This window comes from Sinomonas flava, from assembly GCF_039531875.1.
In the GTDB taxonomy this organism is placed as follows: domain Bacteria; phylum Actinomycetota; class Actinomycetes; order Actinomycetales; family Micrococcaceae; genus Sinomonas; species Sinomonas flava.
On sequence record NZ_BAAAQW010000009.1, the window covers coordinates 24,948 to 81,346 of the forward strand.

At 72.0% G+C, this 56,399-nt stretch carries 53 protein-coding genes; 30 read left to right on the top strand and 23 right to left on the bottom strand.

Going from position 1 to position 56,399, the window contains the following annotated elements:
• From ABD298_RS14565 to ABD298_RS14590, 6 genes are all read left to right on the top strand, one after another.
• On the top strand, positions 1-923 hold a 923-nt coding region (locus tag ABD298_RS14565), incomplete at its 5' end, for an HAD-IC family P-type ATPase (RefSeq protein WP_344300473.1).
• Positions 924-927: 4 nt separating this feature from the next.
• Positions 928-1,425, top strand: coding sequence for a DUF6153 family protein (locus ABD298_RS14570; RefSeq protein WP_344300474.1), 498 nt, complete (start codon positions 928-930; stop codon positions 1,423-1,425).
• 48 nt (positions 1,426-1,473) lie between these two features.
• A complete protein-coding gene (locus ABD298_RS14575) occupies positions 1,474-2,103 on the top strand; it encodes a DUF305 domain-containing protein (protein WP_344300475.1) in 630 nt (209 codons plus the stop codon).
• On the top strand, positions 2,100-3,017 hold the full coding sequence (locus ABD298_RS14580) for a F510_1955 family glycosylhydrolase (RefSeq protein WP_344300477.1): 918 nt from the start codon (positions 2,100-2,102) through the stop codon (positions 3,015-3,017). Before ABD298_RS14575 ends, ABD298_RS14580 begins: the two co-directional genes overlap by 4 nt.
• A complete protein-coding gene (locus ABD298_RS14585) occupies positions 3,017-4,606 on the top strand; it encodes a multicopper oxidase family protein (RefSeq protein ID WP_344300478.1) in 1,590 nt (529 codons plus the stop codon). The genes ABD298_RS14580 and ABD298_RS14585 overlap by 1 nt, the downstream gene beginning before the upstream one ends.
• Positions 4,607-4,673: 67 nt before the next feature.
• A complete protein-coding gene (locus tag ABD298_RS14590; protein ID WP_344300479.1) occupies positions 4,674-5,084 on the top strand; it encodes a DUF302 domain-containing protein in 411 nt (136 codons plus the stop codon).
• Between the two features lie 23 nt (positions 5,085-5,107).
• Here the strand turns inward: ABD298_RS14590 and ABD298_RS14595 are convergent, their stop codons facing one another.
• Positions 5,108-6,769 (bottom strand): ABC1 kinase family protein, encoded by a 1,662-nt coding sequence (locus tag ABD298_RS14595; protein ID WP_344300480.1) that lies wholly within the window; start codon positions 6,767-6,769, stop codon positions 5,108-5,110.
• 28 nt (positions 6,770-6,797) lie between these two features.
• Positions 6,798-7,469, bottom strand: a complete 672-nt coding sequence (locus ABD298_RS14600; protein ID WP_344300481.1) for a GntR family transcriptional regulator — start codon at positions 7,467-7,469, stop codon at positions 6,798-6,800.
• Between the two features lie 88 nt (positions 7,470-7,557).
• Between ABD298_RS14600 and ABD298_RS14605 the strand changes: the two genes are divergently transcribed.
• Positions 7,558-8,868, top strand: coding sequence for an MFS transporter (locus ABD298_RS14605; protein WP_425564451.1), 1,311 nt, complete (start codon positions 7,558-7,560; stop codon positions 8,866-8,868).
• A 64-nt stretch (positions 8,869-8,932) separates the two neighbouring features.
• Here ABD298_RS14605 and ABD298_RS14610 read toward each other — a convergent pair whose 3' ends face one another.
• Complete coding sequence (locus ABD298_RS14610) at positions 8,933-9,541, bottom strand: TetR/AcrR family transcriptional regulator (protein WP_344300482.1); 609 nt, start codon at positions 9,539-9,541, stop codon at positions 8,933-8,935.
• A gap of 102 nt (positions 9,542-9,643) precedes the next feature.
• Entirely contained in the window at positions 9,644-10,858 is a 1,215-nt protein-coding gene (locus ABD298_RS14615; protein WP_344300483.1) for an ROK family protein, read from the bottom strand.
• A gap of 150 nt (positions 10,859-11,008) precedes the next feature.
• On the opposite strand from ABD298_RS14615, the gene ABD298_RS14620 reads away from it, so the two are divergent.
• From ABD298_RS14620 to ABD298_RS14665, 10 genes are all read left to right on the top strand, one after another.
• Positions 11,009-12,337: an ABC transporter substrate-binding protein gene (locus tag ABD298_RS14620; RefSeq protein WP_344300484.1), complete on the top strand. Its 1,329-nt coding sequence runs from the start codon at positions 11,009-11,011 to the stop codon at positions 12,335-12,337.
• Entirely contained in the window at positions 12,337-13,272 is a 936-nt protein-coding gene (locus tag ABD298_RS14625; RefSeq protein WP_344300485.1) for a carbohydrate ABC transporter permease, read from the top strand. The genes ABD298_RS14620 and ABD298_RS14625 overlap by 1 nt, the downstream gene beginning before the upstream one ends.
• Positions 13,269-14,135: a carbohydrate ABC transporter permease gene (locus ABD298_RS14630; RefSeq protein ID WP_344300486.1), complete on the top strand. Its 867-nt coding sequence runs from the start codon at positions 13,269-13,271 to the stop codon at positions 14,133-14,135. The genes ABD298_RS14625 and ABD298_RS14630 overlap by 4 nt, the downstream gene beginning before the upstream one ends.
• Before the next feature lie 16 nt (positions 14,136-14,151).
• Positions 14,152-15,246, top strand: coding sequence for an ABC transporter ATP-binding protein (locus ABD298_RS14635; RefSeq protein WP_344300487.1), 1,095 nt, complete (start codon positions 14,152-14,154; stop codon positions 15,244-15,246).
• Positions 15,243-16,604, top strand: a complete 1,362-nt coding sequence (ggh, locus tag ABD298_RS14640; protein WP_344300488.1) for a glucosylglycerate hydrolase — start codon at positions 15,243-15,245, stop codon at positions 16,602-16,604. The genes ABD298_RS14635 and ggh overlap by 4 nt, the downstream gene beginning before the upstream one ends.
• Entirely contained in the window at positions 16,601-17,860 is a 1,260-nt protein-coding gene (locus tag ABD298_RS14645) for a Gfo/Idh/MocA family protein (protein WP_344300489.1), read from the top strand. Before ggh ends, ABD298_RS14645 begins: the two co-directional genes overlap by 4 nt.
• A gap of 263 nt (positions 17,861-18,123) precedes the next feature.
• A complete protein-coding gene (locus ABD298_RS14650; protein ID WP_425564443.1) occupies positions 18,124-19,374 on the top strand; it encodes an NAD(P)-dependent malic enzyme in 1,251 nt (416 codons plus the stop codon).
• 108 nt (positions 19,375-19,482) lie between these two features.
• A complete protein-coding gene (locus tag ABD298_RS14655; protein WP_344300491.1) occupies positions 19,483-19,986 on the top strand; it encodes a DUF456 domain-containing protein in 504 nt (167 codons plus the stop codon).
• Between the two features lie 311 nt (positions 19,987-20,297).
• Positions 20,298-21,251, top strand: coding sequence for a hypothetical protein (locus ABD298_RS14660; RefSeq protein ID WP_344300492.1), 954 nt, complete (start codon positions 20,298-20,300; stop codon positions 21,249-21,251).
• A gap of 67 nt (positions 21,252-21,318) precedes the next feature.
• Positions 21,319-22,668 carry an MBL fold metallo-hydrolase gene (locus ABD298_RS14665; protein WP_344300493.1) on the top strand — a complete coding sequence of 450 codons (1,350 nt, stop codon included), beginning with the start codon at positions 21,319-21,321 and terminating at the stop codon, positions 22,666-22,668.
• Between the two features lie 171 nt (positions 22,669-22,839).
• On the opposite strand, the gene ABD298_RS14670 is transcribed toward ABD298_RS14665, so the two are convergent.
• The 3 genes from ABD298_RS14670 to ABD298_RS14680 all read right to left on the bottom strand — a co-directional run bounded on the left by ABD298_RS14670 (position 22,840) and on the right by ABD298_RS14680 (position 24,542).
• Complete coding sequence (locus ABD298_RS14670; RefSeq protein ID WP_344300494.1) at positions 22,840-23,337, bottom strand: Lrp/AsnC family transcriptional regulator; 498 nt, start codon at positions 23,335-23,337, stop codon at positions 22,840-22,842.
• Between the two features lie 245 nt (positions 23,338-23,582).
• Positions 23,583-23,867 carry a WXG100 family type VII secretion target gene (locus tag ABD298_RS14675; protein WP_208710601.1) on the bottom strand — a complete coding sequence of 95 codons (285 nt, stop codon included), beginning with the start codon at positions 23,865-23,867 and terminating at the stop codon, positions 23,583-23,585.
• A 177-nt stretch (positions 23,868-24,044) separates the two neighbouring features.
• A complete protein-coding gene (locus ABD298_RS14680; RefSeq protein ID WP_344300495.1) occupies positions 24,045-24,542 on the bottom strand; it encodes a hypothetical protein in 498 nt (165 codons plus the stop codon).
• Positions 24,543-24,738: 196 nt separating this feature from the next.
• Here ABD298_RS14680 and ABD298_RS14685 point away from each other — a divergent pair, with 196 nt between their 5' ends.
• Positions 24,739-25,794, top strand: coding sequence for an LLM class flavin-dependent oxidoreductase (locus tag ABD298_RS14685; RefSeq protein WP_344300496.1), 1,056 nt, complete (start codon positions 24,739-24,741; stop codon positions 25,792-25,794).
• A gap of 79 nt (positions 25,795-25,873) precedes the next feature.
• On the opposite strand, the gene ABD298_RS14690 is transcribed toward ABD298_RS14685, so the two are convergent.
• The 6 genes from ABD298_RS14690 to ABD298_RS14715 all read right to left on the bottom strand — a co-directional run bounded on the left by ABD298_RS14690 (position 25,874) and on the right by ABD298_RS14715 (position 32,743).
• Positions 25,874-26,794: an HAD family hydrolase gene (locus ABD298_RS14690; RefSeq protein ID WP_344300497.1), complete on the bottom strand. Its 921-nt coding sequence runs from the start codon at positions 26,792-26,794 to the stop codon at positions 25,874-25,876.
• Positions 26,787-29,555: a phosphoribosyltransferase domain-containing protein gene (locus ABD298_RS14695; RefSeq protein WP_344300498.1), complete on the bottom strand. Its 2,769-nt coding sequence runs from the start codon at positions 29,553-29,555 to the stop codon at positions 26,787-26,789. Before ABD298_RS14695 ends, ABD298_RS14690 begins: the two co-directional genes overlap by 8 nt.
• On the bottom strand, positions 29,552-30,796 hold the full coding sequence (locus tag ABD298_RS14700; RefSeq protein ID WP_344300499.1) for an HpcH/HpaI aldolase/citrate lyase family protein: 1,245 nt from the start codon (positions 30,794-30,796) through the stop codon (positions 29,552-29,554). The genes ABD298_RS14695 and ABD298_RS14700 overlap by 4 nt, the downstream gene beginning before the upstream one ends.
• A 65-nt stretch (positions 30,797-30,861) precedes the next feature.
• Entirely contained in the window at positions 30,862-31,620 is a 759-nt protein-coding gene (locus ABD298_RS14705; protein ID WP_344300500.1) for a hypothetical protein, read from the bottom strand.
• 23 nt (positions 31,621-31,643) lie between these two features.
• The gene (locus ABD298_RS14710) at positions 31,644-32,201 is read right to left on the bottom strand and encodes a TerD family protein (RefSeq protein ID WP_344300501.1); all 558 of its coding nucleotides are present in this window, start codon (positions 32,199-32,201) and stop codon (positions 31,644-31,646) included.
• Positions 32,201-32,743 (bottom strand): hypothetical protein, encoded by a 543-nt coding sequence (locus ABD298_RS14715; protein WP_344300502.1) that lies wholly within the window; start codon positions 32,741-32,743, stop codon positions 32,201-32,203. The genes ABD298_RS14710 and ABD298_RS14715 overlap by 1 nt, the downstream gene beginning before the upstream one ends.
• 117 nt (positions 32,744-32,860) lie before the next feature.
• On the opposite strand from ABD298_RS14715, the gene ABD298_RS14720 reads away from it, so the two are divergent.
• Positions 32,861-34,063, top strand: coding sequence for a hypothetical protein (locus tag ABD298_RS14720; RefSeq protein WP_344300503.1), 1,203 nt, complete (start codon positions 32,861-32,863; stop codon positions 34,061-34,063).
• A 65-nt stretch (positions 34,064-34,128) separates the two neighbouring features.
• Here the strand turns inward: ABD298_RS14720 and ABD298_RS14725 are convergent, their stop codons facing one another.
• The 5 genes from ABD298_RS14725 to ABD298_RS14745 are packed head-to-tail and all read right to left on the bottom strand — an operon-like array spanning position 34,129 to position 38,376.
• The gene (locus tag ABD298_RS14725) at positions 34,129-35,334 is read right to left on the bottom strand and encodes a toxic anion resistance protein (RefSeq protein ID WP_344300504.1); all 1,206 of its coding nucleotides are present in this window, start codon (positions 35,332-35,334) and stop codon (positions 34,129-34,131) included.
• A gap of 49 nt (positions 35,335-35,383) precedes the next feature.
• Positions 35,384-35,965 (bottom strand): TerD family protein, encoded by a 582-nt coding sequence (locus ABD298_RS14730; RefSeq protein WP_344300505.1) that lies wholly within the window; start codon positions 35,963-35,965, stop codon positions 35,384-35,386.
• A gap of 46 nt (positions 35,966-36,011) precedes the next feature.
• Entirely contained in the window at positions 36,012-36,593 is a 582-nt protein-coding gene (locus ABD298_RS14735) for a TerD family protein (protein WP_344300506.1), read from the bottom strand.
• A 28-nt stretch (positions 36,594-36,621) separates the two neighbouring features.
• Positions 36,622-37,224: a TerD family protein gene (locus ABD298_RS14740; protein ID WP_208710589.1), complete on the bottom strand. Its 603-nt coding sequence runs from the start codon at positions 37,222-37,224 to the stop codon at positions 36,622-36,624.
• Between the two features lie 42 nt (positions 37,225-37,266).
• Positions 37,267-38,376 (bottom strand): DUF475 domain-containing protein, encoded by a 1,110-nt coding sequence (locus ABD298_RS14745; protein ID WP_344300507.1) that lies wholly within the window; start codon positions 38,374-38,376, stop codon positions 37,267-37,269.
• Between the two features lie 424 nt (positions 38,377-38,800).
• On the opposite strand from ABD298_RS14745, the gene ABD298_RS14750 reads away from it, so the two are divergent.
• The 5 genes from ABD298_RS14750 to ABD298_RS14770 all read left to right on the top strand — a co-directional run bounded on the left by ABD298_RS14750 (position 38,801) and on the right by ABD298_RS14770 (position 45,481).
• Entirely contained in the window at positions 38,801-39,139 is a 339-nt protein-coding gene (locus tag ABD298_RS14750; protein ID WP_344300508.1) for a hypothetical protein, read from the top strand.
• Positions 39,132-39,368, top strand: a complete 237-nt coding sequence (locus tag ABD298_RS14755; RefSeq protein WP_344300509.1) for a hypothetical protein — start codon at positions 39,132-39,134, stop codon at positions 39,366-39,368. Before ABD298_RS14750 ends, ABD298_RS14755 begins: the two co-directional genes overlap by 8 nt.
• Positions 39,369-39,609: 241 nt before the next feature.
• Positions 39,610-41,079: a DUF3375 family protein gene (locus ABD298_RS14760; protein WP_344300584.1), complete on the top strand. Its 1,470-nt coding sequence runs from the start codon at positions 39,610-39,612 to the stop codon at positions 41,077-41,079.
• Positions 41,079-41,987 carry a DUF4194 domain-containing protein gene (locus ABD298_RS14765; protein ID WP_344300510.1) on the top strand — a complete coding sequence of 303 codons (909 nt, stop codon included), beginning with the start codon at positions 41,079-41,081 and terminating at the stop codon, positions 41,985-41,987. Before ABD298_RS14760 ends, ABD298_RS14765 begins: the two co-directional genes overlap by 1 nt.
• The gene (locus ABD298_RS14770; protein ID WP_344300512.1) at positions 41,984-45,481 is read left to right on the top strand and encodes an ATP-binding protein; all 3,498 of its coding nucleotides are present in this window, start codon (positions 41,984-41,986) and stop codon (positions 45,479-45,481) included. The genes ABD298_RS14765 and ABD298_RS14770 overlap by 4 nt, the downstream gene beginning before the upstream one ends.
• Before the next feature lie 52 nt (positions 45,482-45,533).
• Here the strand turns inward: ABD298_RS14770 and ABD298_RS14775 are convergent, their stop codons facing one another.
• The gene (locus ABD298_RS14775) at positions 45,534-46,070 is read right to left on the bottom strand and encodes a TetR/AcrR family transcriptional regulator (RefSeq protein WP_344300513.1); all 537 of its coding nucleotides are present in this window, start codon (positions 46,068-46,070) and stop codon (positions 45,534-45,536) included.
• Positions 46,067-48,040, bottom strand: coding sequence for an MFS transporter (locus tag ABD298_RS14780; RefSeq protein WP_344300514.1), 1,974 nt, complete (start codon positions 48,038-48,040; stop codon positions 46,067-46,069). The genes ABD298_RS14775 and ABD298_RS14780 overlap by 4 nt, the downstream gene beginning before the upstream one ends.
• A gap of 134 nt (positions 48,041-48,174) precedes the next feature.
• Between ABD298_RS14780 and ABD298_RS14785 the strand changes: the two genes are divergently transcribed.
• Together ABD298_RS14785 and ABD298_RS14790 are read left to right on the top strand one after the other, a co-directional pair.
• The gene (locus ABD298_RS14785) at positions 48,175-49,026 is read left to right on the top strand and encodes an SGNH/GDSL hydrolase family protein (protein WP_344300516.1); all 852 of its coding nucleotides are present in this window, start codon (positions 48,175-48,177) and stop codon (positions 49,024-49,026) included.
• 88 nt (positions 49,027-49,114) lie between these two features.
• Complete coding sequence (locus tag ABD298_RS14790) at positions 49,115-50,308, top strand: multidrug effflux MFS transporter (protein WP_344300517.1); 1,194 nt, start codon at positions 49,115-49,117, stop codon at positions 50,306-50,308.
• 76 nt (positions 50,309-50,384) lie between these two features.
• Here ABD298_RS14790 and ABD298_RS14795 read toward each other — a convergent pair whose 3' ends face one another.
• Together ABD298_RS14795 and ABD298_RS14800 are read right to left on the bottom strand one after the other, a co-directional pair.
• Positions 50,385-50,774: a DUF1304 family protein gene (locus ABD298_RS14795; protein WP_208710583.1), complete on the bottom strand. Its 390-nt coding sequence runs from the start codon at positions 50,772-50,774 to the stop codon at positions 50,385-50,387.
• A 33-nt stretch (positions 50,775-50,807) separates the two neighbouring features.
• On the bottom strand, positions 50,808-51,425 hold the full coding sequence (locus tag ABD298_RS14800) for a maleylpyruvate isomerase family mycothiol-dependent enzyme (RefSeq protein WP_344300518.1): 618 nt from the start codon (positions 51,423-51,425) through the stop codon (positions 50,808-50,810).
• An 84-nt stretch (positions 51,426-51,509) separates the two neighbouring features.
• On the opposite strand from ABD298_RS14800, the gene ABD298_RS14805 reads away from it, so the two are divergent.
• On the top strand, positions 51,510-51,932 hold the full coding sequence (locus ABD298_RS14805; RefSeq protein ID WP_344300519.1) for a MarR family winged helix-turn-helix transcriptional regulator: 423 nt from the start codon (positions 51,510-51,512) through the stop codon (positions 51,930-51,932).
• Between the two features lie 123 nt (positions 51,933-52,055).
• Here the strand turns inward: ABD298_RS14805 and ABD298_RS14810 are convergent, their stop codons facing one another.
• The gene (locus ABD298_RS14810) at positions 52,056-52,445 is read right to left on the bottom strand and encodes an antibiotic biosynthesis monooxygenase family protein (RefSeq protein WP_344300520.1); all 390 of its coding nucleotides are present in this window, start codon (positions 52,443-52,445) and stop codon (positions 52,056-52,058) included.
• Between the two features lie 304 nt (positions 52,446-52,749).
• Here ABD298_RS14810 and ABD298_RS14815 point away from each other — a divergent pair, with 304 nt between their 5' ends.
• From ABD298_RS14815 to ABD298_RS14825, 3 genes are all read left to right on the top strand, one after another.
• Positions 52,750-53,484, top strand: a complete 735-nt coding sequence (locus ABD298_RS14815) for a nuclease-related domain-containing protein (protein ID WP_344300522.1) — start codon at positions 52,750-52,752, stop codon at positions 53,482-53,484.
• A gap of 203 nt (positions 53,485-53,687) precedes the next feature.
• On the top strand, positions 53,688-55,097 hold the full coding sequence (locus ABD298_RS14820) for an ATP-binding protein (protein ID WP_344300523.1): 1,410 nt from the start codon (positions 53,688-53,690) through the stop codon (positions 55,095-55,097).
• A 73-nt stretch (positions 55,098-55,170) separates the two neighbouring features.
• Positions 55,171-56,262, top strand: a complete 1,092-nt coding sequence (locus ABD298_RS14825; protein WP_344300524.1) for an App1 family protein phosphatidate phosphatase — start codon at positions 55,171-55,173, stop codon at positions 56,260-56,262.
• The last annotated feature ends 137 nt before the right edge of the window (positions 56,263-56,399 follow it).

The window sequence follows — 56,399 nt, forward strand, 5'->3', positions numbered from 1 at the left end:
CCGCCCCGGACGGCCCCGCCGGCGAGGACGCGCTCCTGGCGCTTGCCGCGGCCGCCGAGGCGGACAGCGAGCACCCCGTGGCCCGGGCGATCGTCCGCGCGGCCCGCGACCGCGGCCTCCGCGTTCCCGCGGCCACCGGGTTCCAGGCCAGCTCGGGTCGGGGCATCCAGGCGCGCCTCGGCGGCGAGAATGGCGGCGAGCTCGTCCAGGTCGGCGGCCCGGCGATGCTGGCCGAGCTGGGACTCGATACCCCGGCGGAACTGGCCGACGCCGTCGACCGCTGGAAGGCCCGCGGCGCCTCGGTGCTCCACGTGATCCGCGACGGCGGGATCGCGGGGGCGCTGGCGCTCGAGGACTCCGTCCGAGAGGAGTCCCGCACGGCCGTTGCTGCCCTCCAGCAGCGAGGGATCCGCGTCGCGATGATCACGGGCGACGCCCAGCAGGTGGCCGACGCGGTGGCCCGGGACCTCGGCATCGACGAGGTGTTCGCCCAAGTGCTGCCGCAGGACAAGGACCAGAAGGTTGCCGAACTCCAGAAGCGCGGCCTCAGCGTCGCGATGGTCGGCGACGGCGTGAACGACGCGCCCGCCCTGGCCCGGGCCGACGTCGGCATCGCGATCGGCGCCGGCACGGATGTCGCCATCGAGTCCGCGGGCGTGGTGCTCGCCGGCAACGACCCGCGCTCGGTGGTCTCGGTGGTCGAGCTCTCCCGCGCGAGCTACCGCAAGATGTGGCAGAACCTCGTGTGGGCGACGGGCTACAACGTCATCGCCGTGCCGCTCGCGGCCGGAGTGCTGGCTTTCGCGGGGATCATGCTCTCCCCGGCTGCAGGCGCGGTCCTCATGTCCCTGTCCACGATTGTGGTGGCACTCAACGCGCAGCTGCTGCGGCGGCTCGACTTGGATCCGGGCCACGTCCGATAGGACCATGATGAGCGTGCATATCGACACAACTCGCGCCGGACATCGGGCACTCGTGCCCGTTCCGGGCGCTGAGTGGTGTCGGAATGTCCGGTGGCTCCTCGTCCTGGCCCTCGCCCTCGGCGTGCTCGCCATGCACGCGGCACCGGGGGCGTCCACGACGCACACCACGACGCCTGCTGTCGCGCACGCGGCCCCAGCCCACCATGCCCACGGATCGAACCCGGGATCCGACCATTCGACGGGACCAGACATCCTGTTGGCCTCCGACAAGCGATTCGCCGGCTGGGGCCCGGACGAGTGCACGCAGGGCAGCGGCGACGCGCCGGTCCACGCGGCCCACTGCATTCCGGCGCCCGGTGGAGTGCCCCCGGCGCCGCCCGCCGTCGTGGTGCTGGAGCGTTCAGACGCGCTCCCGCAGCCGCCGGCGGCATCCGTCCCACGGTCGATCCTCCCGCGCGCCCCGGCGCCAGACCTCACCCAGCTCTCGATCAGTCGCACCTGAGCAGGCCTCTGCCTGCCCGCACACCTCTCCACGACTGAAAGAAGACCGATGAACGCCAAGAACTCTGCGCTCCCTGCTGCCCTGCTCGCCGCCACCGTCGCCCTCGCCGGATGCGGCGCTTCCCAGGCGGCTCCCGCCGCGCCGTCGGGTGCTTCCCCGATGGATCACAGTGGGCACTCGATGCCCCTGGGGACGCCCAGCAGCTCGTCATCCCAGGGCGCGTTCAACGCCGCGGACGCCATGTTCGCGCAGATGATGATCCCGCACCACGAGCAGGCCGTCGAGATGAGTGGCATCGTCCTGGCCAAGCCCGGCCTCGACGCCCGGGTCGCCCGGGTCGCAGAGCGGATCAAGGCCGCCCAGGCCCCGGAGATCGCAACCCAGCGCGGCTGGCTCGCCGCATGGAACCAGCCCACTCGCATGGCGGCCGACGCAGGCCACGGCATGGAGGGCATGGTGAGCGACGAGGACCTCGCCGCGCTCAAGGGCGCCGATGCCGGCGAGGGGGCCAAGCTCTTCCTCACCCAGATGATCGCCCACCACGAGGGGGCCGTGACGATGGCGAAGTCGGAGCTCAGCACGGGTGCCCACCCGGGGGCGGTGGCGATGGCGCAGTCGATCGTCGACTCCCAGACCACGGAGATCGACCAGATGAAGTCCCTCCTGGGGCAGCTGTGAACGCGCGTGCTGCCCGGATGCCGCGTGCCCGGACGCCGCTGTCCCGGCCCGGCGTGCTCGGCGCCGTCCTCGCTGCCGCCCTCGGCGGCGCGCTGGCGCTGGCGGGGTGCGCCGCACCCGCAGCGGGCACGACGGCGTCGGCCGCCTCGGGCCCGACGGGAGCTTCCCTGCCGGGAGGCCACGTCCACGGCATCGCGGCGACTGGCGACGGCTCGACCGTCCTGATCGGAACCCACCAGGGCGTCTACGACGTCAGCGGCGCCGAGCCCGAGCGCGTCAGCGCCGCGGACGACTTCATGGGCTTCGTCGGCGATCCCGCCGGGACGCTCTGGGCCTCCGGCCACCCCGGGCCCGGCTCGTCCAGGCCCAACCCGCTGGGCCTGCTCCGCTCGACCGACGGCGGCCGGACCTGGACCGTCGTGTCCAACGAGGGTGTCTCCGACTTCCACGCGCTCACCGTCACGAAGTCGGGCCTCGTGGGGTTCGACGGCGTGCTCAAGCGCACCCCGACCGGCGAGGCCTGGGCCGCGGTCTCCTCGTCCCTGCACCCCGCGGTTCTGGCCGGGCACCCTTCCACGGACACTGTCCTCGCCACGACAGAGAAGGGCCTGTTCGCCTCCCTCGACGGCGGGACGACGTGGCTGGCCGTGCCCAGCGCCCCGCTCATCCAGTTCGCAGCCTTCTCGGACGCCCGCCGGGTGGTCGGGGTGGCGCCCGACGGTGCGGTCTACTCGAGCGCGGACGCGGGCATCTCGTGGACCCGGCTCGGCGACGCAGGGAAGGGGGTCGAGGCGGTCACTGCCGTCGCGGCTCCCGGTCAGCCCGTGCGGGTCCTCGCGGCGACGGACTCCGGGCTGGTGGAGTCCCGCGACGGCGGTGCCACCTTCGCCGCCTACGAGCCGACGAGGCCGTGATGAACGGCCCGCACCCCCACGGCCCGCACCCCCACGGTCCGCACCCCCACGGCCCACATCCCCACGACCTGCGCCGGCTGGCCGGGCCGGTCTCCCGTCGCGGCTTCCTCGGGCTCTCCCTTGCGGCCGCCTCGGCGGCCATGCTCGCCGCGTGCACCTCGCCGTCGCCCTCGGCGGCCACCCGCGTCCTGTCCTCCGACGACGCGGTGCGGGCCGCCGAGGCCGCCCGACCGTCGTCGGGCCGCGCGATCGCCGCCCGGCTGGACCCCGCGCCGCTCACCGCCACTCTGGACGGGAAACCCGTCCAGACGTGGGGGTACAACGGGGCGGTCAACGGCCCGCTCCTGCGCGGCTCGGTGGGAGACCGGCTCGAGGTCGCCCTGGCCAACGGACTGCCCGAGCCCACGGTGGTCCACTGGCATGGACTCGCCCTCGCCAACGACCAGGACGGCGTCGAGATGCTCACGCAGAAGGAGATCGCCGCGGGCGGATCCTTCGGCTACGGCTTCAGGCTCGCCCACCCCGGCACGTACTGGTACCACTCCCACGTGGAGCTCCAGCGCGAGCGCGGCCTCTACGGGCCGCTCATCGTCGACGACCCGTCCGAGGCCAAGGACTGGGACCACGAGTGGGTCATCCTCCTCGACGACTGGATGGACGGCGTCACCGGCACTCCGGAGGACGTCCTCAACGAGCTGTCCCAGGGCATGGGCGGCATGATGGGCGGCCAGCCCGGCGGCCAAGGCGGCGGCCGGTACACGGGCATGGGCGCCGTGAGCGATTACCTCGGCGGCGACGCCGGGGACGTCCGCTACCCCCTGCACCTGTTCAACGGCCGAACCCCCTCGGACCCGGACACGCTGCGGGCCAAGGCCGGGAACCGCGTCCGGCTCAGGATCATCAACGCCGCCGGGGACACCGCCTACCGCGTCGGCGCGCCCGGGGTGAAGCTCACGGTGACCCACACGGACGGGTTCCCGGTCGAGCGGACGGAGGCGGACGCCGTCGTGCTCGGGATGGGCGAGCGGATCGACGCGCTGCTGACCGTGCCCGAGGGATGGACGCCGCTCATGGCGCGACCGGAGGGCAAGACGGGGCTCGCGCTCGGGCAGATCAGCACCGGGACCGGGAAGGAGCCGATCCCGGCGGCCCTGCCGTCGCGGCTGACGGGGACGGTGGTCGACGGCGGCCAGCTCGCCGCCGCGCCGGGCGTCCGCCTCGCGCGGCGGGTCGCCGACCGGACGCATACGGTCCGGCTCACCGGCTCCATGATGGCCTACGACTGGGGCCTGAACGGGCGCCGCTTCGACATGGCCAACCCGTACGAGGGCGCCCTCGAGGTCCGGCAGGGCGAGCGCGTGCGGATCGACTTCGTCAACGAGTCGATGATGTGGCACCCCATGCACCTGCACGGCCACACCTTCCAGGTCGGGGACGCCGGAGCGCGGAAGGACACGGTGATCGTGCGGCCGGGGCAGACGGTCAGCGTCCTCTTCGACGCCGACAATCCGGGCCAGTGGCTCTACCACTGCCACAACGCGTACCACGCGGCGCGCGGCATGATGGGAGTCCTGAGCTACGTGAGGTAAGAGCCAGAGACCGGGCTGGGACGTCGGACCCTTGCCCAGCCCGGCCTCCTCTGGAAGCGTGGGCGCCATGGCCTACACCCTCACCACGCACGTCCCGCTGCCCTACGCCGAGGCGGTCGACGCCGTCAAGGCGGCCCTCGCCGACCAAGGCTTCGGGGTCCTGACCGAGATCGACATCCGCAAGACGTTCACCGCCAAGCTGGGCGATGAGGCGGGAGACTCGGTGGGGGACTACGTGATCCTCGGCGCGTGCAACCCGAACCTCGCGAGCCGCGCCCTGGGCGCGGAACCCGAGATGGGGGCGCTCCTGCCGTGCAACGTCGTGGTACGCCGTGCCGTCGGCGCCGAGGAGACGACTGTCGAGGCGATCGACCCCCAGACCATGGTGCAGCTCAGCTCGAGCGGGCAGGTCAAGGAGGTCGCGGACGACGCCGGCACGCGCCTGCGTGCCGCGCTCGCCGCGGTCTCAGGGCAGTAGTCCCGTCCGGGGCGGAGGCGCCGCTACCTGCGCCGGCGCCGCAGCGCGCTCACGGCCAGGTACGTGCCGAGGCCGCCCGCCGCGCCGATCCCGGTCCGCAGCAGGGGCGCGCGCCAGCCGCGCCAGCGCGTGTCGTTCGTGACGACTTCCCCGACGCCGCGGATGAACGCCGCCGCAATGACGGCGGCCAGCACCTTGTTGCCGACGCGCTCGGCGCGGGCCATGAGCGGCTCGAGTTCGGCGGCGCGGAGGTGCACTTCGAACCCGCCGGCGTCGAGGACCCGGCTGGCGCTGTCGATGAGGTCGGGCAGGTCTCCCGCGAGGTCCATCGCCGTGAGTCCGGCCTCCTTGAGGCTCCGCGTGATGGCGGCAGGGGAGTACTGCTCGAGCAGGAGCCGGCGCACGTGCGGCTCGAGCACCCGGGAGAGCCTGAACTGGGGGTCCAGGACCCGGCCGAGGCCCTCGGCCATGACGAGCATCTTGATGACCACCGCCGCCTCGGCGGGCATCACGAGGTGGTGGTGGCGGATCACGGCGAGGAGCTTCTGCGCGAGCCGGGCCAGGTTCACGTCGGCGAGGTCCACGCCGTCGTACAGCGAGATGAACACCGCGACGTCGGCGGCGAGCCGTTTGCGGTCCTCCACTGCGCCCGAGCGCGACATCGCCTCGAGGACTCGGGCGAGCCTTCGCGGGTCCTTGCGGGCGAGCGCGATGAGGAGCCGGCCCAGGTCATGGCGGAGCTGGTCGCTGATCTCCCCGACCATGCCGAAGTCGATGAGCGCGATGCGGCCGCCGGGCTCCACGAACATGTTGCCCGGGTGCGGGTCAGCGTGGAAGAAGCCGTCCTCGAAGATCATCTGTGCGAGTGCGGCCGCCGAGTGGTCGGCGAGGGCGCGCCGGTCGAGCCCCGCCGCGTCGAGCGCCGCGACGTCGTTGATCTTGAGGCCTTCCATGAACTCGAGCGTGAGGATGCGGGACGTCGTGGTGTCCCAGTAGACCTTCGGGAACCGGAACCGCTCGTCGCCGGCGAAGTTCGTGGCGAACCGCTCCGCGCTGCGGGCCTCCTCGAGGTAGTCGAGCTCGGTCGTGAGCGTCTTGGAGAACTCCTCGACGAGGCCTTCCACGTCGTAGTTGGCCAGGACCGGCCACGCCCGGGTCGCGGTGGCGGTGACGTTGCGCAGGATCTCGAGGTCCTCGCGGATGCGCTCCACCGCGCCGGGCTTGCGGACCTTGACCACCACCCTCGTGCCGTCCGCGAGCCGTGCCTCGTGGACCTGGCCGATCGAGGCGCTCGCGAGTGGCGCGTCGTCGAACGAGGCGAAGGCGCTGTCCGCGTCCATGCCGAGCTCCTCGCGCACGACGGCGTGGATCGCCTCGGCGGGTACGGGCGGCGCCGCGTCCTGCAGCTTGGCGAGCTCTGCCTGGTACGGCTCAGGGACGAGGTCGGGCCGGGTCGAGAGGATCTGCCCGAGCTTCATGAAGGTCGGACCCAGCTCCTCGAGGGCCCGGCGGACATGCACGGGGGCGCCGGCGGGGGCGCCTTGGCCCTCCTGCCCTCGCCTCGGGCCCGGAAGCCAGCGCGAGAGGCCGGCCACGGTCAGGACATGGCCGAGGCCGTGCCGGGCGAGGATGTCCGCGATCTCGCGATACCGCCTGGCGTGACCGCTCCAGGGAACCAGCGCCATGGGACGAGCCTACCGTCCTGCGGGTCCCCTACCCCTTCAGCAGTCCCGCGAGCCCGTCCATCACGGGCCTGCGGCCCGCCTCGATGTGGGCGGCGGCGACGGCCTCGGCGAGCTGCGGCTGGCCGGTGATGATCGCGTCGGCGAGCTCGTCGTGCTCGAGCGCGTTGACCTCGAGGGAACGGTTGACGGCCAGGCCGAAGATCCAGCGGTTGAGCCCGTGGAGCGGGCGCATCGAGCGTTCCAGGAGCCCGCTGCCGGCGAGGGCGATGATCTGGTCGTGGAATCGCGTGTTGAGGTCGGACGTCAGGTCCGTGTCGCCGGCCTCGAGCGCTTCCTTCGCCTGGCGCAGGGTGTCGAGGAGCCCGGCGCCGTCCTCCCCGGCGGCCACGCGTTCGGCGGCCCGCCTGGCGGCGAAGGACTCGAGGAGCACGCGGAGGTCGAACAGCTCCTCGACGTCCTTGAGCGTCAGCTTCCGCACCACCGCGCCGCGGCGCGGAGCGGTCACGAGGAAGCCGTCCTGCTCGAGGCGGTGGATCGCCTCCCGCACGGGGATGCGGGAGACCCCGTACTGGTCCGACAGCTCCCGCTCGCGCAGCCGCTGTCCCGGTGCGGCCCGGCCGGAGATGATCGCGTCGAGGATCTGCTGGTAGACCTTGCCTGCCATCGCCTCGTCCGGCGCCACCGCTGTCACGTTGTCCACTGTCGAAGGGTATCCGGTCCGGGACGCCCTTTTCGGCGGTAATCTGAGACCACCTGTACCGCCCGCACCCACCGGAGGCCCCGTGGCCGTGCCCCACAGCCCCGCCGAACAGAGCCCCGCGGAGCGAAGCCCGACCGGGCGCGCCCCGGCGACCGCTGCGGCCTTCGCCGAGCCGACCGCCCCTGTGCGGCCGCGCTGGATCCTCGGCGTCGTCCTCGTCAACATCGGCATCAACGTCGCCTTCTTCGGGCCCCTCCAGGTGCTCCTGGCCCAGCAGGCCGCGGCGTTCGCGCCCGGGCAGAAGGAAGCCGTCCTGGCGCTCGTGACGAGCGCGGGAGCGGCCGTCTCCGTGGTCTGCAACCCCCTCGCGGGGGCCCTCTCCGACCGCACGTCCGGCCGGTTCGGCCGGCGCCGCCCCTGGGTCTTCTTCGGCGCCCTCACGGGCACGCTCGCCCTCGTCGGGCTGTCCGGCGCGCCGAGCATCGCCGCGATGGCGGCGCTGTGGTGCCTCGTCCAGCTCGGCGCCAACAGCGCCTACGCCGCCATCACGGCCGCCGTGCCGGACCGGGTGCCCGTCACGCAGCGCGGATCGGTGGGGGGCCTGGCCGCTATGGGCATCACGACCGGGATCCTCCTCGGCACGGCGGTGGGGGCGGCCGTCGCGGGGAACTTCTCCCTCGGCTACCTCATCTGCGGGGCACTGCTCGCGGTGAGCGTCGTCCACTTCCTGCTCGGTGCGAGGGACGAGCCCCTGCCCCGTGCGGCGCTCGGGCGGTTCTCGCTCGGGAGGTTCGTGGCAGCCTTCTGGATCAGCCCCCGCCGCCACCCTGACTTCGCCTGGGCCTGGTTCACCAAGCTCCTGGTCAACGTGGGCAACCACGTGGTGCTGCTCTACCTGATCTACTTCCTCACGGACGCCGTGCGGATCGAGCAGACCACCGGCATCCCCCCGGCCACCGGGACGCTCATCCTCACCGGCCTGTACTCGGCGATGGTCATCGCGACGAGCATCCTGGGGGGCAAGGTCAGCGACCGCATCGGCAGGCGCAAGCCCCTCGTCATCGGCTCGTCCGCCGTCATGGCCGTCGCCTCGCTCATTCTCGCGCTCGCCCCGACCTGGACCGGCGCCCTCGTCGGGGCCATCGTGCTGGGCATCGGCTTCGGCGCCTACATGGCCGTGGACTTCGCGCTCGTCACCCAGGTCCTGCCCAACGCCGCCGACCGCGGCAAGGACCTCGGCGTCATCAACATCGCCAACTCGCTGCCGCAGGTCATTGCACCGGCCATCGCCTACCCGTTCCTCGCCTTCCTCGGCGGGTACGTGTCCCTCTACATCGGCGCGGCCGTCATCGGGCTCTTCGGCGCCGTCTTCGTCACCCGGATCCGCTCGGTCGCCTGAGCCGCGCACGACGGCGGCCGGGGCCACGCGCGCCGGCGCCCGGCCGGCGTCGCTCCCCGCGGGATCAGCCGGCGCGGCTGGCGCGGCGGCGGGCGACGATCTCGCAGGCCGCCTTGAGCTGCTTCTCCGCCTCGAGCGGGATGAGCCTGCCCGTCCGCACGGCGGAGACGAGCCCCGAGATGACGTGGACGATGCTCCGGCCGCGCTCGGCACCTCCCGCGAGCCGCCCGAGCACCGACCAGGAGAGCTCGTCCACCTCGCCGACAAGGCCCGTCAGCTCGTGGTCCGCCGGGACGATGAGCTCGTCGACGCACGAGTTCACCGCGGGCTGGGAGAGGCGCATGTGGAAGAGCTCGACGGCGGCGCCGGCCAGGAGCCGTGCACGCTGGGCCTCGGTGCGCGACCCGCTCGCGCGGTCCTCCACCCGGGCGCGGAGCTCGAGGAGCTGGCGCCGGTGCAGGGCCAGGAGGAGGTGGGCGGCCGAGGGGAAGTAGCGGTGCGCGGTGCCGAAGGCGACCCCGGCCTCCTCGGCGACAGCGGTGATGTCGATGTCCGGGTATTCGAGGGTGGCGAACCGTGCTGCGGCGTCCAGGAGCTGCGCGTACCGGGCAGCGAGGCGGGGCGTGGCCGGAGGAGGGGCTGGGGTGACCAGATCCTGGGGCAGTTCGAGCACAGCGCAGCAACCTCTTTTCCCGACGCTTCTGCATCCCATGGCACGCCGCGGCTGGGGTCGTGCGGAGGGACTGTCCAACTATACGCCACGGAGGGTGCGGCGCTAGGAAGCCCCAGTCTCTGGGAGTGCCGCCGCGCGCGCAGCCTGCGCAAGCAGGGCGTCGATCCTCGCGGGGGCGTAGAGGGCCTGCATCACGAGGCGGGAGAGGCCTATCGGAATGGGGTGCGAGGCGCGGGACGGCCCGATCTCGAGCCCCGTGAGGACGTCCGCGAAGACCCGCTCGCCGATCTCCTCGCGCACGGCCTGCACGAAGGTGTCGAGCAGGCCCACGACGCCGCCGAGCGCCACCCGCGCGGGGTTCACCGTCGCGACCACCGCGGCGAGCACGGACCCTGTCAGACGCCCCGCCTCGGCGACGGCCGCGAGCACGGCCGGGTCGCCGGCGTCGTGCGCCCGGGCGAGGTCCGCGAGCGAGCGGCAGTGTTGGAGCCCCGGCTCGGCGAGCAGGGCCCGCCCAGACGCCGCCGCCGCGAGGCAGCCAGCGCGTCCGCACCGGCACGTCCGCCCCGCCGCCTCGGGGATCCGGACGTGCCCGATGTCGCCGGCCGCGCCGTGGACGCCCCGCACCAGAGCCCCGTCGACGACGATCCCGCACCCGATCCCGGTGCTGACCTTCACGGCCACGAGCCCCTCGTCGGCGGCGCCGGCCTCTCCGACGGCCATGGCCCGGGCATCGTTCTCGACGACGACGGGACAGGCCAGGGCCTCCTCGAGCCGCGCGAGCACGCTGGGCAGGTCCCAGTGCCCGAGGATCGAACGGCTCAGTCCTGCGGCGCCGGAGGCCTCGACGGGGGCGGGGAGGCCCAGGCCGGTTCCCACGGGCGTCCGGCCGGCGAGGAGCTCCCGGGCGGCGGAGGCGAACAGGTCCACCGCAGCGCCAGCGGGCCCAGAGGCGTCCCACCGGAAGACGGCCGAGGCGAGGACCGTATGGCCCGGCGTGAGGAGGTGGACGGCGGCGTGGGTCTGGCCCGCGTCGATCGCGACCAGCACCTTCTCCCGGTCATCGAACCGGATCCTGCGTGCGCGGCGGCCGCCGGTGGAGCGCAGGGGCTCGGCCTCGTAGGCCAGTCCGGCGGCGAAGAGCGCGTCGAGGCGTTCGTACAGGGTGGAGCGGGCCATGCCGGTCAGCTCCAGGAGGGACGCCCTGCTGATCCCCTCCGGTGAGCTGCGGATGAGCGCGAGCAGCTGGCCGGGACTGGTCGCAAGGCCGGTGGCCGCAGCTGGCCGTTCGACGGGCATGCCGGGGTGCACTTCCATCGTCCTCTGTTGACGTGATGCCGATCACACACTTACGATCGACAATCGTACAGAAGTTTCGCTTCGATGTCCTGCCGGTGCTGGGAGGCGCGGACACGGCGGGGGAGGCTTCGATGCGGAATGTGGTTGGTCTGCCACAGGAGGCACCCCATGAACCCCATCCCGACCACCAGCCGGCGCACGTTCATCGGGGGCGCCCTCGCGGCGGCGGTCGTCGCCCCGATCCTCTCGGCCTGCAGCGTGAACACGAGCGGAAGCGGCGGCTCCGGCTCGGTGAGCTTCCTCTCCACCCAGTTCGCCCCCGTCGAAGAGCGGCAGAAATACGAGGCCACCCTCAAGAAGGCGGTGGGGGACAAGGCCAACGTCGCCTACAACCCCGTCGACAACCCCACCTTCAACACGACGATCAAGTCGCAGCTGGACGCCAACAAGGTCGAGATCGGACTGATCGGCGGCCTCCACGGCGACCTCGTCCCCTTCGCGAAGCAGCTTGAGGACCTGAGCTCCCTGACGGACGAGCTCAAGTCCCGCGGCTACTCCAAGGACCTCCTCGAGCTGGCCAAGCTCGGCACCGACAAGCCCCGCTACATCCCCTGGATCCAGGCCACGTACATCCTGGCGGTCAACAAGAAGGCCCTCCAGTGGCTGCCCAGCGGAGCGGACGTCAACAAGCTCACCTACGACCAGTTCCTGGCGTGGGCCCAGGCGGCCAAGGCGGCGAACGGGGGGAAGCCCGTCTTCGGCATTCCGGCCGGCCCCAAGGGGCTACACCACCGCTTCTACCAGGGCTTCCTCCTGCCCAGCTTCACGGGGGGCCAGATCACGACCTTCCGGAACGCGGACGCCGTGACGGCCTGGACGTACATGCGGAACCTGTGGGCGAACATGAACCCCGCCTCGACCAACTACGACTTCATGCAGGAGCCCCTTGGGAACGGCGAGGTGCTCGTGGCATGGGACCACGTGGCGCGCCTGATCAACGCGGTCTCCGCCAAGCCGGACGACTTCGTCCTTGCGCCAGCGCCGTCGGGCCCGAAGGGTCTGGGCTACCTCCTCGTGGTGGGCGGCCTCGCCGTCCCCCAAGGGTCGAAGGACCGGGACAAGGCCTTCGACGTCATCCGGGCCCTCTCCACCAAGGATGCACAGATCGAGACGCTCAAGTCGAACGCCTTCTTCCCGGTCGTCAAGGCGGACATCGGGTCCGACCTGCCGCCCGGCATCGCGCTCGAGGCCAAGGCAGTGAGCGCCCAGCAGGACGCCTCCGGCGCGATCCTCGCGCTCCCGCCCGTGGGCCTCGGCGACAAGGAGCCCCAGGTCGGGCAGATCTTCAAGAACTGCTTCCAGGAGATCTGCCTCAACAATGCGGACGTCAAGGCGACGCTCGACAAGCAGGGCGCGGCCCTCGCCGACATCATGAACAGCCTCAAGGTCCCGTGCTGGGCGCCGGACCCCAAGGCCGACCAGTGCACGGTGGCGTGATGGCCACCGCCCAGTCGCCCGGCGCCACGTCGAGCGCCGCGGAGCCCGAGCCCCGGCCGCCCCGGCCCCCCGGCGGCCGCCGTCCGAGCATGAGGCGCCGCAGCACGTCGGCCGCGATGCTCCTCATCGCGCCGTCGGTCGTCTTCATGACCCTGCTCTTCGGGTGGCCGATGGTGACGGGCATCCTCCAGGCGTTCGGCGGCCCGTCGGGGCTCACCACGGACAACTTCGCCCGCATGGCCGCGGACCCGTACTTCTGGCCGTCGGTGCGCAACACCGTCCTGCTCATCGTGGTCATGATCCCCGTGCAGTTCATCCTCGCGCTCGCGATGGCGCTGCTCATCCGGGCGAAGCCCAAGCTCTCGGGGCTGTACTTCTACATCTGGGCCATCCCGCTGGCGGTCAGCGACCTGGCCGCCGGCCTCGTGTGGCTCGTCGTCTTCACCGACCGCGGCTACCTCAACTCCCTCCTCACGAGCGTGGGGATCAGCCCGGTCTCGTGGCTCGCCTACGACAACTACCCCTCGATGTTCATGACCGTCCTCATCGCGGAGGTGTGGCGCGCCACGAGCCTCGTGTTCGTGATCGTCGTGGCCGGCCTGCAGTCGATCCCCAAGGACTACGAGGAAGCGGCAGGGGTGTTCGGCGCCGGATTCTGGTCCAGGCTCTGGCACGTGACCCTGCCGCTGCTGCGGCCGAGCCTCCAGACCGCGCTCATCCTGCGCACCATCCTCGCGTTCCAGACCTTCGCCGTGGCGCTCGCGCTCACCGGGCAGAACTTCCCGCTCGTGGTCGGCGAGACCTACCGCTGGTACACCGGCCTGCAGGACACGAACGTCGCCTCCGCCCTGGCGCTCGTCGTCATGGCAGTGTCGATGGTTACCGCGGTCGGCTACCTCCGCCTCCTGCGCGACCAGACGGAGGGCGCGTCATGAGCGCGGCCGCCTCCTCCACCGCCGGGCGCGACGACGTCGACCGCCGCCCGCTGGCCGCCCGCCGCCGCCAGCGGGTCCTCCTCCAGGTCGCGTGCGTCCTCGTCTCGCTGTTCATGGCGACGCCCATCTACCTCATCGCCCTCGCGGCGACCTCGAGCCGGGAGTCGCTCCAGCGCTTCCCGCTGAGCTTCATCCCGGACAGCTTCTCGCTCGAGACCATGCAGACGTTCCTGCAGTCCACGGGCATCCTCGGGGCACTCATCAACTCGGTCCAGGTGGGCCTGTTCACCCTCGTCCTCTCGCTCGTCATCGGTGTTCCGGCGGGGTACGCCGTGGCCCGGTTCGCCTTCCCCGGCCGCGATCCGTACCAGCTCTTCCTGCTCTTCACCCGGGCCCTGCCGATCGTGGTCCTGTCCGTACCGCTCGCCCAGCTGTTCCTGCAGACCGGCCTCTACGACAGCGCACTCGCCGTCGTGCTCCTCCACACCGCGCTGGCCCTGCCCACGACGATCCTCATCACCGCCTCCGTGTTCCTCGGCGTCCCGCGGGATGTGGAGGAGGCCGCGCGGATCTTCGGCTGCTCTCCCATCCAGGCCTTCCTCAAGGTCGTCATCCCCATGGCGATCCCGGGCATCGCGGCCGCGTCGATCTTCACGTTCGTCATGAGCTGGAACGAGGTCCTCGGCGCGTCCATCCTCACGCTCAACCAGCGCACGCTGCCCGCGCAGGTCCTCACGTCCCTGTCCGAATCCCCGTTCGCGTACCGGTTCGCGGGCGGGTTCCTCCTTGTCCTCCCGGCGCTCATCTTCATCTTCTTCATGCGCCGCTACCTCACCAACATGTGGGGCTCCACGATCCGCTGAGTGAGAGGCGCCTGCCATGGCCGACATCCAGATCCGCAACCTTCACAAGACCTACCCGGGGAGCACCGAGCTCGCTACGAACGATGTCTCGCTGCACGTGGACCAGGGCGAGTTCATGGTGCTCCTGGGCCCGTCCGGCTGCGGGAAGACCACCCTCCTGCGCATGGTCGCGGGCCTTGACCTCCCCGACCAGGGGAGCATCCACATCGGCGGCCGGGACGTGACCTACCTGCCGCCGCAGAGTCGCAACCTGTCCATGGTGTTCCAGTCCTACGCGGTGTTCCCGCACCGGAAGGTGCGCACCAACATCGGGTTCGGCCTCACCATGAAGAAGCTGGCCAAGGCAGAGGTCGAACGCAAGGTCGCGTGGGCGGCCGACCTCCTCCAGCTCACCCCCTACCTCGACCGGTACCCTGCGCAGCTGTCCGGCGGACAGCGCCAGCGCGTGGCCGTGGCCCGGGCGATCGTCATGGACGCCGACGTGCTGCTCATGGACGAGCCGCTCTCGAACCTCGACGCCCTCCTGCGCCTGGACTTCCGGGCCGAGCTGAAGCGGATCGTCCAGCAGCTCGGCACCACGACCGTGTACGTGACACACGACCAAGTCGAGGCCATGAGCCTGTCCGACCGCGTCGCCGTCATGCGCAAGGGCCAGATCGTCCAGCTCGGGAACCCGATCACGGTCTACGAGGAGCCCGCCGAGCGGTTCGTGGGCGGCTTCATCGGATCGCCGCCCATGAACTTCCTCGGTGCCGAGGTGAGGGAGGGCACGCTCCGGATCGGCAGCCAGGCCATCGCGGCGCCGTCGTTCCTGGCCGAGGCTGCGCGGGCCGACAGCGGCAGGGCGGCCATGCCGGTCACGGTCGGCATCAGGGCCGAGAACATCTCCGTGGCGGACCGCGGCTCCGAGGGGACGCTCGACGCGCGGGTCGACGTCGTCGAGCCCCTGGGCCACGCGACGCTCCTGACCGTGGACCTCGAGGGCCAGACCCTCAAGGTCCAGGTGCCTTCCACCGTCCGCCTCGAGACGGGCCAGATGATCGGCCTGCGGCCGGACCCCCAAGCCCTGCGCTTCTTCGACACCGAGACGCAGCTCGGACTCACGGCATGAGCGCCACCAGCTGGCCCAACCCGGACGCTCCCCTGAAGGACCACGCGGAGCTGGGTGACAGGGCCCGCGCCGTCCTCGCGGCCAACGACACCGGGGCGATGGTGACCGCCGCCCCCAACCTCTACCCGCACATGTGGAGCTGGGACGCGGCATTCGTCGCCGCCGGGCTCTCGACGATCAGCGTCCCCCGGGCGCTCGCCGAGCTCGCGCACCTGCTCGGCGCCCAGTGGGAGTCGGGGATGATCCCGCACATCGTCTTCTCCGAGGCCCCCGGCTACTTCCCCGGGGTCGACCGCTGGCGGACCGAGGGCGTCTCCCCGCCCGGCGTGAAGTCGAGCGGCATCTGCCAGCCGCCCGTGCACGCGACCCTCCTGCGCCGGATCGTGGAGCGGGCGACGGCGCGCGGCGGCGAGGCCGCCCGGCTCGCCGAGGACTTCGCCCGCCAGAGCGTGCCCCAGTGGATCCGCTGGCACGGATGGCTCCGCAGCGCCCGCGCGGGCGACGGGTCCGGCCTTGTCACCATCTACCACGGCTGGGAGTCCGGCATGGACAACTCGCCGCGGTTCGACGGCCCGTACTCCCGGGTCCAGCCGGGGGACCTCGAGCCCTTCGTCCGCACCGACACGCGCATTGTGGAGGACGCGAGCCAGCGGCCCAGCGACGAGGAGTACGCGCGCTACCTGTGGCTCGTCCAGCAGATGGCGGACGCCGCGTTCGACGACGCCCGCCTGCCCGGCGTCGTCGACTTCCAGGTCAAGGACGTCTTCGCCTCCGCTGCCCTTGCGACGGCCAACGAGGACCTCGCCGTCCTCGCCGAGCGGCACGGGCACGCCGGTGAGGCGCCGCGGCTGAGGGAGTGGGCCGAGGAGTTCCGCGAGGGCGTCGATTCGACCGTGGACCCGGAAACAGGGCTCGCCAGAGACCGCGATGTCCTGACGGGGGAGTGGATCGACCCGCCCACGATCGCGGGCTTCGCGCCCCTCATCTCGACTGCCGACCGTGCCCTGCGCGAACGCCAGTCGGCCCTCATCGACGGGCCCGACTGGACCGGCGACCCCCGGCTCGCGTTCCCCCTCCCGGCATCGACCTCGACCACCTACGGGGACCTCCGCCCGCGACAGTACTGGCGGGGGCCGGTGTGGCCGGTCATGAACTGGTACCTCGCCACGGCTCTGCGGCGCCACGGGGACGAGGGCCGGTACGCGGCCTGGCGGCAGGCCTCGCTCGCCCAGCTCATGGAGGGCCACTTCGGCGAGTACTACGAGCCGTTCACCGGCGAGCCCCTCGGCAGCTGGAACCAGTCCTGGACCGCAGCGGTCGCCCTCGAATGGCTGGACGACGCGGAGCCCGGGGGATGACGCCGCCGGACCTGCCGGTCCGGATCCTCGTGGCCGGGGCAGGCGCCCGCGGCGCCGCGTACGCGAGGCTCGCCACGGCGACCGGGCGCGCCGTCGTCGTCGGCCTCGCCGAGCCCGTCGAGGACAGGCGGGAGGGGCTCGGCGACGAGCTCGGCGTGCCGCCGGCGGCCAGGTTCCCCGACTGGCGGGAGATGCTGAGGCGCGAGCGGTTCGCCGACGCCGTCGTCATCGCCACCCAGGACCGCGACCACTACGAGCCGTTCGTCCTCGCCGCCCGCCGCGGCTACGCCATCCTGCTCGAGAAGCCGATCGCGGTCACCCGCAGGGGATGCCGCGAGCTGGCGTCCGCGGCCCGCGCGCACGGCGTCACGGCGGCGGTCTGCCACGTGCTGCGCTACACGCCCGTCACCGCGGCAGTGAAGAGGGTCCTGGACGCGGGGGAGATCGGGCGGGTCGTCTCGGTGCAGCATCTCGAGCCGGTGGGCTACTGGCACTTCGCGCACTCGTACGTCCGGGGCAGCTGGCGGCGGGAGGACCTCTCCAGCCCCTTCCTGCTGGCGAAGTGCACGCACGACGTCGACTGGCTCACCTATGTGGTGGGCAGCAGGCCCGTGCGGGTGAGCTCCTTCGGCGCGCTGACCCATTTCCGTCCCGACGAGGCGCCTGACGGCGCGGGGGAGCGGTGCACGGACTGCGCGGTTGAGCCCTCGTGCCCCTACTCGGCCCTGCGGATCTACCGTGCCGGCCGGCCCGAGGCGGGGGTCCCCGACAGCCGGCGCGCCTACTACACGGACATCGTCGACCCTGGCGGGACGCCGGAGTCGCTCCGCCGGGCGCTGGAGAGCGGCCCCTACGGGCGCTGCGTCTACCGCTGCGACAACGACGCCGTGGACCACCAGGTGGTCGCCATCGAGTACGAGAACGCGGCGACGGCCACGCTCACCGTCACCGCCTTCACGGAGGCGACCGCGCGGCGGACGAGGATCTTCGGCACCCGCGGCGAGCTGGCGGTCGACGACGGCCGGGTCACCGTGCGCGACTTCCTCACCGATGCGACGCGCGCCGTTCCCGTGCCCGGCGAGGCGTCTGGGGGACACGGTGGCGGCGACCGTGGCCTCATCGAAGCGTGGGTGGGCTCGCTCGCGGAGGGCCGGGGCGGTGCGATCTCCTCGGATCTGGCGGAATCGCTCCTGAGCCACGAGGTGGTCTTCGCGGCCGAGGAGGCGCGTCACACGAGGAGCGTCATCGAGGTGTGAGGACTTCCGCCTTGCGGAAGCGGTGTCCCGTTCGCCTATGATGGTCGGTATCTCATTCCCCGAGGCCAGCGACCCGCGGACATCCCCGCACACCCCGTTGGCCCCCGGAAGCGCCGAACCCGGCAGGAACCCCGGATCCCCCTCATGGCTGTGCCATGGAACGCGCCCTGCCCGACGAAGCGCACGGTGCACGTTCCAGCGCACGGCCAGCCACGCCGTCGTGCGCCCTGCGGCCCGGCGGCACCGACCCAGGAGACAGTGCCGTGTCCATTCCCACCATTCAGGCCCAGAACAGCCAGCAGAACCAGAACAGCCAGCAGAACCAGGACAGCCAGCCCGAGGCGAAGCAGCAGCCCATCACGGACGAGGAGATCTTCGCCGCGCACGAGGGCGGGAAGCTCTCGATCGGGGTGGACCGCCCGCTCGCGACGAAGCGGGACCTCTCGATCGCGTACACGCCCGGCGTGGCACAGGTGTCCCGCGCGATCGCCGCGGACCCGTCCCTGGCCCGGACGCACACGTGGGCCTCGCGGCTGGTCGCAGTCGTCTCCGACGGCACGGCGGTGCTGGGCCTGGGGAACATCGGCGCGGCGGCGTCGCTGCCGGTGATGGAGGGCAAGAGCGCCCTGTTCAAGACCTTCGGCGGGCTGGACTCGATCCCGATCGTGCTGGACACGACCGACGTGGACGAGATCGTCGAGACAATCGTGCGGATCGCACCCAGCTTCGGCGCGGTGAACCTCGAGGACGTGGCCGCGCCGCGCTGCTTCGAGCTCGAGGCGCGCCTGATCGAGGCCTTGGACATGCCGGTGATGCACGACGACCAGCACGGCACGGCCGTCGTGGCCCTCGCCGCCCTGACGAACGCCGGGGCCGTGGTCGGCAAGGAGCTCCCCGCCCTGCGCGTGGTCATCGCCGGGGCCGGCGCGGCCGGGATCGCGATCGCCGAGATCCTCCTGGCTTCGGGCGTCGCCGACGTGATCCTGCTGGACTCCAAGGGCGCCATCCACGCCGGCCGGCCCGACCTGGCCGAGCCCAGGAACGCGATGAAGGCCGAGTACGCGGGCCGCACGAACCCGCGCGGTGTCACCGGCGGCACGGCGGAGGCCCTGGCAGGGGCGGACGTGTTCATCGGCGTCTCCTCGTCCACCGTGCCCGAGGAGCACCTTGCGGGCATGGCGGAGGGCGCGATCGTGTTCGCGCTGTCCAACCCGGACCCGGAGGTGGCCCCCGAGGTTGCGCGCCGGCACGCCGCCGTCGTGGCCACCGGGCGCAGCGACTTCCCGAACCAGATCAACAACGTCCTCGCGTTCCCGGGGATCTTCCGCGGGGCCCTGGACGCGGGGGCGCGCCGGATCACCCCCGCGATGAAGCTCGCGGCCGCCCGCGCCATTGCCGAGCTGGCCCAGGACAAGCTCTCCGCCGACTACATCGTCCCCAGTCCCCTCGACCCGCGCGTCGCCCCCGCCGTCACGGCGGCCGTCATGGGCGCCGCCACCAGCCCGGGGGAGTAGCCCCCACCTCCATCGACTGCTCCGTAAGTGTCGTTCTGACGCCTCAGAAGGACACTTACGGAGCAGTCGATTCGGGGCCTGCGATCCGGGGTCTGCAAGGATGGCCGGGTGGACACGAGCATTCTGACGGCCGTCCTGGTCGGCCTCGCCCTTGCGGTCTCGGTCGCCGGGGTCATCATCCCCATCCTGCCGGGCAGCATCCTCGGCCTCGTCGCCCTGCTCGCGTGGGCCATCTTCGGGGGCGCCGGGTGGGGCGGGTGGCTCGTGTTCGCGATCGGCGGTGTGCTCTTCGCCTGCGGCATGGCCGCCTCCGCCGTCCTCGCCGGCCGACGCCTGCGCGAGCGGCAGATCCCCAACCGGTCGGTCGTCGCAGGTGCGGTGCTCGCCGTCGTCGGCATGTTCGTCATCCCGGTCGTGGGGCTCTTCGTCGGCTTCGCCCTGGGGCTCCTGCTGAGCGAGTGGGCCCGCACCCGGCACTTCCGGGGCGCCGCGTCGTCGTCGTGGGCGGCGCTCAAGGCGACCGGCCTCGGCATCCTCGTGGAGTTCGGCTTCGCCTGCGCCGCCGCGACCGTCTGGGTCATCGGCATGTGGGTCCACTTCGCGACCCGCTGACACCCCGTTCCGGGTACGCCAGAATCGCGCCCACCCCGTTCCGGGTACGCCAGAATCGCGCCCACCCCGTTCCGGGTACGCACGACGGCGCGTGCGCCCCACGCGCGGCCGGCGCCCCTTATGCGAGACGCCCGGTGACGGAGGAGACGCCCCGAAGGCGCCCTCCCCGCTACAGGACGTCCCCGGCCGGGCCGGAAGGCGTCTCAGGTGCACCAAGGCGTCCCCGGACACCCGCGTACCCGAAAGCCCCGGCCGGGCCGCACGGCGTCTCACCCGCACCACGGCCGGCCGCCCTCGCTAGCATGGTGGGCATGGCTTCCGGCAAGCTGGACCGCCAGCCGTCGTTCCACGACCTGCGCGACCTCACCCCGTTCCGGGGCGTGCAGGTCTATGCGCCCGTGCGCGGATTCGGCCGCAGGATCGCCAGCCGCGTCACCGGGCGGGTGCGCGCCCCCAAGCTCCGCACGTTCGCGTCGAAGGTCGAGAAGCAGGTCCATGCGGCGATTTTCCTCGGCAGCGACCCCGAGCGGCTCGTTCTGCTCGCACGGGCGCATCCCGGCTGGTCCGGCCTCTGCTACGTCGCGGCAGGTCTCCATGCCTACCGCGCGCACCAGCACGCCCAGGCCGCGGAGCTGCTCTCGCGCGGCCTCGCCGGAGCGAGCGAGCCCCCGGCCGCTGCGTTCGCCGCCACCTACCTGGGGGGCCTGCGCCACTGGATCGAGCTCTCCGAGGGCGTCGAGGTGGAGGTCGCCTTCAGCGAGGAGGCCATATGCCTCGCGCTCGCGCACAGCCTGAGGGAGATCGGCAGGCCCGAGGAGGCGCTCGCCGTGATGGATCCGCTGCCGCCGTCCCTTCCCGCCGCGCTCGCCACCTGCCGGCTCTACGAGGTGCTCGGCCGCCCCCGGGACGTCGTCTCCCGGACCGAGGGCCTCACGAACGCGAACGACGTCGCCGCCGCCCTCCTCGTGATCCGTGCCCGCGCGCTGCGCGAACTCGGGCAGCGCCCCGCCGCCCAGACCGCCGTGCGGGAGGCGATGCGGCGCCGTCGCACGTCGTTCGCTGTGAAGAACGCTGCGGCGACCGAGCGGGCGCTGCTCATGCTCGGTGTCGGGCGGAGGAGCCGGAGCGGGGTGGCGGAGTCGGCGCCGTCGGCGGCCTTCGAGGAGCTGCGGGCCGCGACGAAGGCGCGCCGCGCCCGCGAGGCCGAGGCCCGGGAGCTGTGGCTGCGGGAGTTCGAGCGGCTCGACGGCGGCCCGCGTCTCTAGCCCTGTCGTGGCAGGCGGCGCCGACGTACGGTGGGCTCACGCCAGGCCGCACGACGAGGAGGACGCCATGGAAGTCGTGGTCATCGAGACGCCGCCGCTCGGGGACAGGAGCTACCTCGTCCACGACGGCACACACGGCCTGCTCGTGGACCCCCAGCGGGACATCGACCGGCTCGAGCGGGCGGCCGCCGAGGCAGGCGTGGAGGTGACCCACGTCCTCGAGACCCATCTCCACAACGACTACCTCACGGGCGGCTACGCCTACGCCCGCAAGCACGGGGCGCAGTACCTCCTGAGCGCGCTGGACGACGTCTCCTTCGAGCGCACCCCGGTCGCGGACGGGCAGCGGTTCAGCGTCGGCGCGCTGACCGTCATCGCGGTGGCCACGCCAGGCCACACGCACCACCACCTCTCCTACGTGGTGGAGCACGAGGGCCGGCAGGCTGTGTTCTCCGGCGGGAGCGTCCTGTACGGGTCGGTGGGGCGCACGGACCTCCTCGGCGCCCAGGACACGGTAGGCCTGTCCCACGACCAGTACGCCTCCGCCCGGCGGCTTGCGGGGGAGGCCCGCCCGGACGCGGCCCTGTACCCCACGCACGGCTTCGGCTCCTTCTGCTCCTCGGGCCCCGCGTCGGACGCGACCGAGTCGACGCTCGGCGAGCAGCTGGAGTCCAACCACGTCTACACGGATCCGGACGAGGGGCACTTCGTCGCCGAGCTCATCGCCAACCTCACCGCCTACCCGAGCTTCTACGCCCACATGGCCCCGCTCAACGCCGAGGGCCCCGGCGAGCCCGACCTCTCCGTCCCCGAGCCCCTCGACCCCCACGAGCTGCAGCACCGGCTCGAGGCGGGGGAGTGGGTCGTGGACCTCCGCACCCGGGTCGCCTTCGCCTCGGACCACCTCCGCGGCACCGCGAGCTTCGAGTACGGCACGAACTTCACGAACTACCTCGGCTGGCTCTTCCCCTACGGCCGCACCCTGACCCTCGTCGGCGCGCGCGACGACGTCGAGCGCGCCATCCGCGACCTCGCCCGCATCGGGATCGAGCGTCCCGACGCCGCCCTCGGCGAGGATCCGGCTCAGCTTGCGCCCGGCGCCCCAGCCTCCTCCTACCCCCGGCTCGGCTGGGCGCACGTGGCGGCGCAGCTCCCGCCCGAGGACACGGTCCTGGATGTGCGCCGCCGCGAGGAGCACGACGCCGGCCACCTCCCCGGGGCGGTCAATGTCCCGCTGCACGAGCTGCTCGCGAGGCTCGACGACGTCCCGGCCGGCCGGGTGTGGGTGTACTGCTCGTCGGGCTACCGGGCGAGCGTCGCGGCGAGCCTGCTCGACCGGGCAGGCCGGGACGTGGTGCTCATCGACGACCGCCTCTCGCGGGCGGCCCACGCCGGGCTGTCGCTCGTCACGGCCTGATCCGGCCCTCCCTGCCCGTCCCCTCCCTTCCCGTCTCGGGTACAGATCGGGACGCCAGAACGCCCTTTCGGGTACGGGCCCCGTACCCGAGATGCCCACGGGGCGCGCGATCTGTACCCGAGATGCCCACGGGGCGCGCGATCTGTACCCGAGACGGGGGTGGTGGGGCGCTCAGGCGAGCAGCGCCGTCGTGCGGTAGGGGATGACGGTGCGCAGGATCATCCGTGTCGAGGTGCGGCGGATGCCCGGGCAGAGGCGGATCTCCTCCGAGACGCGGTACAGGTCGTCGGGGCTGGTGGCGACGACCCGGATCAGGAGGTCGGTGTCCCCGGCGGGGGCGAGGCATTCGAGGACCTCGGGGATCCCCCGGAGGGCGGCGACGGCGTCGTTGATCCGGCTCTGGTCGAGCTCCGCGCTGACCTCCGCCATGACGCCCCGGCCGAGGCCCTCCGGCCGGACCCGCGTCGAGTGCTCCCGCAGGACCCCGGAGGCCGTCATGCGCTCGATGCGCGACTGGACGGTCCCCCGGGCCAGGCTGAGCCGCTGGGCGAGGACCATGATGGGCGCCCGCGGGTCCTCATCCAGGGCGAGCAGGATCCGGCGGTCGGTAGAGTCAAGCTGCTGCGAAGTGACCACTCCTCGCGGAAAATCGGGCGGACTATTGATCATATTGACCACTCTACTCCACGCCTGTTGTCACTGACGGTCTTCCAGTGGTCCGATGGTGGCAATCAGCCGGACCGGCCCACCGGTCGGCCCGGCGCGGAGACGGCCCGCGGCGCACCACCCAGCGCCCGGGACCCGAGAGGGCACGCCAGCCCTGCCGCACGCCAGCACAGGATGCACTTGAGATGCACTGAAGGGCCCAGAGGCGTCTGCCTCGGGGCCCTTCAGTGCTGCAGCTGCACTCCGGGTCAGCTGAGGGTGCTGGAGGTCTGCTCCTGGGCGGCGGCGTTGGTCTTCATCGTCCGGGACGCCTCGCGCAGCTGCTCGATGAGCTTCGCGAGCGACTTCATGCCGCTGGCCTGCCACTCGTTCTTGAACTGGTCGGCGTCGCGGCCGGCCCAGTTGGCGGGGATGTTGTTGTTGATGAGGGCGTTGAGGTTGTTCTTGATGCTCTCGACCTCGGCGGCCTTGGAGTCGAACTGCTTCGCGACGCCGCGCAGCTCGGCAACGTTGGCACCCTGCTGAATCGCCATGATCTCTTCCCTTCGTCCGTTCCCCGAGCTTCCCCCGTGGACTCTGGGCTCCACGCTACCGGGCTGGACCAAGGGCTGCGATGGGGAGAACTCCACACGCGGCCGAGGGCCCCGGACCGCCGTCGCGCGGCGCATCGGGGCCCTCGGTGGTCGGGCGGGCAGGTGCTGGGGCTCCGGTCAGCTGGCCCGGCCGACTGCCAGGACGGGCTGGGTCCCTGTATGGATGGGACGGCTCGCTGCTGGCCTGACGAGGGTCACGGTGGTCTCGATGGCGGTGGAGGCGGCGGGTGCGGCAGCCGGGACCGCGACGTCCTCGTCCTCGGCCTGGGTGGCGCCGGTGGCATCCCGCTTCGGATCGCGGGCGGACGAGGCCGCCTCGCTGGAGGCGACGGCTGCCGCGCGCTGGGAGGCGAGGATCGCGTCCGCCTTGGCGATCACAGCGGTGCGGATGTGGTCCGCGTCGGCCGCGTCCGCCGTCGTGCGCTCGGCTGCGGCCTGGTCTGCGGTGCGGCGGAGGGGGCGCAGGAGCAGGCCGATGATGGAGGCGATCCCTTGCCCGGCACCCGCGATCAGGAGGGTGATGCCGAAGGCTGCGGCGAGGAAGGCGAACAGGACACCGCCCAGAATGAGTGTCCCGATGTAGACCAGGTTGGCAACCAGCAAGGCGTCGTCCACAGAAGCTCCTCCCCACGGGGTCGGTTGGCTGGCCCTCGCGCCGGCCACGACCATCCATTCTTTCCAGAGAAGCGGCTGCTCCCACAAGCCGGAAGCGGCTTAGTTGCTGAAAAGCAATGCACCTGTTATCCGCTGTGACATTCTTCCCACATCCGTCTCGGGAACATCTCGGCTCGCGCTCAGGTTGCCCAAGCATGTGACCGCTCTTTCGATCCTGGACCTTGCCCCCGTCGTGGAGGGCGCTACCGTCGCCGACGCACTCGCCTCCGCGACCCGCCTCGCCAAGCTCGCCGAGGAGGCAGGCTACCGGCGGTTGTGGTATGCGGAGCACCACAACACCGACGCCCTCGCCTCGAGTGCCACGGCGCTGCTCATCGCGAACGCGGCCGCGAACACCTCGACGCTGCGGGTCGGCTCCGGCGGCATCATGCTGCCGAACCACGCCCCGCTCGCCGTCGCCGAGGCCTTCGGCACCCTCGCGCACCTCTACGGGGACCGCATCGACCTGGGCCTCGGCCGCGCCCCGGGCACCGACCCGCGCACGGCGGCCCTCCTGCGCCGCGGCTCGCACGACGACGGCGAGGCCGCCTTCGCCGCGAACATCCGCCTCCTCGCGTGGTACTTCGGGGACCAAGCCGACGGAGACGCAGCGGGCCAGCTCGCTGGACACCCCTCTGTCGGCGTCCACGCCGGGGTTGCGCGCGGCACCAACGTTCCCCTCTGGATCCTCGGGAGCTCGACGGCGGGCGCGGCCATCGCGGGCCAGCTCGGCCTGCCTTACGCGGCCGCGAGCCACTTTGCCCCGTTCCAGCTCTCCGAGGCCATCTGGACCTACCGGCAGATGTTCAACCCCTCTGCCCCGACCGCCCAGATCGCTGAGCCCTACGTCATGGCCGGGGCCAATCTCATGGTCGCCCCGACGCGCGAGGAGGCGGAGTTCCTCTTCACGACCCACCAGCAGATGTTCGTTGCGATCCGCCGGGGCACGCGCGGGCCCCTGCGCCCGCCCGTGCGCGAGATGGACTGGGCGCCCCACGAGGAGCAGATGGCGACCTCGGCGCTGCGCGTCTCCGCCGTCGGGACGCCGGCGGAGGCCGCCGAGTTCCTGCGGACCTTCGCTGGCTCGTACGGGATCGACGAGATCATCCTCACCGGCTACGCGCACGACCCCGCGATGCGCGAGCGTTCCTTCCGCCTCATGGCCGAGGAGTGGGCCCAGGACGCGTCTGCATCCTCCGCGCTCCGAGGGTGAGCGTCCGCGGAAGTGAGTCCTGCGGGGTGAGCCCCCGCAATTGTCGGCTGGGCGCGGGTGCGCGCGCCCGGAACCGGCGTCAGCCCGACAATTGCGAAGCCAGCGGCGAGGGCCGGCGGACGGCCTCGAGCGCTGCTCGGAGGATCTCCTCGCCGGCGCGGACACCGGGAGTCTCCGTGACCCGCAGCCCCGGCCGCGTGTAGCCCGCGGCGTCGAGCTCGCCATGGCACGGGCGCAGGGCGACGTCGGCCATCTCGAGCAGCCCCCGGTCAAGGAGCGAGTCCCCGGCGGCGACGAGCGTCGTCGCCCCCACACGTTCCATGACCTCCCCGATGGCGGCCTCCTTCGTCACTGGAGCCGGAACGCAGTACAGCTTGCGGCCCTGCAGGGACACCACCCAGCCGCGCTCGGCGCACCACGCGGTGAGCTGGCCGACGTATCCGTCCGGCAGCTCGGCCCGCTCGACGATGGCGTACGCGAACAGGTCCTCGGCGGTCCGGATCCGCTGCACCCCCGGCGCGGGCCTCTCGGACAGGTGCGCGAGGACCTCCGCGAGCGGGGCAGACCCGCGGTCGACGGCGCCGCGCACCTGGGCGCCCCAGTCGCCGTCGGGCTCGCCGTGGGCCAGGAGGACTCCGCCGTTGGTCGTGACGGCGTACCGCGTGGCCGGGAGCTGGACGCGGCGGAACTGCGCGCGCGTCCGCGTCGTGACCGGGACGAGGAAGGCGTGGTCGAGGAGCTCGAGGAGGAGGTCCTCGGCGTCGCGCGTCATGTAGCTCAGCGGGAGGCGCTCGTGCAGCTCGCTGACCACGAGCCGGGGAGCCTCGTGGTCGGGGCCGTCGAGGTAGAGGGCCTTCGCCGAGTAGATGAGCGTGCGGTCCAGGTCGCACGCGACCACGGGCAGCCCGGTGAGGTGGGCCGGCAGGGCGTCCCGGGGTGCGTCGGGCGCCGTGTCCGGCGGGGTGTCCGGAACGAGCGAGAGCGTTCCTGTCTCAGACATCGAGCACCGTCTTCCCGTCGGCCCCGGTCGCGCCCGGGGTGAACTGTGGATGGATGAGCCCCACGCAGCTGTAGGGCAGTCCCCCGACCGGTTCGACCGGGACGCCCCGCTGCTCGGCGAGCAGCAGCACGTGGGCGAGTTCGCCGCGCAGGAGGCGCCCGGCGTCGTCCGTCTCGAGGAGCTCGGGGCGGGCCAAGACCTTCCACGGCACGCGGCGCAGGAGGACGCGGGTGGTCTCCCCGACGCCGGGCTTGACGAGGTTCACCGCGCTGCGGACGGGCCCGAGGCCGTGGTCGGCGGCGATCTTCTCCACGGCGGCCCAGCCCGCCCAGCTCGGCTCCGCCAGCGGCGGCGGGGTTTCCGGGCGGATGTCCGGGAAGCAGGCCGCGACCGCGTCCACGAACTCGTTCGAGACGTCGCGCCCGGCGAGCTCGCGGTAGAACTTGGCGCCGTGGAAGTCATGCGGCCCGATGAGCTCGCGGTTGAAAACGGTGCGGGACGCGAGGCCCGAGACGGTCGAGTTGAGGCACGCGGACGGGATGAGGAAGTCGTCCCGGGTGCCGAACACTCGGACGCAGTGCCCGGGGTCCGCGAGGACGGCGAGCTCGGGGGAGAGGCGCCCACCGGATGACTGGAGGCCTGCGCCGGCGAAGCCGTCCGGGGCGAACTCCGCGACCGCGGCGGCCAGCTCACGGGTGATCGCACCCTTCCCCGTCCATCCGTCCACGAACATGAGCTGCTCGGGCCGGTGGCGGGTGAGGAGCCAGCGCAGGGCGTTCCTGTCGATCCCCAGCCCGCGCACGATGCTCATCGTGTAGTGCGGCACGTCGAGCCCGTGGGCATGCCCCGCCCACCGGCGCATGAGCACTCCGATGGGAGTCCCGGCACGGGCGAGCGAGACGAGGACCGGCTCGTTGCCGCGCAGCGCCAGGACCTGCTCGGTGACATCCGCGACCGCTTGGGCGATCCGGTGCTTGGACTCCTCGAGGGCCTGGTGGAAGAGGGCCTGGTACTCGGGGCTGGGCTCGTACTCCTGGGGGAGGGACTCTGCGTAGCTTGCCCGGCCCGATTGGATCGCCGCCTCTCGCTCGTGCGTCGGCGCCTCGAGACGGGCGTGCGAGAGGTCCTTCAGCAGCCAGCCGACATCCTCGGCGGGGTAGGAGCCGAAGCCGGGCCCGCGGAGCGGTTCGGGGTACGGCGGCGCGGCGGCAAGGTGAAGCACGACGACGGTGCCCGCCGCGCGCTTCAGGGCGGCCGTCACGCTGCCGTCGCCGCACTCGAGGTCCTCGGGGGCGGTGCCGGGCTCGGGGACGTAGACGATCGCGTCGAAGCGCCTGCCGCCTGTTGTGAGGTTGTACGCGAAGCGCGGGCCGCTGCCCGGCCCCCCGTCCACTGCGTGGTCATGGGATGCGAACTGCAGGGCTGAGCGGATCGCGTAGCCCGGCTCGTCGTGGACGTGGACGGGTGAGCGTGTGGTGGAGGAGAAGCTGGTGTCCGGGAACGCGGTCGTCAGCGCGTCCGCGATCGCGAGCGGCAGGGCGAGGTGCTCCTCCGATCCGAGGACGAGGACCCGGGCCGTCCGCGCGACTCCGGCCGCGTCCAGCGCCTCCGCGGCGGTCCGGGCCGCGGGGACGGCGAGCTCGGAGAGGCGGGTCCCGTGCGGGCCGGAGGTGTCGATGCCGAACCGCGCGCTCCGCACCCCGCCGAGGTCACCCCGTGTGGCCGCGAGGTCACCCCGTGTGCCGCCGAGGTCACCCCGTGTGGCCGCGAGGTCACCCCGTGTGGCCGCGAGGTCACCCGGTGCCGGCGTTGCCAGCCACCGCGAGGCACGGTCGAGCACGTCCTCCGGGAGCTCGACCGATCCCGAGCCGAGCGCAACGACATCCAGCCGGCACCCCAGCTCATCTGCCACGGACTGGAACAGGGACCGGTCCTCCCGCGAACGTAGGTCCACGAGGGTGGCGACCACATACCGCCGCCGGCCCTTCCCGCCACCCGGCCGGTCGCCGCCGTGCGTGTCGGTTGGCGCAGCCGGGCGCCACGCGGTGTGGAGCTCCCGGATGGTGTTGAGGACGGTGCGGCCGGTCGAGAGCTCGTCGTCGACGAGCACCACGGTGGCCGCGCACGCGAGCCGGTCGGGATCTGTGGGGACAAGCGTGTGGCTCGTCGCGTGCGAATGCTCCTCCTCGAATCCGCCGAACGGCCGCACGGCAGTGGCGATCCGGGTCGAGTGCACGTAGTACGAGCCGAGGAACTCTGCGACGAGGTGGCCCAGCCCGGTCGCGGTCTCCGCGTACCCGAGCGTGGCGATGGAGCGACCGTCCGCGGGCGGGCTGTCGGGCAGGGCGACGATCTCCGCGCACGACGGCGGCGTCCCCTCCAGCCAGCGGCGCAGCGCCTCGGCGCGGGCCTTGGGCTCAGGCGAGGACAGCCCGAGCGCGTGCGCCACCGCGGCCCCCAGAAGCCGGCCTGCGCCGATTGCGAGGCCCGGAGGCGTGGGGGCGTGCTTCGCGAGGACCCGCGAGACGAGCAGCTGGGCGCGCTTCGGATTGCGGCGCACCGCCAATCCCACGAGGGCGTCGATGGGCAGCAGGCTCCCGGGCGCCGTCGTGAGCCGGATGCCGAGCCGCTCGCTCACGAGGGCCCCCGGCCAGCGCGGTGCACGCCGGGAAACGGTGACCTCGGGCTCGGAGGGGGTGACCTCGGCGCCAGAGGGGGTGACCTCGGGGCCAGAGGGGGTGACGTCGGCGAGGTGGGTCACTTGATGCTCGCTTCCAGGAAGTCGACGAAGGTGACCTTGGGACGCGCCACCCCGTACGCCTCAGCGCGGCGCAGAGTGCGCAGGGCCCAAGCACGGTGGGGCTTCGACTCGTTCATGCGCGTGCCGGACCGAGAAGCTGTGGCGCCCCCGCCCTCGGACCCGACGATGTCCAGCGCGTCCACATACTCCTCGTGGCTCACGACGTGCAGCGCGTGCACCACCGGGACGTGCGTGGGGTGGATGACTGTCTTCCCGATGAGCCCGTTGGCTTGGTCGAGCTCGATCTCGCGGATGAGCCCGTCCAGGTTCGCGCCGAGCAGGTGCTGCCGCAGCATGGCGGAGTTCGCCACCTCGAACGGAGTGGCGCGCAGGAGCGGCCGCAGGATGCGCTCGGTGTTGCTGTAGTGCTCCCAGACGGTGCCGGAGATGACCCACCCGTCGTCGGCGCGGCCCAGGATGCTCACGACGTCGGCGATCACCTCGGCCACGACGCCCACGTGGTAGATGGTCAGGTCGCGCGTGCGGCGCAGGCCGTACTCCGAGGCGATGTCGGTCCCGCCGAGCCGCACCGACAGTACCTGTCCGCGGTGGGCCCTGAGGAGGTCCCGGACGGCAAGGAGCGCCTCGTGCCGGGTCTCGCGGTGTGTCGTGAGCGGGTGCTCGATGATCGGCATCGCGCGCAGCGGCACGCGCAGGGACAGCTCGGCGTTGAGCCGCTCGAGCGCGCGGAGGTACCGCTCGCCGCGACCGGTCGAGTTCTCGAACTTGGGGAGCACGAAACCGGTCAGCAGCTCCGATGCGTCACCCAGCCGGCGGCCCACCGACAGGAGCTGTTCCGGCGAGCGGGGCCTGATGAAGAGGAGCGGAAGTCGCTCCGGGCGCCCGCCGTCGTCCGTCCAGACGCCCGCGGCCGGGTTGCCGGCCTGGGCCGGAGCCGCGCCGTCGACCCCGGTGGTGCGCCGCCTGGCGAGCTCACGCAGGGCGGTGACCACGTTGTCCTCGGCACTCTCCACAGCGGAATCGGCCACCGAGTCCTCGAGACACAGGACGGTGCTCGTGCAGCCCGCGCGGGCACGCTTGAGGATCCCCTCGCCGAGGCCCGCGCGCGTCCCGGGCGTGTAGAGGGTGGCGCCGAGCCCGGTGGCCAAGGTCGTCGGGTCGGTGTCCGCGCCGAGCTCCTGCGGCGGCCGGTGGAAGAGTCGATCGCGTGTGCTGTCGTTGAGGAAGGAATAGTGCAGCATGGTTCCCCCAAAGTGTCGGCTGCAGTGTGCGGTTGGCTCCGGGGCGGCGTGCGCCGCGGCCGGGTCTAGCGGCGTGGGCCTCCCAGTCCCACCGTCATCGTGAACGCGAACTCGCGCCAGATCTGTCCGTCGTCCCACTCCTCGGGCACCGACTCGGCGCGCATCTCGAGCATCGACCCGATCCGGGCGAGCGTCAGCACGGTGCGCTGCCCGGCTGCGAGGGTTCCCTGCACGGCGACGCCGGAGCCGTCGAACGTCTGGACGGTCATCGGGGGGCCCGCGGCGATGAACAGTGCACGGCGGAGCAGCCGGACGTGGCGCAGCACGATGAGTGCATCCCGGCCGTGGTAGCCCACGAGCGGCCGGTTCCCGGCGGTGGGAATCGGGGTGCCGATCTCCTCTCGGTGCACACTCTGCGCGCCGGTCGTGCGGTCCTCACCCTCCCACGCGACACCCCGCGTGCCCGTCACGATGAGCGAGCCGATCCCAGACTGGCGCGGGTTGAGACGCACGACGGCGTCGCTCGCCGTGAGCTGCCGCAGCTCGCCGAACGCGGGGGCCGGGTAGAGGCGGGACTCGGGGGAGGGCGGCACTGCCGGCCGAGCCGGCGACGGCCCAGACTCCGTCGGAGTGCGGGGGGACGCGTGCTGCGAGAGGTCGAGGGGGTTGCGGTTCGGGTTGCCCGCTGGCCCTCGGCTGGGCGCGGACGATGGGCTGGGCGCCGGCGGCGCGGAGAGGTCGAGGGGGTTGCGGTTCGGGCTGGGCGCCGCCGGACTGGGCGTCGGTGGCGCCGGCTCCTTCACGCGGCGGGTCAGGAACGGCACGTCCGACCCCCGCAGGCCCCGCGTCACAGGTCCAGCCCGAAGTCCTGGGCCACGCCCACGAGACCGTTCTCGTACCCCTGCCCGAGGGCGCGGAACTTCCAGTCGTCCCGATGGCGGTACAGCTCGCCGAACATCATGGCCTTGATCCGGTCCCCGTGCATCTCAGGAACGTCGAAGCGCAGCAGCTCCGACCCGTCCGGGCGGGCCACCCGGATGTAGGCGCTGCGCACAGCGGCGAACGTCCCGGGGCCCCGGAGCTCGGGGTCGACATAGGCGAGGAAGGAGATTTTGGCGACGTCCGCGGGCACGCGTGCGAACTCGACGTCGACCTGCTCGGCGTCCCTCGCCTCGCCGCCGGCGAAGCGGACGCCGCCGCCCGCCGTCGTGAGCTGGTTGAAGAATACGAGGTGCTCGGGGGAGAGGGCGCGGCCGTCGGCGCCGCAGACGATCGCCATCGAAGTGAGCTCCGACTGGGGCCCGTTGCTGGGCACAGCGCTCCAGCCCATCGCGATGATGACCCCGGGCAGACCGGGGTTCTCTGCCGTGAGCGGGGCGTTGCTGCCTGCGACCATCGAGGCCATCAGTGGCTGTCTCCTTCGTGGGGCTGCGGGCCGGGGCCGGGTGTGAGCCGGATCCCGCCGACGTCGAACTTGTCCTGGAGGAAGCGGCCGTGCACGCTCAGCTCCGCGATGGCGCCGGTCCGGACCTGGTTGTCGAGGTCGAGGGCCGTCGAGTGGAGGATATCCAGCTGTTCGAGGAGCTTCTCAGCCTCGGGGCTGTCCTCCGTGTGCGTGGACGTCGGCAGGGCCCGGTACACGCGCAGGGACGTGGGGAGGTAGTCGGTGACCACGGCGTTGAGCAGCACGCGCTGCTCGGTCGAGGCGCCGTGCTCCGCGATGTAGCCGATGAGGGCAGCGAGGAGGTCGTCCGTCTGGCGGAGCCGCGACGACGCGAGGACCGGCAGGACGGCACCCGCGCGTCGGACCGCGCTGCGCAGCTCCGCGAGGGCCAGCCTCGTCTGCTCGAGCTCCTGCTCCTGGGTCACCGGCAGATGCTCGTCGAGCACGCGCCGGGGCTCGCGTTCGGCACCCCCGAACAGCGAACCGAAGAACTTCGCCACCATGGGATCAGCGTAGCGTCTGGCACCGACAGCCTTGCAGCCCGTTCCCAGGCCTCCGGCCGGGGGCGCCCACAGGGCGCGGGACTGTGTTGCGGCGCGGCCGGGACGTACGCTCGTGTCATGCCGAAGAGCCGCACCCGCAAGCCGAAGAACACCCGCCCCAAGCAGGCGGTCGCGCCGAATGTGGTCCAGCGGCGGGCCCGCAGCGTCGCACTGCTCGTGGACTCCGTCACACCGGAGTACATTGCCTGGGCCACCGGGGGCGAGCCCGACATGGCAGCCTTCGCGGCCCAGCAGCTCAGCGTGGTCAAGGGATTCCTGACGATCATCCACGCCAATCTCACGACGCCGGCCTCGTTCCGCATCGATCCCCGGAGCATGGAGACCTACCTCGAGCCGTACATCGAGGACGCCGCGACTCTGGCCGAGGCCGAGGGCGCCGATGAGGATGAGGCCATCGAGGACCAGCGCTATGTGGTGGGGACCCTCGTCGACTGGCTGAGCTTCCTCGAGGAGACCGGCCGGTGGGTAGGCGCCGCCGAGGAGCTCGAGGACGTCGCCGAGCAGCTCGACGCCCAGGCCGAGCGGCTCGGCGGGATTGTCGACGCCAGCCCGCTGGCGGGCTTGCCCGAGGCCACCGATGAGGAGTCAAGGGCCTTCGCGACCGATTCGCCGTTCGTGCGCCACGCGCGCCAGCTCCTCGAGTGGCTCGGGGAGGGCCGGGAGGTCGACGCCGATGGCTCGCCTCCCGCGGCGGCGCTCGCCGAGGTGGCCGGCCCGATCGGGTCGGAAGAGCGCGCCCTGCGCGTGTGGCAGGGCATGCTCGCCGCAGAGCTCGTGGAGCTCGACGACGGGTCGGCCCGCCCCGGCGAGGGCGCTGCGGACCTCGGAGGCGACGACGCGATGGGACACCTCGAGGCGCAGTTCCTCGCCACGGAGATCGTCGCCGCCGCCTGCGCCGACGGGGCGCCCGGGACCCTCGAAGGGGAGACCGGCGCCGTGCTCGCGACGATCTTCAACGCCGGCCTCCACCAGGAGCCGTTCCCCCTCGAGGACGTCGCCTCGCTCGGCACGGAGTCCGGGGACGACCTCGACGTCGAGGAGGAACTTGGCCCGGACGCTGCCGAACGCCTCAAGGGCCTCGGTGAAGCCCTCCTCTCCGAGATCCGCGAACTCGAAGCGCTCGGGCTCCTCGACACCTCGGAAGGCATGGTCGCGGTTCCAGTCGCCGCCCTCGACGCCGTCTACGACGCCCTCATGACCGAAGAGGAGCTTGGACTCGTGGACGAGGACTTCGAGGCGCGGGAGCTCGACGAGACCTGACCTTCCCGGCGGAGCCGCCGACGGCCGCCGGGCGAGCCACCGCCGCGGGGGCTGCCACGAGGGCGTCAGCTCGCGTTGCCCTCCTGCCGGCGCACCCTCTCGATGTACGGGCGGGACTTCTCCAGACCCTCCTCGAGGGCGTGGACCGTGCCCTCCATGCTCTTCGCGGCCTGCGACCGGAAGGTGTCGATGGCGTCCATGGTCTCGTAGATGTTCGCGAAAGCCTTCTCGAGGGTCTGGACGGAGACGCCGGAGCTGGCCGCCTGCTGGTGGATGCGCCCGGTCTGGTCCTTCAGCATCTCGGAGGTGCGAAGGATCATGTTGTTCGTCGTCGTGTTGATCGCATCGATCTGGTCGAGCACGAGCTTCTGGTTTGCCAGCGCCTGCGCGACGATCACCGCCGTGCGGAGGGCACTGATCGTCGTCGTGCGTGCGCGGTCGACGCCCTTGATGAGCTCGTTGTTGTTCTTCCGGATCATGTCGATCGCGAGGTAGCCCTGCACGGACACCGCGAGCTGGGTCAGGATGTCCTGGCGGCGCTGGCGCACCGGGAACAGGACGTCCGACTCGAGCTGCTGGGCGTGCTCCGCCTGCCCGCCGCGGCGCACCTCGTCGATCTTCTCGACCGTGGCCTTGTCGAGCTCCTGGGCGAAGACGGCGTACTCGGAGAGCTGCTGCATGGTCTCCCAGAGCCGCGTCTTCTCCTGTGCCAGAGACGCGTTGTCCTTCATGAGCTCGTCCTGGCCGGCCATGAGCGACTTGATGATCTTGTCCAGCTGGGTCTGCGCGGACTCGTAGCGCTGGAAGTACTTGGCCAGCTTGTTCCCGCCGGGGATCACGCCGAGGATCTTCCGGCCGACGCTGAGGTCGGACTGGTTCGGGGTGAGGTCCTCGACCGTGGAGCGGAGCTCACCGAGCGTCGACGCGACATACATCTGGGCGCTGTTGCCGGTCTTCTTCGCGCTTGCCGTGGACGTGGTCGAGCGCTCCAGGAGGCGGTTCGAGGCGTCCGACGACGCGACCATCTCGCGGCCCGCGAACCGGTTGAGGCCCTCGACCTTCTGCTGGAAGTCAGGGCTCCGCGAGTCCATCGCCGCGATCTCCGCCACGAACGCCTTCGCCTGCGAGGCGATCTCGGTCTGGCGCTCGGTCGGGACCGGCACCATGCCGGGGGCTTCCTCCTCCTTGATGACAGGCGCCGGCTCGGGCGCCTGCAGGACGAGGGCGGCCTGCGTCTCGGTGGGATCCGGAGGGGTCAGGGAGATGGACATCGCGTGCTCCTTCTAGTGGTCTGCGGTGCTCGTGCGGCGGGTGCCCGCGTCAGCCGAGGCTCACGCCGAAGTCGGTCGCGACGCCGGCTAGACCGCTCGCGTAGCCCTGGCCGACGGCCTTGAATTTCCACTCGCCCGAGTGGCGGTACAGCTCGGCGAAGATCATGCAGGTCTCGGCTGCGGCATCCTCGGAGAGGTCGTAGCGGACCACCTCGGTGTCCGTGGCCGCGTTGACGATCCGGCAGTACGCGCCCCGGACCATGCCGAAGTTCTGCCGGCGCGACTCGGCCTGGTCGATGCTCACGACGACGACGATCCGCTCGACGTCGGCAGGGACGTTCGCGAGGTGGACCTTGATCTGCTCGTCGTCTCCGCCGCCCTCGCCCGTGCGGTTGTCCCCGAGGTGTGAGACCGATCCGTCGGCCGAGTCCTTCTGGTTGTAGAAGATGAAGTCGGCGTCCGACCGGACCTTTCCGTTGGCCCCCAGCATCAGCGCGGAGGCGTCGAGGTCGAAGGCGTCGCCCGTCGTCGTGCGCGGGTCCCAGCCGAGGCCGACGATCGCGTTCGTCAGGCCCGGGTCGGTCTTGGTGAGGGAGAGGTTGCCGCCCTTGGAGAGGGACAGTCCGGCCATGTCGGTGCTCCTTTGCTGTTGGTCTTGGGCCGCGCTCTGGCGCGGGTCAGTCGAGGACGATGCCGAAGTCGGTCGCGACGCCGCGCAGGCCAGTGGCGTAGCCCTGGCCGACTGCACGGAACTTCCACTCGCTGCCGTGCCGGTAGATCTCGGAGAAGATCATGCAGGTCTCCGAGGCCGCGTCCTCAGTGAGGTCGTAGCGGACCACCTCGTCGCCGGTCTCGTCGTTCACCACTCGGCAGAAGGCCCCACGGACCATGCCGAAGTTCTGCCGGCGGGCCTCGGCCTGGTCGATGGAGACGACGATGACCACCTTGTCGATGTCAGCTGCAACCTTGGAGAGGTCGATGAGGATCTGCTCGTCGTCCCCCTCGCCCACGCCCGTGCGGTTGTCGCCCTGGTGGACCACCGAGCCGTCGGCGGCGGTGAGCTGGTTGTAGAAGATGAAGTCGTCATTGCTGCGGACCTTGCCCCGCGCCGTGACGAGCAGGGCCGAGGCGTCGAGGTCGAAGGCCTCGCCCGCCGTCGTGCGGGGGTCCCAGCCGAGACCCACCATGGCGCGGGTCAGGCCGGGGTCCGCCTTGGTGAGGGACAGGTTGCTCCCCTTGCTCAGGGACAGGCTTGCCATGATGCTCCTTCGCGGGCTGGGGTGGCGTTCAGAGGACGGCGGCAGCGGGGCCGACGAGGTCGCCGACGGTGCGGCCGTTCGCCGGCTGGCCGATCGCCGTGAACTTCCAGCCTGCACCCTCACGGGACAGCTTGGCCATGATCATCCCCGTCGAAGGGCCCTGTTCGGTGAGCGTGTACCGCGCGACCTCGGGGCTGCCCGGCACCGAGTCGTCGACCACCCGGCAGAACGCGTTCTGGACGCGGTCGAAGGTCTGCTGCGAGTAGCTGGTGATCACGAACACGATGTGCTCCACGACGCCGTTGACGCTGGGCAGGTTGACCATGATGGTCTCGTCGTCGCCCTCACCGGCGCCCGTGAGGTTGTCGCCGGTGTGGCGGATCGAGCCGTCCTTGCTGGCGAGCTGGTTGAAGAACACCGTGTCGAGGGCCTGGCGCCCGGCGTTGTAGAGGATGGCCGAGGCATCGAGGTCGATCTCGGCCTCCCCGCCCCCGAACAGGCTCCCGAACAGGCCGCCCTTCTTGGGCTGCTGGACGGCGTCCCACCCCAGGCCCATGCGGACCTGGGTCATGCTCGAGCCGTCCTGCTTGGTCAGCGAGAGCCCTTGGCCCTTCTGCAGGCTCAGTCCCACAATGCGCTCCTTGTCGTCGTTCTTCTCGGTAGTGGTGATGTCTCAGACTGTGGCCGCGGGTTCCGGCTCGCGGGCCTTGCGCCGGTTCCGGCGGACGGAGGCGACGAAGGCGGCCGCGATGAAGAAGACCCCCACGAGGCCGGTGACGACCTCGTTGACCTCGATGCCGATCGTGATCAGGAGGATGATCGCGAGGGCGCCGATCGCCCAGTGCGCGCCGTGGTCGAGGTACTCGTACTCGTCGAGGGTGCCCTGGCGGACAAGGTAGACCGTCAGCGAGCGGACGAACATGGCACCGATGAGGCCGAGACCCAGGGCGATGATGATCGGGTCGGACGTGATGGCGAAGGCGCCGATGACGCCGTCGAACGAGAACGATGCGTCAATCATCTCGAGGTACAGGAACAGCATGAATGCGGCCTTGCCTGAGACCTGGACGACCCTGTTGGGGACCCTCACATGGGTGCCGCCCGCGAGCGCCGGGATGTCCGCCGCGTCGATCTCGCCGCTGTCGTCGACGTCGAAGAGCTCGCCGAGGCCCTTGACCAGGAAGTAGGCGACCATGCCGAAGATGCCGGACATGAGGACCGCGCCCTGCAGCCCGGGACCGGAGAGCTGCCCGATCACGGCAAGCGCGATGAGGCCGACGACGAGGGACGCGCCGTTCATCCTGCCGACCTTGGCGAGGGGCATCTCGAGCCAGTGCAGCCACTTGATGTCCCGCTCCTCGAAGAAGAAGTCGAGGAAGATCATGAGCAGGAAGAGGCCGCCGAACGCCGCGATCTGAGGGTGCGCGTGGTGCAGGATGTACGCGTAGGTCCCGGGCTCCTCGATCGGGCCCTTGGCCAGTGCGAGCTGGACCGCCTCCACCGGGTTGAGCTGGGCCGTGAGGCCCACGATGAGCAGCGGGAAGAGCACGCGCATGCCGAACACGGCGATGACGATGCCCACGGTGAGGAACATCTTCTGCCAGAACGGGTTCATGCGCTCGAGGATGCGGGCGTTGACCACCGCGTTGTCGAAGCTCAGGCTAACCTCGAGGATGCCGAGCACGAGGGCGAGGAACAGAGCCTGGGGCCCGCCATAGAGGAAGGCGACGGCGAGGGCGACGAGGCTCACGCCGAACGACCACCCGAAGGTTCTCAGAAACACCGCTTGGGTACAGAGCTCCTTGTTCAAGGCCCGGGGTGCCGGGCGGCATCCAGCGTTGGCGCTGCCGACGGGCCAGGGGCGGTTCCCCCAACCAGCCACGGCCATTATGTCGCGGGGCGCCGACAGTTCTCGAACCACGCCGGGGTCCGGGCAGCTTCTGCCGGTTCAACGGGGAAGGGCGGCCCGGGGTTCCCCGACGGCGGGCCGTCCGCGCGCGGGTACCGGCGCTCGCGCTTCAGTGACGGACCGCCCTGCTGGCCCTGTCGGTCACCATCGCGATGTGAGAGACTGGAGGGTACGGCAGTCGCCGCCCGCGGTGTTTGGCTTGCTCCGCGCCCCGCACCTGTTACCCGTCTCCCCCCCGAGAATGACGTCGCCGGCCTCGGCTGCATCCTCGTTTCCACACTAGGAAGCAGCCCGCCCCATGGAACAACACGACCGTCACATCTACCGGCGGATGATTGAGAATGCCGCCTCCGGCCTCGTCACTGACTCCGAACTCAGACTCTCAGTGCACCGTCTTGGCGGTTGGACGGAGAACGGCTGGTGGGAAGCTGCCATCTGCCGCCCGGAGGACACCGAGTCTCTCATGAGAGGTGACCTGGTCACCGGCACACACCTGACCTTCGAGGACCGCACGGAGCTCATGGGTTGGCTGGCCGCGATCGGTGCCGTCCCGGCCGATGCCATCCCGGTGCGATGGGAGGCGCTCGCTGGCTTCACCTGCGCAGTCGCGCTTTCACAGGGAACCCATGATGAATGAGCTGGAGGCGTCGCTGATCGTGCGTGCCGGGGCAGAGCTGCTGAACGCTGCTTCCTCTGACCCTCGCTCCGATGAGGGCTACCAAATCGTGAGGGCGAACCTCTCGGCTGCGCTCGATTCCATGGCGGACGCTCTGCAGAACTTCGAGGGAACTGCGCCTGCTCCCAATCGATCGGGAGGCTGGCTCGAAGACCTGCGCCGCGTGGCCGACGATCTGGCGGGCCGTTAGGGTCAGCGCAGCAGCCGGAATCCCACCGCGGACCCCCGGCGTTGGACTGCCCGCGCGGGCCGGCCGACTGGTGTCGCTAGACTGGTCTGCCGTGCCCGAATCCACGCCTCCGCCGACGCTCCGCGCAAGCGTGCCCGAGCGCGGGATCGGCAGGGCCGCCAGTCGGGCAACCCGCTCCGGCGGGCCAGCACCCCGGCCCCGAGGTGCGGCGACCGCCAGAGGTGGGGCAGCGCCGTCGCCCATGCTGGCCCGGCTCGCGGAACTCGAGGCGCTCCACCACGGCCCAGCGTGGGCGCTCACGCGGTCGGCCCCGTGGACCATCGCAGCGCTGCAGACTGCCTTCTCGCGCAACCGGCCGCAGGTGGAGCTCGAGGCGTTCCACGACGAGCTCGGGGCGTTCCTCGAGGACCTGCGGTCCCGGGATGCCGCGGCCGGCCAGGCGCCCACGGCCGGGGCTGCGACCGCCCGTGCCGTCGCCGATGACTGGACCCGCCGGCGCTTCCTCACCCGCCGCGCGCAGGGCGGCCGGATCGTGTACGAGCTCACCGAGGCCACGGCCCGCGTGCTCGCGTTCCTCGAGTCGCTCTCCTCCGACCGCTCCACGCTCACGGGTTCGCGCCTCGGGACGCTCCTCGGCGACGTCGAGAAGCTCGCACGGGAGACCAACCCGGACACCTCGGCGCGGATCGAGGCGCTCGAGGCGGAGATCGAGGAACGGAGTGAACTCGTCCGCCAGCTGCGCGCCGGCGAGCAGACAGGCGGCCTCGACAGCGACACCGCGCTCGAGGCTGCCGAGAACATCCTCGACCTCGCCGCCGGCCTCCCTGCCGACTTCAAGCGCATGCGCGCCACGCTCGAGGACTCTGTGGGCCAGCTGCGCAACCAGATCATCGAGGAGTCCCTCACGAAGGGCGCCACGATGGCCCAGGTCCTCGAGGCCGACCGCCGGCTGCGCGCCTCGAGCGAGGGACGCACCTTCCGCTCATTCACCGCGTTCCTTGAGGACCCAGAGCAGCAGCTGCGGTTCCGTTCCGCCATCGCCGAAGTCCTATCACGCGATTTCGCCGACGGCCTCGACCACGAAGAGCGCGAGACGCTCCGCCACCTCGTCATTGAGCTGCGGGAGTCGCATTCGCAGATCCAGCGCATCTACGGCAAGCTCTCCGAAAGCCTCAACACGTACGTCCAGAGCGACGACTACCGCCAGTCCGTCCGCCTCCGTGATGCGATCCGGCGTGCGGAGCAGGCCATCCGGCGGCTCCCCTATGCCCGGGAGGAGTCCGGGTTCGCGCCGGGGCCGGAGCTGTTCGGCGCGGAGTTCGAGTCGCTGTCCATGGTCAAACTCTTCGACCCTGACGAGCTCGCCCCGCCGCCCCGTCTCGCCGAGCCCATCAGGTTCGGCGGCCAGGAGCGGGCGCGGTCGGCGCGCACCGCGAAGGCGCGGGCGGCGACGCTGAGGCAGGCGGTCGCCGTCGCCCTCGAAGCGGGCGGCGGAGAGGCCAGGCTCTCCGAGGTGTGGGAGCAGATGCCGACCGAGGAACAGCACATCAACTCGATCCGCGCCCTGCTCGGCCACCTGCTCCATGAGGGCGTGCCCCTCGACCGTTCCGGCTGGGCGGCGCTCGACTTCGGCCAGGTCGACGGGAGCCGGCGCACCGCGTACGTCCCGGACGCGACGATCACCCGCGCTTCGCGCGAGGAGGAGAACTAATGGACACGACCGCCGAGGTCACCGCGTCTGACGCCGAGGTCACCCCGTCTGACGCCGAGGTCACCGCAGAGCACGCGTACTCGACGGGATCGGCCCTCTACGACGGCGACACCGGAGCCCTCCCGCTCCGGGTCCGCCAAGTCCTGGTCAGGCTCCTCAAGGGCCCCTACCTCGACGGCGCCCGCGACGAGAAGGCCTGGACGACGCTCCTCGACCATCAGGAGATCCTCCGGTCGCGCCTGTCTGAGCTCTTCCTCCGCCTGCAGATCGACCACGAGCGGAAGGTCGCGGTCCTCCGGCCCGTCGACCCGGAGCTGCTCGGGACGGCGTCGCGCGCGACGGTCCTGCGCCAGCAGCGGGCCCTGAGCCGCGTCGAGACGATCCTGGTGCTGCGGCTCCGCCTGCTCCTCGACCGGCACGCCACCGCCCAGACCGAGCCGACGGTCACGCTGGAGGAGCTCGCCGACGTCGTTGCCCACTACCAGCCCGCCGAGGAGCAGGACGCCCTCCGCGATGCGGACACCCTGGGCCGTGCCGTCGCCAAGCTGCAGGCGCGCAGACTCCTCATCCCGACTGCCCTCGACGACGTGTACCTCATCTCCAATGCCCTCCCGCTCGCGCTGCCCTTCGACACCATCGGTGATGTGACCCGCCACCTCGAGGCGGTCGCCGCCGCGGGGCCCGTCCGGGATGAAGTGTCCGCGCACGACGCCGGCCAGCTCGCCCTGGGCGTCGACGGCGCCGCCCCCTCGGCGGAGGAAGAAGGTGACCTCGGCGTCACTGGGGATGACCTCGGCGTCACTGGGGGTGACCTCGGGCCCACAGGGGGTGACCTCGGGGCCACTGGGGATGACCTCGGCGTCACTGGGGGTGACCTCAGCGTCGAGGGGCAGGAGGCCTTCCTGTGAGCATCGCGGCCATGCTCCCGCTCGGCACCGAGGTCAACCCGGGCCAGTACCGCCTCGCCCTCGTCCAGGTGGTCAACTGGGGCACCTTCCACGGAGCCCACACGATGCACGTCGACCGGGGCGGCACGATGCTCACCGGCAACTCGGGCGTGGGCAAGTCGACCCTGTTCGACGCGATCGCTCGCGTCTTCGACGCGCGCCCGCGCTCGAACGAGGCCGCCGCCGCCCGCACGGGCCACAGTGAGGACCGCCGCACCACCTACACGTACATGCGCGGCAAGGTCGGCGACGTGGCCGTCGGCGAGGGCCAGGCGAGCGCGTTCCAGCGGCCCGGGGCGACCTGGAGCGCCGTCGCCCTCACGTTCGACAACGCCGCCGGCACCCGCCACACGCTCACTGCCCTGTTCGACCTGCCCAAGAACGGTACGGAGTCCAGCCTCGGCCGCTTCTACCTCATCGACTCGGTTCCCCTGGACGTCCAAGCGCTGGAGGGCCTCGCGGGCGAGGGGCAGGGCCGCCGCTTCACGAAGTCCGCCCTCGAGGCGCTCTTCCCCAACGCGCAGGTCTTCGACGTCCACAAGACGTTCGCCGAGCGCTTCCGCCGCCTCCTCGGCATCTCAAGCGACCAGGCGCTCCCGCTCCTGCGCGTCATCCAGGCCGGCAAGGGCCTGGGCGGCAGCGTGAACAGCTTCTTCCGCGACCAGGTCCTCGACCCTCCGGCCACCCTCGCCGCTGCCGACGAGGTGGTCGAGGAGTTCAGCAACCTCATGTCCATCCGCGCACGGCTCGAGGACGTGCGCCTCCAGCGCGACCAGCTCGCCCCCGTCCCGGCGCTCAACGGCGAGCACGCTGCTGCGCTCGAGGAGGCGGCGGGGCTGCGCGAACTCGCCGCGGGGCCGTTCGACGCAGTCCGGCAGGCCCACGCCGTCACGGTCCAGGAGCGACTCCTCGCCGGGATCAAGGCCAGCGCCCAGGCCAAGGCCGCGGAGCTCGCTGCGGAGCGGCAGCGCCGGGATGCCCTCGCGGCGGAGCTGCGCTCCCTCGAGGCCGAGTACAACAACGCCGGCGGCAACCAGATCGCCACGCTCGAGCAGGCCCGCGACAACGCCGCCGTGGGCCTGCGCCTGCGGCGCGAGGTCGAGGAGGCAGCCCGGGCGGGAATGCGCGACGCCGGCCTCGACCTCCCGTTCTCGGCCGAGGGCTGGGCGGCCGCCCACCAGCAGGCGGCCGAGGCCCTGGACGCCCTCGAGGGTGACAGCGCGGCGCTCAAGGAGGCCCGCTTCGAGGCGTTCGAGGCACAGGCCACCGCCAAGCGCGCACTCGCCGAAGCGCGCGGCGAACTCGCGGCGATGTCCTCGAGCAAGAGCCTCCTGCCGCCCTCGGCCGTGGAGAACCGCTCCCGCATCGCGCAGGCCCTGGGCTTGGCCGAGGAGGAGATGCCGTTCGGCGGCGAGCTCGTGGACCTGGCCGACGGCGAGGAGCGCTGGCGGCCCGCTGCGGAGCGGGCGCTGCGCTCGCTCGCAACGACGCTGCTCGTTCCCGGGCGCCACTTCGCCGCGGTGACGCGCTGGCTCGACGCGAATCCGGTCCGCGGGGCGCTGCGCGCCGTCGACCTCTCAGCCCGCGTCCCGGGCGCCGAGCTCGCACTCGCCCAGGTGCGCGACGGCGACCTCCTCACCAAGCTGCAGTTCCGGGACGCCGCCGCGTCCCCCGCGGCCTCGGGGAGCCCGGCCGATCCCGCCGACGACCCGGCCCAGTACCTCCGAGAGCGCATTGCCGCGGACTTCGCGTTCCCATGCGTCGAGGACCCGGACGAGCTCGCCGGCCTCGAGCGGGGCCTGAGCCTCGGCGGGGTGGTCAAGCGCGGCCGTGGCACGGTCGAGAAGGACGATCGGTTCGCCGCCCGCGCGGACTTCGTGCTCGGGTTCGACAACGGGGCCAAGGTCGAGCTCCTGGCCTCTCGGGTCCTCGAGCTCGAGAGCGCGCTCGCCGGCGCGGCCGAGGCTGCGCAGGCGAGCGAGGATTCGCACCAGGGCGTCGCCCGCCGGATCGAGGCGCTCCGGCGCGTCGCGCAGGACGAGCGGCCGTGGGAGGAGGTCTCCTCCGCCGTCGCCGAAGACGAGCTGGCGCGGATCGAGGACCGCCTCAGGGACGCCCTCGCCGCCCAGAGCGACCTCGAGCCGCTGCGGGCCAAGGTCGAGGCGGCCCGCGCCGAGCACCAGGCATCCACCGAGGCCGCAGCCGTCCTCGGCAGCGAGTACCGCCAGCTCGACAGCCAGCTCTCGGCCGCCGACCGCGTTCTCGACGCCGCGCGCTCGCGGCTGGCGGCAGCACCGCCGTCGGACGCGGCGACCGGCACGCTCGCGCCGCTCTTCGCCGAGTTCGGCGAGCCCGACGACCAGCACGACCTCGAACGCATCGCCGCGGAGGTCCAGGCCCAGCTCGCGGCCAGGATCCACGCCGCCGTGAGCCGCGCGCAGGCCGCCGCCGAGCGGCTCACACGCATCTTCGAACAGTTCCAGCGGGACTGGGGATCGGTCGTCTCGGCGGACCACGGCACCTCCGTTGCGGCGGCGGCCGCCTTCGAGGCCCGCTACCACCAGATCGTGACCGAGGGCCTGCCCGCGCAGGAGGCGCAGTTCCGGGAGTTCTTCGCCCAGCGCACGCACGAGTCCTTCTCAACCCTGCTCCACCTCCTGGACGAAGAGCGCCGCGGGATCGCCGCGCGCATCCTGCCGCTGAACTCGATCCTCGCCGGCGTGGACTTCCACGAGGGCTCCTACCTCGAGCTGGACATCCGCCAGACCGTCCCCGCCTCCGCGAAGCAGTTCAAGGACGCGATCGTCTCGGCGCTCAAGGCGCGCCACGCGCCGTCGGCCGTCTCGGCGTCAGCGTCGGGTCACGGCACGCACGACGGCGCGGGCTCGCCTGGCGAGGACCAGCTCACCATCCGCTACAAGACCCTCGAGGGCCTCGTGAAGCGGCTCGCGTCCCAGACGCCCGAGGACCGCCGGTGGCGCGCGGAGGTCCTCGACACGAGGACCCACGTGTTCATCTCGTGCAAGGAGCACCGGGTTTCCCGGGACGCGGCGACAGGAGAGCCGCGCGACGAGGTGTTCGTGCACGCCGACACCGGTTCCATGTCCGGAGGGGAGCGGCAGCGCTTCACCGCGTTCATCATGGCCGCTGCCCTGAGCTACCAGCTGGGCATCGCCGAGCAGGGGTTCACGAGCTACGGGACGGTCATGATGGACGAGGCCTTCGTGCTCGCGTCCGAGGAGTTCGCCGGGGCCGGCATCTCGGCGCTGCACGAGTTCGGGTTCCAGCTGCTGCTCGCCGCGCCGGAGAACGTCATCGACCTCTCGCGATATCTGGGCTCGGTCACGGAGATCCTGCGGGACAAGCGGACCAACAGGTCGGGCCTCATCGAGGGGCCGGCGGTCCCGGGCGGCCCGGCGTCGCAGGCGAACCCGGTCGACATCGTGCTGCGCTGACGCCGGGGTGGCGTCGCCCATCGCCCGCCGACCGCCGAACACCCCGCCGGGCTCACGGGACCCGGTCGATCTCCGCCTGGACGATCGCGCCGTAGTGCCGCACGGCGTCGTCGAAATGCCACCCGGGCGCCGCGAGCAGCCCGAGCGTGCGGGTGCCCTCCGCGAGCCCGAGCATGAGCGCGCACACCACCTCGGCGTGCCGGCGGCCCGGTGAGGTGTCGCCCATGAGGTCCGCCATCCAGGCCAGGAGCTGCTCGCGGGTCGCGTCCCGGGCGGCCTCCGAATCGGGCAGCTCCCGGACATTGCGGGACATCGTGGTCCACGGCTCCGGCAGCCCCCGCTCGCGCCGCATGAGAACGCGGAACACGAGGGCCTCCCCGAGCTCGGAGCGCGGCGCGGTGATGGCGTGGGTGAGGGCGTCGTCGGGACGGGTCTGGGCGAAGAGCTGCTCCTTGGACCCGAAGTGCTTGATCACGAGTGCGGGCGAGCAGCCGGCCGCCGCCGCGATCTCCCGCACCGTGACAGCCCGGTAGCCCCGCGCCCCGAACAGCCCGTGCGCGGCGGCGAGGATGGCCTCCCGCGCGCTCACCCCGTCACCCAGTCGAGCTGCTGCGAGCGCGTCTCGATGTGCACCTTGCGGGCCTGGGCGCGCTCGGTCGCGGGGTCGAGCAGGCTCACGACGTACCGTCCCGCCGGGGGCAGCAGGAGGCGGTAGCGGCCGTCGTCGTCCGTGCGGGCCGTGCCCTCGAACGCGCCTTCCCAGCCCACGACGGAGACGACCGCCCCGCGCACCGCTGCACCGGCGGCGTCGTGCACCACCCCGTGCAGCGCCTGCTCCTCGCCGAGCAGCAGCTCGTGCGGCGTCTCCGGCTCGAGCCGCACGACCTGGGCCGACGGCGCCCAGCCTGGCGCGGTCGCGACCGCGAGATACTGCCCGGCCTCGGGGACCGCGACCGAGAACCTTCCCTCGGTGTCGATCCGCGCCCAGTCCATGGGCGTGCCGTCGAGCGTGAGCACGGTGACGAGCCCGCGCGTTGCTGGCGCCCCGGCCCCCGTGCGGAGGATTCCGCGCACGACGACGTCGCCGCCTTCGCGCGCCGCGTGCACCGTCGTGGGGGCCGGCTTGGGGACGAACCAGACGACGGCGATGGCGCCGAGCGCGGCCGCGGCGGCCATCCAGTACACGTCGTGGAAGGCATCGGCGGAGGGGAAGGCAACGCCCCCGCGGTGCACCACGACGGTGGAGAGGAACGCGGCCACCGCGGCGCTCGAGGCCGAGGTCCCGACCGCGCGCAGGAGCGCGTTGAGCCCGTTCGCGCTCGCCGTCTCGGTGACGGGCACGGAGCCCATGATGAGGGTCGGCATGGGTGCGTACGCGATCGCGGTGCCGATGCTGACGAGGGTCGCGCCGATCGCGACCTCGAGTACTGACCCGGAGAAGAAGACCCGGAACACGTAGCTCACGGCGAGGACCGCTGCGCCGATGATGAGCGTGAGGCGGCCGCCGAGCCGGTTGATCATGGCACCCGAGACCGGTGCGAAGACGGCCATGACCAGGCCGGACGGGACCATGACCAGGCCGGCCTCGAGCACGGTGAGGCCGAACCCGTAGCCGGTCGCGGTGGGGAACTGGAGCTGCTGCGAGGCCAGGAGGAGGTTCGCGAACATCGAGAAGCCCACGAGGACCGAGGCGATGTTCGTCAGCAGCACCGGCCGGCGGGCGGACGTGCGCAGGTCCACCATCGGGGCGCCGATCCGCAGCTCGTAGGGGAACCACACCGCGAGCAGCGCTGCGGCGGCGAGGAAGAGGCCGAGGACTGCCGGGCTCCCCCAGCCCCACGTGCCGCCCTTCGTCACCGCGAGCAGCAGCGCGACGAGGGCGGCGGAGAGCAGGAGCGCGCCGGGGAGGTCGAAGCGGCCGGGCGTCTTGACCCGCGACTCGGGGATGCTGCTGAGGATCGCGGCGAACATCGCCACGCCGGCCGCGCCGGTGACCCAGAAGAGGCTCTGCCACCCGAGGTTGTCGTAGATGACGCCGGCGAGCGGCAGGCCCAGCGCCCCGCCGATCCCGAGCGTCGCGGACATGAGGGCGACCGCGCCGCCCACCTTCTTCGGGGGGAGCTCGTCCCGCATGATGCTGATCCCCACCGGGATGAGCGAGGCCGAGAAGCCCTGCAGAGCCCGCCCGACGATGACCCAGGCGAACCCGACCCCCACGGCCGCGACCACGGAGCCCGCGATCATGACGCCGAGGCACACGAGCATCATGAGCTTCTTCCCGAACATGTCAGCAAGCTTGGACACGATCGGGGTCGCGACGGCGGCGGTCAGGAGGGTCGCGGTCACGAGCCACGAGGCGTCCTCCGGGGAGACGCCGAGGATCTTCGGGAAGTCCGGCAGGAGCGGGACGACGAGCGTCTGCTGCAGGGCGACCAGCGTTCCCGAGAGGGACAGCACCAGCGTGAGCAGCCACGGCGCACGACGGCGCCCGGCCGGCGCGCTGCTGTCGTGGCGCTCGGGCGCGGCGGGGGTGGGGGCGGCGTGCGGGGAGGTGCTCATGGGCTCCTTCGGCGCTGGGAAGGGTGAACGTGTGTTTACCTCCAAGGGTAAACGCACGTTCACCCCTGCGGCATGTCGCCTCGCGTTAACCCGGGCGTCGGCCGCGCGTGGCCTGCCGCGCCTAGACTCCCGGCGTGGCTGAGCGCGTGTCCGGGAGTCGGAGGAGGTTCGTCGCCCTGGGCGACTCCTTCACCGAGGGCGTGGGGGATTGGAATCCCCTCCTGCCCAACGGAGTCCGCGGCTGGGCCGACCGCGTCGCCGAGAAGCTCGCCAAGGCCGAGAAGGGCTGGGAGTACGCGAACCTCGCGGTGCGCTCGAAGCGGCTGCGGCAGATCATCGCGGACCAGCTCGAGCCGGCCCTCGCGATGGAGCCGACCCTCGTCACGCTCTACGCCGGCGGGAACGACATCCTCGACCTCGGCACCGACATGGACGACCTGCTCGCGGAGTACAGCGGACTCGCCCGGGCCCTCGCCGGGACGGGCGCCACGCTGGTCCTCTTCACCGGCTACGACGTCAAGGTCAACCCTCTCCTCGAGCCCCTCAAGCGCCGCAACTGGCAGTACAACGCCCATGTGCGCGAGCTGGCGCGCGAACTCGAGGCCGTGCTCGTGGACTACTGGTGCTTCGACGAGTACGCCGACCGGCGCATGTGGGACTCCGACCGCCTCCACATGTCCAAGGCGGGCCACAAGTTCCTCGCGCGCCAGGTTCTGGACCACCTCGGGGTCCCGCACCGCATGGAGCCCAAGGAATGGGAGGAGCCCGCGCGCCGCACCGCCCGCGAATGGGTGTCGCAGCAGCGCACGTGGCTGCAGGACTGGGTCGTGCCCCTCATCGGGCGCAAGCTGCGCGGCGTGACCCTCGGCGACTACCTCGAGCCCCGCTGGCCCGAGCCCGTCAAGGTCCCGCGCAAGGGCGGGCTGCGACGGTACGTCGAGGAGCACCCCGAGGTCCTTGCCCGGACCCCGGGCTGGCTTTCCTAGCTCTAGTTGCCAGAGCCTGGAGCGTCATGAACGGGCAGACCGCCTAGGCTTGTCGGGTGCCTGACGTCTCAACCACCTTCTTGCAGCGATGCCCGCGCACGCGCTGAACCGCAGTGGCGGCATCAGCGCGGGCTGGCTCCTCGTCCTCGCCTTCCTCGCGACGGCCGCGCCGCTTTCGACCGACCTGTACCTGCCCGGGTTCCCGCGCGTGCAGCAGGAGTTCGCCGCCACGGCGTCGGGCGTGCAGCTGACGCTGACCGGCTTCCTGCTCGGGATGGCGGTGGGCCAGCTCGTGTTCGGCTCGCTCTCGGACCGGTTCGGCCGGCTGCGGCCGCTGCTGGTGGGGAACGTCGGTGCGATCGCGTCGAGCGTGGTCGCGGCGATCGCGCCGAGCCTCGAGGTGCTCGTCGCGGGCCGGCTCTTCCAGGGCCTGTGCGGCGCGGCGGGGATCGTGATCGCGCGGGCCATCATCGTGGACCTCACGAAGGGCCACGAGACGGCCCGGACCATGAGCCTCATGATGACCGTGGGAGGCGTCGCCCCGGTCCTCGCGCCGTCGATCGGCGCGCTCCTCGAGGGGCCGATCGGATGGCGCGGCATCATGTGGGTCCTCGCGCTCGTGTTCGCCCTCATGATGCTGAGCGTCTCGACGGTCTTCCGCGAGACCCTCCCGCCCGAAGCCCGCGGGAAGCACAGCCTCGCGGGCGGGTTCGCCCAGCTGTTCCGCGTCCCCCGGTACCTCGGCTTCGCAGCGCTGTTCGCCACGACCTTCGCGGTGATGATGGCCTACATCTCCGCGAGCTCCTTTGTCTACCAGAACGTGATGGGCTTCTCCGCCGTCGCGTACGGCGTCCTGTTCGGCGCGAACGCCGTGGGCCTCATCACCTCCGGCTACGTCTCGTCCCGGCTCGTGCGGCGGTTCGGCGCCCAGGCGATGATCGGGGTGGCCGTCCCGGTCCTGCTCGCGGCCTCCATCGCGATCCTTGCCGTGTCGCTCCTTCCCGGGCCCCGTTGGGTCCTCGCCATCCCGATCTGGGTCGCGGTGACGAGCGTCGGGTTCGTCATGGGCAACTCATCGGCCCTCGCGCTCGGGGAGGTGCGGCACGTCTCCGGCAGCGGCTCGGCCCTCCTCGGCGCCTCGCAGTTCGTGTTCGGTGCCGTGGTGTCCCCGCTGCCGGGCCTCGCGGGTGAGGACTCCGCGGTCCCGATGGCCCTCGTCATGACGGCCGCAGCCGCCGCGGCGGCGGTGCTGGTCGCCGTCCTGCGCAGGCACCGGGACTGATTGGGGCCTGCGCTTCCGGCAGCCCCGCCCCGCCGCCGCGGCGCGCGCCAGCGCCGTCCAAGCGGTAACGCGCGGGTCACCCCGCGACGGCGAACGCCACGAGCCCCACGAGCGGCAGCGAGGCCTGGCCGATCGCGCTGCCCCACAGCCTCCTCTCGGTGACGCCAAGCCACGGGCCGAGAAGCAGGTTGGCCGCGAGCGTGTACACGACGATCCCGACGCCCATGCCGTGCACGAGGCCGGTCCCCGCGTTGGCCATCCACAGCCCGGACGCGATGCCGGCGGCCGTGACGATGTTGACCGCGCCGATGTTCTGGGCCCACATGCGCACGGCACCCTCGGTTCCCGGGTCCACGTAGAAGATGGGCCGGAAGCGCTGGTCTCCGTAGAAGCGGATTTCGAGGATCCCGACGACCACGAGGATGAGGGCGGACAGCCCCGCGGCGATCTGGGTGACGAGGTTCATGGCGGCCTCCTCGGGCCTGGTCCTGCCTGGGAACTACAGAAGTGCCGCTCCGGGCCCGGCGAGGCGGTGCAGCCACGCCCGTCGGCCCGTGAGCAGCGTCAGGAGGGCCTCGATGGGCCCCTCGACGGCAGGGCCGTCGCCGGCCTGCCAGTCCACGTCGGTGGCGCGTAGGCCGAAGCCAGCCAGCCGGCGTCGTGCGTTGAAGGGGAAGGCGACCCGCCACACCTGCTCCGCGCACGCGATCGCCGCGTCGACGGGCATGCGGTGTGCGAGGCCGAGGGGGATCGCGATGTCCTGGGTGTGGACGAGGACGTCGAGCAGCGGCGTGACGCCTCCGGTCCCGGGCGCACGACGGCGCGAGGCCGCCAGCCGCCGGTAGTCGCCGAGGATCTGGGTCACCGGGGCGGAGCCGCGCCGCTGGCCCTCGAGGAGGTTCATCCGGTCGAAGCCGCCGCGGGCGCGGGCGAACGCCGCGGCCTCGCCCAGGACACCGGTCTGCGCTGCCGAGATGACGTGCGCGGCGACGTCCCGCACGCGCCAGCCGGGGCAGAGGCTCGGGGAGTCCCACTGCTCGGGCGTGAGGCCGGAGAGGAGGCTCGCGAGCGAGCCGCGCTCGGCGTGGACGTGGGCCCAGAGTTCGTCACCGTGCATCGGGCGCTCCTTGCAGGGATCTGCAGCAGAAGAAGTACGATTTCCTGACAAATTATGGTCAGGAATGCTGACTATAATCAAGGGGTGACGCTGAACATCGGACTGCTCCTCTACATCCCGTACCGCGCTCTCGAGGACCGGGTCTTCGAGGCGGTCACGGCCGCCGGGTTCACAGACATCACGATGGCGCAGTCCCGCGTGTTCCAGCGGATCTCCCAGCACGGCTCGCGCGTGACCGAGCTCGCCGACCGGGCCAAGGTCACGAAGCAGACGGCGAGCGCCCTCGTCCAGGCCCTCGAGGATGCCGGGTACGTGGAGCGCGTGCCCGATCCCACCGACGCACGGGCCTCGCTGGTCCGGGTCGCGTCGCGTGGGGCGGCGGCGACGGACGCCGCACGCGCCGAGATCGAGCGGATCGAGGCCGAATGGCGCCGGGAGCTGGGAGCCTCGCGCTATGACCGACTGGTGCGGGACCTCGAGGTGCTGCAGGGGCTCACGGACGCCTGACGGGCGCGGGCAGTCTCAGCCGTGCCGGCCGACCGACCCCGGCTTCCGCGCCTCAGGTTCCGGACATCGCCACGCGCCGTGGCGCTCGGCGATGTCCGGAACCTGGGGCGGTGTGAGCGTGGACTACTTCCCGAGGTCGGCGGGCTCGAAGCTCCACAGCTCGGCCGAGACGCCGACGGGGCGCTGCCGCCCGGCGTCCCCGGCCTCTGCGTCTCGGGCCTCTGCGTCTCGGGCCTCGGGCCCACCTCCGGTCTGGGCCGCGCCTTCGGTCCCCACCGGCCGCCCGTGCCCGTGCCCGAACGACGCGGAGTTCTTCCACGCCTCGAAGCTCTCCTCGTCGGCCCACCGTGTCACGACGAGCCAGACGTTGCGACCATCCGTGGGCTGCAGCAGTTCGAACCCCTCGAATCCGGACACGCCGTCCACGGCGCCGGCGCGGGCGGCGAAGCGGCGGGCGAGTTCGTCGCCGGAGTCGGCGGGGACGGTGATGGCGTTGATCTTCACGATGCTCATGGCCCGATCCTCGCAGGTGACTCTGTCCGTTTCCTTTGTGAGACGGCCTGTGGCGGATGAGGCGCACTACGGGGGCACTCGAGACGCCGTAGTGCGGGTGAGACGCCTACAGGCAACCCTCGTCGCGACAAGGCGTCTCAGCCCCTCGTGGCGTCACCCCCCGGGCGCCCTCCCGCCCGCCGGGCCCTCCCGCTACTCTGATCCCCAGGGCGTGTCATGGGGGCGCGGCCCGGCACGGCGAAGGGGGACCACCGTGGACTTCATGACCGGCCCGCTCAGGGCGCGCGTCGCAGGACAGGCCGTCATGGCAGAGACTCTCCGACTGCAGGCGGGGACGCCTCGGCGCAGGCCGCTCGCGCGGCTGTTCGGCGCGAACCCTCTCGCTCCCGAGGCGCGCAGCTGGTACACGGGCGCGGTGGGGGAGATGCGCGTCGCGAAGGCCCTCGCGAAGCTCGGCCCCGAGTGGCATGTCCTGCACTCGCTCCCGGTCGGCTCGCGCGGGGCGGACATCGACCACCTCGTCATCGGCCCCGGCGGCGTCATCACGCTCAACTCGAAGAACCACGCCCGCAAGGACGTGTGGGTTGCCGGCAGCGTGCTCCTCGTCAATGGCCAGCACCAGCGGTACCTGCGCAACTCCGCGCACGAGGCGAAGCGCGTCGCCGCCGCCCTCACGGCCGCGGTGGGCCGGGAGGTTCCGGTGCGCGCCGCCGTCGTGCTCGTGGCGCCCCGCCGGCTCACGATCCGCCGCGTCCCGGAGGGCGCTGCGGCCGTGACGGACTCGCAGCTGCGCCGCTGGCTCACCCGGCAGCCGGAGGCCCTCACCGCGGACGACGCCGCGCGGCTGGCCGCCGCTGCCGCGGAACCCGCCACGTGGGGTCACCGGCAGGCCCCCGCCGACGACCCCTCGGCGACGCGCATGTCCTTCGGCGCCCTGCACTCCGAGGTGATGGGCGCGCAGCTGCGCCGGCTCACCTGGGGCGCCGGCGCCGTCCTGACGGCGCTCGGGGCCGCGGCTGGCGGCGTCTGGCTCCGGTAGCGCGGGATTCTGCCCAAGGAGACCGGGGCGCGGCTTCGGATCATCGGAGTGTCTCCGGCATGTCGCGGCGAGGAGGCACCCAGCCTGAGCAGAATCCGACGGGGCCGTCACGCAACGTCCCCGCGACCTGCCGGCAGGCGCCCCGCCGATAGACTCGCTGCAGCGCCCACAGGGCGCTCGGCACATCGCGAAGGAGCACGCCCATGACCACGTGGCGGATCAGGGACTTCCACCCCTCGGACCTCGACGGCATCCTCCACCTGTGGAGCGCCATGACGGCGTCGGGCATCGAGCCGGTCTACTCGCTCTCAGAGGTCCTCGCGAGCTGCCAGAAAGACGTCGCGGTCGTGGCCCTCCACGGCGACGACGTGGTGGGCGCCGCCGTCGGCCGCGCCGCGCACGAGCAGGGCTGGATCGTGTTCCTCGCGACCCTGCCCGAGTGGCGTTCCCGCGGCATCGGCACGGCACTGCTCGCCGCCCTCGAGAACCGGATGGCCCCGCTGGGCCTCACGAAGCTCTCGGCGCTCATGCCGGACACCGAGACGCGCCTCGAGGCGTTCCTCTCACGCGGCTTCAAGGACGTGCAGAACCTGCGCTTCTTCGAGCGCCAGATCCCTGTGGCGCGCACCGAGCTCGAGCCGCTCGCGCAGCTCGGCGGCCGGGTCCTCCCGCGGGACCTGTGGGACAGGGTCGCGGGCATGAAGCGGGAGAAGCAGCTCCTCGAACGCCGGCTCGTCCTTCCGCTGGCCGAGGCCGAGCTGGCCGACGAGTTCGGCGTGGTGCCGCCGCGCGCCGTCGTGCTCTTCGGCCCGCCCGGGACCGGCAAGACGACGTTCGCGAAGGCCATCGCCTCCCGCCTCGAGTGGCCGTTCGTCGAGGTGTTCCCGTCCCGCCTGGCCGGCGATGCCGAAGGCCTCGCGGGCGCGCTGCGGCGCACGTTCACGGAGATCGCCGAGCTCGAGCACGCGGTCGTGTTCCTGGACGAGGTCGAGGAGATCGCCTCGCACCGCGCCGGCGACCCGCCGAGCCCCAACCAGGGCGTCACGAACGAGCTGCTCAAGATCATCCCGGCCTTCCGGGAGCAGCCCGGCCGCCTCCTCGTGTGCGCGACCAACTTCATCCGCGCCCTCGACTCCGCGTTCCTGCGGCACGGCCGCTTCGACTACGTCATCCCGATCGGCCTGCCGGACGCCGAGGCGCGGCGCAGCATGTGGGAGCGGTTCATCCCAGAGGCCGTGGTCGCCGAGGTGGACGTCGACCGGCTCGTCGGGCTGACCGAGGGCTTCTCGCCCGCGGACATCGAGTTCGCCGCGCGGTCGGCGTCCCAGCGCGCCCTCGAGAAGGCCGTGTACGCGGGGGAGTCCGAGCCCCGGTCTGTGCCCGAGTCCGAGCCCGTGCCCGTCGCCGCCGGCGGCGCCAGTTCCAGCGCCGGCGCCGGCACCGAGCCGACCGCGCACGACGCCGGCCCCCTCGCCGCGGGCGCGGGGGCGCCGGCCAGGCGCGGTCCCACCACGCAGGACTACGTCGACGCCATCGGAGAGACGAAGACGACCGTGAGCGACGAAGTGGCGGCAGCGTTCCTGGAGGACATCGAGGAGCTCGCGCGGGTCTGAGGAGCCAGTACCCGATGGGCCTCGGGAGGCGCTGAAGGTGAGCTGGGCCCTTCCTGCGTGGGAGAGTGGAACCATGACAGCGCAGCACACCCACGCCGTCGCCCGGGACGCCGATGCCGACGCCGCCGCGGACCGCGCCGGGACTCCCCGCCTCAAGCCCCTCTTCCGCCTCGCGCAGAGGCTGGGCCAGGCATGGAACGGCCTCCGCACGCGTCAGGCGAGGAACGGCGACTATGTGGCGCAGGTCGTGGCCTACCGCGGCTACGGGACCACCGAGCGCGTGCGCGTCCTCGGCCGGGTCATGTACGCCCGTCCCGGCCTGCACGGGACCCAGGACACCTTCAACAACTTCCGCGGCTGGGTGTCGTTCACGTCGGTGCCGATCCAGGACGCGGACGTGACGGTCGAGATCGGGGCGACGCGCGCCGTCGTCCGCGCCGACTCCGGTGGCGTGGTGGACGCGATGGTTGAGGTCGAGCTCGAGCCGGGCTGGCACGACGTGCGGATGAGCGCCGAGGGCGCGGAGGCGTCGGTCGCGCAGGTGCGGGTCGTCGCGCCGGACACGCGGTTCGGGATCGTCTCGGACATCGACGACACGGTCATGGTCACGGCCCTCCCGCGTCCCTTCCTCGCCCTGTGGAACACGTTCGTGCTGAGCGAGAGGGCCCGCACGCCGACCGCCGGGATGGCGGTGCTCCTCGACCGCCTCGCCACCGAGCGGCCCGACTCCCCCGTCATCTACCTTTCGACCGGCCCGTGGAATGCCGCGCCCACGCTGCAGCGCTTCCTGGGCCGCAACCTCTACCCGGCGGGGCCGCTCCTGCTCACCGACTGGGGCATGACCCCGGACCGCTGGTTCCGCTCGGGCCGCGAGCACAAGCGCGAGAACCTCGAGCGGCTCGCCGCCGAATTCCCGGGCATCCGCTGGCTCCTCGTGGGGGACAACGGGCAGCACGACGAGGCCATCTACGCCGAGTTCGCGGCCGAGCACCCGGAATCGGTGGCAGCCGTCGCGATCCGACAGCTCTCCCCGGGCCAGGCGGTCTTCTCCGGCGGCACGACGCACGACGTCGGCGGGGTCGCGGCCAGCCCGGACGTCACCTGGGCCTCGGCCCCCGACGGCGCGGGGCTTGCGGAGCAGCTCGAGGCGGCCGGCGTCCTCTAGGCTCCCCGTTCCGCCCTCCCGTCCCGCCGTGCACGGGAAAGGTTGAACCGCCGGGCAGCGGGAAGGACTGAGGCGGCGAGCGGACCTCTGCCCTGCGCCGTAGGGCTCGCGCGCCGTGTTCAGCCGGAGGGAGCCCG

Bases quoted from the DNA above. Each gene is read 5' to 3' on its own strand.
- ABD298_RS14570 (WP_344300474.1), top strand. From the start codon at position 928: ATGATGAGCGTGCATATCGACACAACTCGCGCCGGACATCGGGCACTC.
- ABD298_RS14575 (WP_344300475.1), top strand. From the start codon at position 1,474: ATGAACGCCAAGAACTCTGCGCTCCCTGCTGCCCTGCTCGCCGCCACC.
- ABD298_RS14585 (WP_344300478.1), top strand. From the start codon at position 3,017: ATGAACGGCCCGCACCCCCACGGCCCGCACCCCCACGGTCCGCACCCC.
- ABD298_RS14590 (WP_344300479.1), top strand. From the start codon at position 4,674: ATGGCCTACACCCTCACCACGCACGTCCCGCTGCCCTACGCCGAGGCG.
- ABD298_RS14595 (WP_344300480.1), bottom strand. From the start codon at position 6,769: ATGGCGCTGGTTCCCTGGAGCGGTCACGCCAGGCGGTATCGCGAGATC.
- ABD298_RS14615 (WP_344300483.1), bottom strand. From the start codon at position 10,858: ATGGAAGTGCACCCCGGCATGCCCGTCGAACGGCCAGCTGCGGCCACC.
- ABD298_RS14620 (WP_344300484.1), top strand. From the start codon at position 11,009: ATGAACCCCATCCCGACCACCAGCCGGCGCACGTTCATCGGGGGCGCC.
- ABD298_RS14625 (WP_344300485.1), top strand. From the start codon at position 12,337: ATGGCCACCGCCCAGTCGCCCGGCGCCACGTCGAGCGCCGCGGAGCCC.
- ABD298_RS14630 (WP_344300486.1), top strand. From the start codon at position 13,269: ATGAGCGCGGCCGCCTCCTCCACCGCCGGGCGCGACGACGTCGACCGC.
- ABD298_RS14635 (WP_344300487.1), top strand. From the start codon at position 14,152: ATGGCCGACATCCAGATCCGCAACCTTCACAAGACCTACCCGGGGAGC.
- ggh (WP_344300488.1), top strand. From the start codon at position 15,243: ATGAGCGCCACCAGCTGGCCCAACCCGGACGCTCCCCTGAAGGACCAC.
- ABD298_RS14645 (WP_344300489.1), top strand. From the start codon at position 16,601: ATGACGCCGCCGGACCTGCCGGTCCGGATCCTCGTGGCCGGGGCAGGC.
- ABD298_RS14660 (WP_344300492.1), top strand. From the start codon at position 20,298: ATGGCTTCCGGCAAGCTGGACCGCCAGCCGTCGTTCCACGACCTGCGC.
- ABD298_RS14665 (WP_344300493.1), top strand. From the start codon at position 21,319: ATGGAAGTCGTGGTCATCGAGACGCCGCCGCTCGGGGACAGGAGCTAC.
- ABD298_RS14670 (WP_344300494.1), bottom strand. From the start codon at position 23,337: ATGATCAATAGTCCGCCCGATTTTCCGCGAGGAGTGGTCACTTCGCAG.
- ABD298_RS14675 (WP_208710601.1), bottom strand. From the start codon at position 23,867: ATGGCGATTCAGCAGGGTGCCAACGTTGCCGAGCTGCGCGGCGTCGCG.
- ABD298_RS14690 (WP_344300497.1), bottom strand. From the start codon at position 26,794: ATGTCTGAGACAGGAACGCTCTCGCTCGTTCCGGACACCCCGCCGGAC.
- ABD298_RS14700 (WP_344300499.1), bottom strand. From the start codon at position 30,796: ATGCTGCACTATTCCTTCCTCAACGACAGCACACGCGATCGACTCTTC.
- ABD298_RS14710 (WP_344300501.1), bottom strand. From the start codon at position 32,201: ATGGCCTCGATGGTCGCAGGCAGCAACGCCCCGCTCACGGCAGAGAAC.
- ABD298_RS14715 (WP_344300502.1), bottom strand. From the start codon at position 32,743: ATGGTGGCGAAGTTCTTCGGTTCGCTGTTCGGGGGTGCCGAACGCGAG.
- ABD298_RS14720 (WP_344300503.1), top strand. From the start codon at position 32,861: ATGCCGAAGAGCCGCACCCGCAAGCCGAAGAACACCCGCCCCAAGCAG.
- ABD298_RS14725 (WP_344300504.1), bottom strand. From the start codon at position 35,334: ATGTCCATCTCCCTGACCCCTCCGGATCCCACCGAGACGCAGGCCGCC.
- ABD298_RS14730 (WP_344300505.1), bottom strand. From the start codon at position 35,965: ATGGCCGGACTGTCCCTCTCCAAGGGCGGCAACCTCTCCCTCACCAAG.
- ABD298_RS14735 (WP_344300506.1), bottom strand. From the start codon at position 36,593: ATGGCAAGCCTGTCCCTGAGCAAGGGGAGCAACCTGTCCCTCACCAAG.
- ABD298_RS14750 (WP_344300508.1), top strand. From the start codon at position 38,801: ATGGAACAACACGACCGTCACATCTACCGGCGGATGATTGAGAATGCC.
- ABD298_RS14755 (WP_344300509.1), top strand. From the start codon at position 39,132: ATGAATGAGCTGGAGGCGTCGCTGATCGTGCGTGCCGGGGCAGAGCTG.
- ABD298_RS14760 (WP_344300584.1), top strand. From the start codon at position 39,610: ATGCTGGCCCGGCTCGCGGAACTCGAGGCGCTCCACCACGGCCCAGCG.
- ABD298_RS14765 (WP_344300510.1), top strand. From the start codon at position 41,079: ATGGACACGACCGCCGAGGTCACCGCGTCTGACGCCGAGGTCACCCCG.
- ABD298_RS14780 (WP_344300514.1), bottom strand. From the start codon at position 48,040: ATGAGCACCTCCCCGCACGCCGCCCCCACCCCCGCCGCGCCCGAGCGC.
- ABD298_RS14790 (WP_344300517.1), top strand. From the start codon at position 49,115: ATGCCCGCGCACGCGCTGAACCGCAGTGGCGGCATCAGCGCGGGCTGG.
- ABD298_RS14795 (WP_208710583.1), bottom strand. From the start codon at position 50,774: ATGAACCTCGTCACCCAGATCGCCGCGGGGCTGTCCGCCCTCATCCTC.
- ABD298_RS14800 (WP_344300518.1), bottom strand. From the start codon at position 51,425: ATGCACGGTGACGAACTCTGGGCCCACGTCCACGCCGAGCGCGGCTCG.
- ABD298_RS14810 (WP_344300520.1), bottom strand. From the start codon at position 52,445: ATGAGCATCGTGAAGATCAACGCCATCACCGTCCCCGCCGACTCCGGC.
- ABD298_RS14815 (WP_344300522.1), top strand. From the start codon at position 52,750: ATGGCAGAGACTCTCCGACTGCAGGCGGGGACGCCTCGGCGCAGGCCG.
- ABD298_RS14820 (WP_344300523.1), top strand. From the start codon at position 53,688: ATGACCACGTGGCGGATCAGGGACTTCCACCCCTCGGACCTCGACGGC.
- ABD298_RS14825 (WP_344300524.1), top strand. From the start codon at position 55,171: ATGACAGCGCAGCACACCCACGCCGTCGCCCGGGACGCCGATGCCGAC.